General features: G+C 73.3%; 54 protein-coding genes (1 of these 54 running past the window's edge). 21 read left to right on the forward strand and 33 right to left on the reverse strand.

Features of this window, described 5'->3' with window-relative positions:
• Both ACFOWE_RS20390 and ACFOWE_RS20395 read right to left on the reverse strand, forming a co-directional pair.
• The coding region (locus ACFOWE_RS20390; RefSeq protein WP_377290133.1) for a penicillin-binding transpeptidase domain-containing protein at positions 1-1,072 on the reverse strand (1,072 nt) is incomplete at its 3' end.
• Between the two features lie 83 nt (positions 1,073-1,155).
• Complete coding sequence (locus tag ACFOWE_RS20395) at positions 1,156-1,590, reverse strand: MerR family transcriptional regulator (RefSeq protein ID WP_377290135.1); 435 nt, start codon at positions 1,588-1,590, stop codon at positions 1,156-1,158.
• A gap of 102 nt (positions 1,591-1,692) precedes the next feature.
• On the opposite strand from ACFOWE_RS20395, the gene ACFOWE_RS20400 reads away from it, so the two are divergent.
• The gene (locus ACFOWE_RS20400) at positions 1,693-2,631 is read left to right on the forward strand and encodes an aldo/keto reductase (RefSeq protein WP_377290137.1); all 939 of its coding nucleotides are present in this window, start codon (positions 1,693-1,695) and stop codon (positions 2,629-2,631) included.
• 13 nt (positions 2,632-2,644) lie between these two features.
• Here the strand turns inward: ACFOWE_RS20400 and ACFOWE_RS20405 are convergent, their stop codons facing one another.
• The gene (locus tag ACFOWE_RS20405; protein ID WP_377290139.1) at positions 2,645-3,298 is read right to left on the reverse strand and encodes a TetR/AcrR family transcriptional regulator; all 654 of its coding nucleotides are present in this window, start codon (positions 3,296-3,298) and stop codon (positions 2,645-2,647) included.
• Between the two features lie 71 nt (positions 3,299-3,369).
• Here ACFOWE_RS20405 and ACFOWE_RS20410 point away from each other — a divergent pair, with 71 nt between their 5' ends.
• From ACFOWE_RS20410 to ACFOWE_RS20430, 5 genes are all read left to right on the forward strand, one after another.
• A complete protein-coding gene (locus tag ACFOWE_RS20410) occupies positions 3,370-4,719 on the forward strand; it encodes a GH1 family beta-glucosidase (protein WP_377290375.1) in 1,350 nt (449 codons plus the stop codon).
• A gap of 182 nt (positions 4,720-4,901) precedes the next feature.
• Positions 4,902-7,565 (forward strand): sensor histidine kinase, encoded by a 2,664-nt coding sequence (locus ACFOWE_RS20415; protein WP_377290141.1) that lies wholly within the window; start codon positions 4,902-4,904, stop codon positions 7,563-7,565.
• The gene (locus tag ACFOWE_RS20420) at positions 7,546-7,971 is read left to right on the forward strand and encodes a roadblock/LC7 domain-containing protein (RefSeq protein ID WP_377290143.1); all 426 of its coding nucleotides are present in this window, start codon (positions 7,546-7,548) and stop codon (positions 7,969-7,971) included. The genes ACFOWE_RS20415 and ACFOWE_RS20420 overlap by 20 nt, the downstream gene beginning before the upstream one ends.
• On the forward strand, positions 7,968-8,318 hold the full coding sequence (locus ACFOWE_RS20425; protein WP_377290145.1) for a DUF742 domain-containing protein: 351 nt from the start codon (positions 7,968-7,970) through the stop codon (positions 8,316-8,318). Before ACFOWE_RS20420 ends, ACFOWE_RS20425 begins: the two co-directional genes overlap by 4 nt.
• Positions 8,299-8,895 (forward strand): GTP-binding protein, encoded by a 597-nt coding sequence (locus tag ACFOWE_RS20430; protein ID WP_377290147.1) that lies wholly within the window; start codon positions 8,299-8,301, stop codon positions 8,893-8,895. The genes ACFOWE_RS20425 and ACFOWE_RS20430 overlap by 20 nt, the downstream gene beginning before the upstream one ends.
• 129 nt (positions 8,896-9,024) lie before the next feature.
• Here ACFOWE_RS20430 and ACFOWE_RS20435 read toward each other — a convergent pair whose 3' ends face one another.
• The 3 genes from ACFOWE_RS20435 to ACFOWE_RS20445 form a co-directional block, all read right to left on the reverse strand.
• A complete protein-coding gene (locus ACFOWE_RS20435; RefSeq protein ID WP_377290149.1) occupies positions 9,025-10,272 on the reverse strand; it encodes a family 16 glycosylhydrolase in 1,248 nt (415 codons plus the stop codon).
• A gap of 283 nt (positions 10,273-10,555) precedes the next feature.
• Positions 10,556-11,008, reverse strand: a complete 453-nt coding sequence (locus ACFOWE_RS20440; RefSeq protein WP_377290151.1) for a hypothetical protein — start codon at positions 11,006-11,008, stop codon at positions 10,556-10,558.
• Between the two features lie 62 nt (positions 11,009-11,070).
• Entirely contained in the window at positions 11,071-11,949 is an 879-nt protein-coding gene (locus ACFOWE_RS20445; protein WP_377290153.1) for an alpha/beta fold hydrolase, read from the reverse strand.
• A gap of 102 nt (positions 11,950-12,051) precedes the next feature.
• On the opposite strand from ACFOWE_RS20445, the gene ACFOWE_RS20450 reads away from it, so the two are divergent.
• A complete protein-coding gene (locus tag ACFOWE_RS20450; protein WP_377290155.1) occupies positions 12,052-12,540 on the forward strand; it encodes a MarR family winged helix-turn-helix transcriptional regulator in 489 nt (162 codons plus the stop codon).
• A 42-nt stretch (positions 12,541-12,582) separates the two neighbouring features.
• On the opposite strand, the gene ACFOWE_RS20455 is transcribed toward ACFOWE_RS20450, so the two are convergent.
• The gene (locus ACFOWE_RS20455; protein WP_377290157.1) at positions 12,583-13,494 is read right to left on the reverse strand and encodes a coiled-coil domain-containing protein; all 912 of its coding nucleotides are present in this window, start codon (positions 13,492-13,494) and stop codon (positions 12,583-12,585) included.
• A gap of 526 nt (positions 13,495-14,020) precedes the next feature.
• Here ACFOWE_RS20455 and ACFOWE_RS20460 point away from each other — a divergent pair.
• The gene (locus ACFOWE_RS20460) at positions 14,021-15,454 is read left to right on the forward strand and encodes an aldehyde dehydrogenase (protein WP_377290159.1); all 1,434 of its coding nucleotides are present in this window, start codon (positions 14,021-14,023) and stop codon (positions 15,452-15,454) included.
• Positions 15,455-15,665: 211 nt separating this feature from the next.
• Here ACFOWE_RS20460 and ACFOWE_RS20465 read toward each other — a convergent pair whose 3' ends face one another.
• The 3 genes from ACFOWE_RS20465 to ACFOWE_RS20475 are packed head-to-tail and all read right to left on the reverse strand — an operon-like array spanning position 15,666 to position 19,661.
• Positions 15,666-16,832: an acetate/propionate family kinase gene (locus ACFOWE_RS20465; RefSeq protein WP_377290161.1), complete on the reverse strand. Its 1,167-nt coding sequence runs from the start codon at positions 16,830-16,832 to the stop codon at positions 15,666-15,668.
• Positions 16,829-18,868 (reverse strand): phosphate acetyltransferase, encoded by a 2,040-nt coding sequence (pta, locus tag ACFOWE_RS20470; protein ID WP_377290163.1) that lies wholly within the window; start codon positions 18,866-18,868, stop codon positions 16,829-16,831. The genes ACFOWE_RS20465 and pta overlap by 4 nt, the downstream gene beginning before the upstream one ends.
• A gap of 43 nt (positions 18,869-18,911) precedes the next feature.
• Positions 18,912-19,661 carry an alpha/beta hydrolase gene (locus ACFOWE_RS20475; protein WP_377290165.1) on the reverse strand — a complete coding sequence of 250 codons (750 nt, stop codon included), beginning with the start codon at positions 19,659-19,661 and terminating at the stop codon, positions 18,912-18,914.
• A 361-nt stretch (positions 19,662-20,022) separates the two neighbouring features.
• Here ACFOWE_RS20475 and typA point away from each other — a divergent pair, with 361 nt between their 5' ends.
• Complete coding sequence (gene typA, locus ACFOWE_RS20480; RefSeq protein WP_377290167.1) at positions 20,023-21,876, forward strand: translational GTPase TypA; 1,854 nt, start codon at positions 20,023-20,025, stop codon at positions 21,874-21,876.
• Between the two features lie 219 nt (positions 21,877-22,095).
• The gene (locus ACFOWE_RS20485; RefSeq protein WP_377290169.1) at positions 22,096-22,860 is read left to right on the forward strand and encodes a superoxide dismutase family protein; all 765 of its coding nucleotides are present in this window, start codon (positions 22,096-22,098) and stop codon (positions 22,858-22,860) included.
• A gap of 108 nt (positions 22,861-22,968) precedes the next feature.
• Here ACFOWE_RS20485 and ACFOWE_RS20490 read toward each other — a convergent pair whose 3' ends face one another.
• The 4 genes from ACFOWE_RS20490 to ACFOWE_RS20505 all read right to left on the reverse strand — a co-directional run bounded on the left by ACFOWE_RS20490 (position 22,969) and on the right by ACFOWE_RS20505 (position 25,556).
• The gene (locus tag ACFOWE_RS20490) at positions 22,969-23,601 is read right to left on the reverse strand and encodes a DUF2461 domain-containing protein (protein ID WP_377290171.1); all 633 of its coding nucleotides are present in this window, start codon (positions 23,599-23,601) and stop codon (positions 22,969-22,971) included.
• A gap of 130 nt (positions 23,602-23,731) precedes the next feature.
• Positions 23,732-24,499 (reverse strand): polysaccharide deacetylase family protein, encoded by a 768-nt coding sequence (locus ACFOWE_RS20495; RefSeq protein ID WP_377290173.1) that lies wholly within the window; start codon positions 24,497-24,499, stop codon positions 23,732-23,734.
• Positions 24,500-24,524: 25 nt separating this feature from the next.
• A complete protein-coding gene (locus ACFOWE_RS20500; protein ID WP_377290175.1) occupies positions 24,525-24,830 on the reverse strand; it encodes a hypothetical protein in 306 nt (101 codons plus the stop codon).
• A 150-nt stretch (positions 24,831-24,980) separates the two neighbouring features.
• A complete protein-coding gene (locus tag ACFOWE_RS20505) occupies positions 24,981-25,556 on the reverse strand; it encodes a helix-turn-helix domain-containing protein (RefSeq protein ID WP_377290177.1) in 576 nt (191 codons plus the stop codon).
• Between the two features lie 85 nt (positions 25,557-25,641).
• On the opposite strand from ACFOWE_RS20505, the gene ACFOWE_RS20510 reads away from it, so the two are divergent.
• Entirely contained in the window at positions 25,642-26,487 is an 846-nt protein-coding gene (locus ACFOWE_RS20510) for an EamA family transporter (protein ID WP_377290179.1), read from the forward strand.
• A gap of 67 nt (positions 26,488-26,554) precedes the next feature.
• Here ACFOWE_RS20510 and ACFOWE_RS20515 read toward each other — a convergent pair whose 3' ends face one another.
• On the reverse strand, positions 26,555-27,151 hold the full coding sequence (locus ACFOWE_RS20515) for a sigma-70 family RNA polymerase sigma factor (RefSeq protein WP_377290181.1): 597 nt from the start codon (positions 27,149-27,151) through the stop codon (positions 26,555-26,557).
• A 266-nt stretch (positions 27,152-27,417) separates the two neighbouring features.
• Between ACFOWE_RS20515 and ACFOWE_RS20520 the strand changes: the two genes are divergently transcribed.
• Positions 27,418-28,494, forward strand: coding sequence for a PLP-dependent cysteine synthase family protein (locus ACFOWE_RS20520; protein WP_377290183.1), 1,077 nt, complete (start codon positions 27,418-27,420; stop codon positions 28,492-28,494).
• A gap of 63 nt (positions 28,495-28,557) precedes the next feature.
• On the opposite strand, the gene ACFOWE_RS20525 is transcribed toward ACFOWE_RS20520, so the two are convergent.
• Positions 28,558-29,568 (reverse strand): ABC transporter substrate-binding protein, encoded by a 1,011-nt coding sequence (locus ACFOWE_RS20525; protein WP_377290185.1) that lies wholly within the window; start codon positions 29,566-29,568, stop codon positions 28,558-28,560.
• A gap of 94 nt (positions 29,569-29,662) precedes the next feature.
• Between ACFOWE_RS20525 and ACFOWE_RS20530 the strand changes: the two genes are divergently transcribed.
• From ACFOWE_RS20530 to ACFOWE_RS20540, 3 genes are read left to right on the forward strand one after another with little or no spacing between them, the layout of a single operon-like run.
• On the forward strand, positions 29,663-30,733 hold the full coding sequence (locus tag ACFOWE_RS20530; protein ID WP_377290187.1) for a FecCD family ABC transporter permease: 1,071 nt from the start codon (positions 29,663-29,665) through the stop codon (positions 30,731-30,733).
• Positions 30,730-31,812, forward strand: coding sequence for a FecCD family ABC transporter permease (locus tag ACFOWE_RS20535; protein WP_377290189.1), 1,083 nt, complete (start codon positions 30,730-30,732; stop codon positions 31,810-31,812). The genes ACFOWE_RS20530 and ACFOWE_RS20535 overlap by 4 nt, the downstream gene beginning before the upstream one ends.
• Positions 31,809-32,606 (forward strand): ABC transporter ATP-binding protein, encoded by a 798-nt coding sequence (locus ACFOWE_RS20540; protein WP_377290191.1) that lies wholly within the window; start codon positions 31,809-31,811, stop codon positions 32,604-32,606. Before ACFOWE_RS20535 ends, ACFOWE_RS20540 begins: the two co-directional genes overlap by 4 nt.
• A gap of 193 nt (positions 32,607-32,799) precedes the next feature.
• Here ACFOWE_RS20540 and ftsY read toward each other — a convergent pair whose 3' ends face one another.
• Positions 32,800-33,915 (reverse strand): signal recognition particle-docking protein FtsY, encoded by a 1,116-nt coding sequence (gene ftsY / locus ACFOWE_RS20545; RefSeq protein ID WP_377290377.1) that lies wholly within the window; start codon positions 33,913-33,915, stop codon positions 32,800-32,802.
• Positions 33,916-34,255: 340 nt separating this feature from the next.
• On the reverse strand, positions 34,256-37,987 hold the full coding sequence (gene smc, locus ACFOWE_RS20550) for a chromosome segregation protein SMC (protein ID WP_377290193.1): 3,732 nt from the start codon (positions 37,985-37,987) through the stop codon (positions 34,256-34,258).
• Positions 37,988-38,277: 290 nt separating this feature from the next.
• Between smc and ACFOWE_RS20555 the strand changes: the two genes are divergently transcribed.
• Positions 38,278-39,042, forward strand: coding sequence for an alpha/beta hydrolase (locus tag ACFOWE_RS20555; RefSeq protein ID WP_377290195.1), 765 nt, complete (start codon positions 38,278-38,280; stop codon positions 39,040-39,042).
• A gap of 158 nt (positions 39,043-39,200) precedes the next feature.
• Here the strand turns inward: ACFOWE_RS20555 and ACFOWE_RS20560 are convergent, their stop codons facing one another.
• From ACFOWE_RS20560 to ACFOWE_RS20605, 10 genes are all read right to left on the reverse strand, one after another.
• Positions 39,201-39,395 carry a hypothetical protein gene (locus tag ACFOWE_RS20560; protein ID WP_377290197.1) on the reverse strand — a complete coding sequence of 65 codons (195 nt, stop codon included), beginning with the start codon at positions 39,393-39,395 and terminating at the stop codon, positions 39,201-39,203.
• A gap of 188 nt (positions 39,396-39,583) precedes the next feature.
• A complete protein-coding gene (locus ACFOWE_RS20565; RefSeq protein ID WP_377290199.1) occupies positions 39,584-39,859 on the reverse strand; it encodes an acylphosphatase in 276 nt (91 codons plus the stop codon).
• Complete coding sequence (mutM, locus tag ACFOWE_RS20570; protein ID WP_377290201.1) at positions 39,856-40,731, reverse strand: bifunctional DNA-formamidopyrimidine glycosylase/DNA-(apurinic or apyrimidinic site) lyase; 876 nt, start codon at positions 40,729-40,731, stop codon at positions 39,856-39,858. The genes ACFOWE_RS20565 and mutM overlap by 4 nt, the downstream gene beginning before the upstream one ends.
• A gap of 46 nt (positions 40,732-40,777) precedes the next feature.
• Positions 40,778-41,500: a ribonuclease III gene (gene rnc / locus ACFOWE_RS20575; protein WP_377290379.1), complete on the reverse strand. Its 723-nt coding sequence runs from the start codon at positions 41,498-41,500 to the stop codon at positions 40,778-40,780.
• Positions 41,501-41,734: 234 nt separating this feature from the next.
• Positions 41,735-41,914, reverse strand: coding sequence for a 50S ribosomal protein L32 (rpmF, locus tag ACFOWE_RS20580; RefSeq protein ID WP_068926486.1), 180 nt, complete (start codon positions 41,912-41,914; stop codon positions 41,735-41,737).
• A gap of 1 nt (position 41,915) precedes the next feature.
• The gene (locus ACFOWE_RS20585) at positions 41,916-42,485 is read right to left on the reverse strand and encodes a YceD family protein (protein WP_377290203.1); all 570 of its coding nucleotides are present in this window, start codon (positions 42,483-42,485) and stop codon (positions 41,916-41,918) included.
• A gap of 133 nt (positions 42,486-42,618) precedes the next feature.
• Positions 42,619-43,095 carry a pantetheine-phosphate adenylyltransferase gene (coaD, locus tag ACFOWE_RS20590; protein WP_377290205.1) on the reverse strand — a complete coding sequence of 159 codons (477 nt, stop codon included), beginning with the start codon at positions 43,093-43,095 and terminating at the stop codon, positions 42,619-42,621.
• Between the two features lie 15 nt (positions 43,096-43,110).
• Positions 43,111-43,680: a 16S rRNA (guanine(966)-N(2))-methyltransferase RsmD gene (gene rsmD, locus ACFOWE_RS20595; RefSeq protein ID WP_377290207.1), complete on the reverse strand. Its 570-nt coding sequence runs from the start codon at positions 43,678-43,680 to the stop codon at positions 43,111-43,113.
• 383 nt (positions 43,681-44,063) lie between these two features.
• The gene (gene recG, locus ACFOWE_RS20600; RefSeq protein WP_377290209.1) at positions 44,064-46,241 is read right to left on the reverse strand and encodes an ATP-dependent DNA helicase RecG; all 2,178 of its coding nucleotides are present in this window, start codon (positions 46,239-46,241) and stop codon (positions 44,064-44,066) included.
• 146 nt (positions 46,242-46,387) lie between these two features.
• Positions 46,388-47,995, reverse strand: a complete 1,608-nt coding sequence (locus tag ACFOWE_RS20605; RefSeq protein ID WP_377290211.1) for a DAK2 domain-containing protein — start codon at positions 47,993-47,995, stop codon at positions 46,388-46,390.
• A 309-nt stretch (positions 47,996-48,304) separates the two neighbouring features.
• Here ACFOWE_RS20605 and rpmB point away from each other — a divergent pair, with 309 nt between their 5' ends.
• The 3 genes from rpmB to ACFOWE_RS20620 all read left to right on the forward strand — a co-directional run bounded on the left by rpmB (position 48,305) and on the right by ACFOWE_RS20620 (position 49,518).
• The gene (gene rpmB, locus ACFOWE_RS20610; protein ID WP_377290213.1) at positions 48,305-48,490 is read left to right on the forward strand and encodes a 50S ribosomal protein L28; all 186 of its coding nucleotides are present in this window, start codon (positions 48,305-48,307) and stop codon (positions 48,488-48,490) included.
• Between the two features lie 285 nt (positions 48,491-48,775).
• Positions 48,776-49,087, forward strand: coding sequence for a hypothetical protein (locus ACFOWE_RS20615; RefSeq protein ID WP_377290215.1), 312 nt, complete (start codon positions 48,776-48,778; stop codon positions 49,085-49,087).
• Entirely contained in the window at positions 49,084-49,518 is a 435-nt protein-coding gene (locus ACFOWE_RS20620) for a hypothetical protein (protein WP_377290217.1), read from the forward strand. Before ACFOWE_RS20615 ends, ACFOWE_RS20620 begins: the two co-directional genes overlap by 4 nt.
• Before the next feature lie 112 nt (positions 49,519-49,630).
• Here the strand turns inward: ACFOWE_RS20620 and thiD are convergent, their stop codons facing one another.
• The 3 genes from thiD to ACFOWE_RS20635 all read right to left on the reverse strand — a co-directional run bounded on the left by thiD (position 49,631) and on the right by ACFOWE_RS20635 (position 52,553).
• The gene (thiD, locus tag ACFOWE_RS20625) at positions 49,631-50,428 is read right to left on the reverse strand and encodes a bifunctional hydroxymethylpyrimidine kinase/phosphomethylpyrimidine kinase (protein WP_377290219.1); all 798 of its coding nucleotides are present in this window, start codon (positions 50,426-50,428) and stop codon (positions 49,631-49,633) included.
• Between the two features lie 88 nt (positions 50,429-50,516).
• On the reverse strand, positions 50,517-51,323 hold the full coding sequence (locus ACFOWE_RS20630) for a hypothetical protein (RefSeq protein ID WP_377290221.1): 807 nt from the start codon (positions 51,321-51,323) through the stop codon (positions 50,517-50,519).
• Between the two features lie 99 nt (positions 51,324-51,422).
• The gene (locus ACFOWE_RS20635) at positions 51,423-52,553 is read right to left on the reverse strand and encodes a thiamine-phosphate kinase (protein ID WP_377290223.1); all 1,131 of its coding nucleotides are present in this window, start codon (positions 52,551-52,553) and stop codon (positions 51,423-51,425) included.
• 51 nt (positions 52,554-52,604) lie between these two features.
• Here ACFOWE_RS20635 and ACFOWE_RS20640 point away from each other — a divergent pair, with 51 nt between their 5' ends.
• Positions 52,605-52,838: an Lrp/AsnC family transcriptional regulator gene (locus tag ACFOWE_RS20640; RefSeq protein WP_377290225.1), complete on the forward strand. Its 234-nt coding sequence runs from the start codon at positions 52,605-52,607 to the stop codon at positions 52,836-52,838.
• Positions 52,839-52,880: 42 nt separating this feature from the next.
• A complete protein-coding gene (locus tag ACFOWE_RS20645; protein WP_377290227.1) occupies positions 52,881-53,327 on the forward strand; it encodes a DUF3515 domain-containing protein in 447 nt (148 codons plus the stop codon).
• Between the two features lie 85 nt (positions 53,328-53,412).
• On the opposite strand, the gene ACFOWE_RS20650 is transcribed toward ACFOWE_RS20645, so the two are convergent.
• Positions 53,413-54,522, reverse strand: coding sequence for a D-alanine--D-alanine ligase family protein (locus ACFOWE_RS20650; protein WP_377290229.1), 1,110 nt, complete (start codon positions 54,520-54,522; stop codon positions 53,413-53,415).
• 167 nt (positions 54,523-54,689) lie between these two features.
• Positions 54,690-54,808, reverse strand: partial view of a trans-sulfuration enzyme family protein gene (locus tag ACFOWE_RS20655; RefSeq protein ID WP_377290231.1) — the 3' portion only. 1,120 nt of this gene lie beyond the right edge of the window; only the last 119 of its 1,239 coding nucleotides appear in the window; the start codon falls outside the window, past its right edge; it ends in the stop codon at positions 54,690-54,692.

Genomic DNA, 54,808 nt, shown 5'->3' on the forward strand with positions numbered 1-54,808 from the left:
CGCCCGCCGCCGAGATCATCGCGAGCACGAGGGGGGTGGCCCGGTCGTCGAACTGGCCGAGCGCCGACATCGCGGTCTGCGCCCGGTCCATCCCGGCCGGGTAGACGCTCCCGGCCACCGGCAGGGGCACCCGGAGCCCGTCGTCGTTGAACCCGAACGCCTCGGCCTGCTCGCGCAGCGCGTCCTGGCCGAGTTCGGCGCCGAGCATCGCGAACGGCGTGTTGCAGGAGAGCTTGAACGCGTGGGCCAGGGTGGGCAGGCCGTCCCCGCAGGCCGTGCCGCGGTAGTTGCGCAGCAGTGCGGAGGAGCCGGGGAGCCGCAGGACGTCGGGGGCGGCGACGTCCGTGCCCGGCCGCCAGGAGCCGGAGGCGAGCGCGGCGGCGGCGGTCACGACCTTGAAGACGGAACCGGGCGGGTAGGTCTCCTGGACCGCCCGGTTCAGCAGCGGCCGCCCGGGCTCGGACCGCAGCCGCCGGTCGGTCCGGCCGAGCTCGGCGAGGTCGGGGGTCGCGTAGGCGTTCGGATCGTAGGAGGGGTAGGAGGCCATCGCCAGGATCGCGCCGGTCGCCGGGTCGAGCGCGACGGCGGCCCCGGGCCTGCCGGTGGCGCGCAGCCCCTCGTAGGCGGCCCGCTGCGCCCGGCCGTCCACGGTCAGCCTGACCGTGGTCCTCGCCGGGGTCGCACTCATGATCGAGCGCACCGTCACCCGGGGGTCCTTCCCGGAGAGCACCGCGTCCTCCGCCTGCTCGACGCCGGTGGCGCCGTAGAACGACAGGTGACCGGTGACCGGGGCGTAGACCGGGCCGCCGGGATAGAGCCGCCGGTAGCGGTAGGGGCCGTCGGCGGGACGGGTGGACGCCACGACGGTGCCGTCACGGAGCACGATCTCTCCCCGCGGCCGGTCGAACCGCGCGGCCAGCGCGCGCCGGTTGCGCGGGTCCTCCTTCAGCCGGGCCGCGTCGAACGTCTGGACGTAGGTGACCTTGCCGAGCAGCACGAACAGCATCACCCCGCATGCCACCGCGACGTGCCGCAGGGGGATGTTGATCCGTCGCGCGCGCGGTGCGGCCATGGCTCCCTCCCCGAGATCCGGCTACCGGTCTAGCAGCCGGCGCGGAAAGGGACACTCGCCCCGCGGCAAAGCCGCCGTACGGCTCACGCGCTCCGCGACCCGGCGTGCTCCAGTCCTCGCTCGGCCGTACCCGAGGCGGCGCAGGGCGTCTCGCCGACCACCCCGCGGTAATAGCGGATCTTGTTGCGGATCGCGGTCTGCTTCTCCCGGAGGTTCGCGACCTGCGCCTCCACCCGCCGGTCGTGGGCCTCGAGCAGCGCGATCCGGTCCCGGATCGTGTGCTCGCCCTCCCGGGTCAGCTCCGCGAAGCGGAGCATCTCCGCGATCGGCATGCCGGTGTCGCGCAGACATCTGATCATGCCCAGCCAGCCGATGTCGTCCTGGGTGAAGCGGCGCTGGCCCGCGGCGTTGCGGCCGACCCGCTCCAGCAGCCCGATCCGCTCGTAGTAGCGCAGAGTGTCGAGGCTGAACCCGGTCTCCTCCGCGGCCTGTCCCGGCGTGTACACACTCGTGCTCATGGCTGGCCAGCATGGCACCTGGAGCGGGCTCCAGGTCAAGCTCCAGGCCGCCGCGCCGGGCCGTTTGACATGGAGTGTGCTCCAGCGGCCAGGCTGGGACGCATGACGCACATTCCGCTGGCACTGGGCACCATCCCGTTCGGCACCGCGGTGGACGACCGTACGGCATTCGCGATCATGGATCGTTTCGCCGAGGCGGGCGGCGCGCTGCTGGACACCTCCAACAACTACCCCTTCTGGTACGACGGGGCGACCGGGGACGAGAGCGAGCTGACCATCGGCCGCTGGCTGGCCTCCCGGAACAACCGCGACCACATGGTGATCGGCACCAAGTGCGGCGCCCGGCCGACCGTCCCCGGCGACCGCACGCTCGGCTCGGCCGAAGGACTGTCCGCCGGGGCGGTCGGGACCGCGATCGAGGGCAGCCTCCGCAGGCTCGGAACCGACCACGTCGACGTGTACTGGGCGCACATCGAGGACCGGTCCGTCCCGCTCGCCGAGACGGCCGAGGCCTTCGACGGGCTGGTCCGGGCGGGCAAGGTCCGCGAGCTCGGCGCCAGCAACCTCCCCGTCTGGAGGCTCGAGCGGGCCCGGAACGTCGCCCGGGAGAACGGCTGGACCCCCTACGCCCATCTGCAGCTGCGCCACTCCTACGTCCGGCCCCGCCCGGGCGCTCCGCTGCGGTCGGCCGGGCACGTGGTGGCGAGCGAGGAGACCCTCGACTACCTGCGCCAGGAACCCGGCGTCACGCTGTGGGCCTACAACACCCTGATGAGCGGCGGCTACACCCGCGAGGACCGGCCCTTCGACGAGGCGTTCGACCACCCGGGCACCGCCCGCCGCCTCGCCGCGGTGCGCGAGGTCGCGGCCGAGGTGGGCGCCACGGTGAACCAGGTCGTCCTGGCCTGGCTGGTCGGCGGCTCCCCCGCCGTGGTGCCGATCGTCGGGGTGAGCACCCTCGCCCAGCTCGACGAGGCCCTCGGGGCCCTGGACGTGAAGCTCGACGACGAGCTCCGCGCCCGCCTGGACTCGGTCTCCTGACCGGGCCGGCGGACTACGACGGGAGGTGGCCGGCGAGGTAGCGCCGGACCAGGAGCTTGCACTCGGCGATCAGCTCGGGATCCCCCTCCGGCGCGGTCCGGAAGGCGAGCTTGAGCACCGCGTCGGCCGCCTCCACCGCGACGACCAGCGCGCGGTCCAGCTCCGGCCCCACCGGGGCGCCGAGCACGTCGATGGTGATCGTCCGGAGGCGGTCGGCCACGACCACGTTGTTCTCCAGCGCGGCGTCGAGCATGCGCTCGGTGCCGCGCAGCGCGGGTCCGCCCGGCGTGGGCAGGACCTCGCCGAAGTCCATCACGGCGAACCCCGGCGTGGAGCGCTTCATCGCGACGAACTCGTCGATGGCCAGGTCCACCAGCTCTGTCCAGCCGGACAGGTCCGTGTCACCGAGCCGGGTGGTGATCCGGTCGAGGAAGGCCTCCAGGTTGCGGAAGGCGAGGGCGCGCACCAGCCCCTGCTTGTCGGGGAAGAACTGGTAGAAGGTGCCGATCGGCACCTCCGCGCGGCGCGCGACCTCCTTGGTGGTCAGCGCCTCGTACCCGACCTCGTCCAGCAGCTTGGCGCACTCGTCCAGCATGCGCTCGACCCGTTCCACGCTCCGCCGCTGGGCGGGGCGGCGGCGCAACGTTCCCCCGGAGACGTTCGTCATTCCCCCATCATCCCCCATGGGCCCCTCCCCCGGTCTAACATGAGCATCACTCACACAATTGGAGGGTGCAGATGTTCCTCTGGGGCGCGGCCACCGCTTCCTACCAGATCGAGGGCGCCGTCGCGGAGGACGGCCGGGGGCCGTCCATCTGGGACACCTTCTCCCACGAGCCCGGCCGCGTCGCGGACGGCCACACCGGCGACGTCGCCTGCGACCACTACCACCGCTGGCCCGAGGACGTCGCGCTCCTGGCCGGCCTGGGGGTGGACTCCTACCGCTTCTCCATCGCCTGGCCCCGGGTGCAGCCCACCGGCACGGGACCGGCGAACCCCGCCGGGCTGGACTTCTACGACCGGCTCACCGACGCCCTGCTCGCCGAGGGCGTCGTCCCGGCCGCGACCCTCTTCCACTGGGACCTGCCGCAGCCCCTCCAGGACGCGGGGGGCTGGCTCTCCCGCGACACCGCGCACCGCTTCGCGGACTACACCGCCCTGGTGGCCGACCGGCTCGCCGACCGCATCCCGATGTGGATCACCCTCAACGAGCCCTTCGTCCACATGGCCTACGGCTACGCCACGGGTGTGCACGCCCCCGGGCTGGCCCTGCTCACCGGCGCCCTGCCCGCCGCCCACCACCAGCTGCTCGGGCACGGCCTGGCCACGGCGGCGCTGCGGGCGCACGGCGCCCGGCAGGTGCTGATCACCAACAACTGCACCCCCGTCCGGCCCGCCTCCGCCGACCCCGCCGACCTGGCCGCCGCCGAGGCCTACGACATCCTGCACAACCGGCTGTTCAACGACCCGGTCCTGCTCGGGAGCTACCCGGACCTGTCGGCGTACGGCCCTGCGCTCGACTGCGTCCGCGACGGCGACCTCGACCTGATCTCCGCCCCGCTCGACGGCCTGGGCGTCAACTACTACAACCCCACCCGGATCGCCGCTCCCGCCCCGGGCGACGTCCTGCCGTTCACCGACGTGCCGATCACCGGGTACCCGCTCACCGCCTTCGGCTGGCCCGTCGTCCCCGACGGGCTGCACGAGCTCCTGACCGGCCTGGCCGCACGGTACGGCGACGCCCTGCCCCCGGTCTACGTCACCGAGAACGGCTGCTCCCAGCCCGACGAAGCCGGTCCCGGCGGCGCGGTGGACGACGCCGGCCGGATCGCCTACCTCGACGGGCACATCGCGGCGATGGAGCGGGCGATGGCCGACGGGGTGGACGTGCGCGGCTACTACGTCTGGTCGCTGCTGGACAACTTCGAGTGGGCCGAGGGCTACCACCAGCGCTTCGGCCTGGTCCACGTCGACTTCGCCACCGGCAGGCGCACGCCCAAGGCCTCCTACCACTGGCTGCGCGAGCGCCTCGCCGCGCGGCGGGAGTCCCTCCGCGCCTCCGGCTCCCCCGCTCCTGCCTCTCCGTGACAGATCGCTCTCCGAGCGATGACATCGATACCGAATCTTCGCACCCGCCACCTTGATCCTCTTTTGATCACACCGGCATAGTGGGGCGAATCACAGCACACCCGTCACGGCGGCCCTCGGGGGGTGACCGCCACCGCAACGGACGACCCTGCGCGGGACACGCGCGGAACTGGACACGATGAATGAGCACCCCCCAGCCGATCCGCACGAGGATCCTCAAGATCCTCGTGATCCCGCTCATCGCCCTCGTCTCCATGTGGGGCTACAACTCCTACGTCACCGTCATGGAGATCTCCGCCCTGGCCCAGACCCAGAGCCGGTGGCAGGAGGTCGGCTCCCCCGTCCAGGACCTGATCCGGGAACTCCGCCGGGAACGCCAGCTGACCGCCGAGGCCGCCGGCCGTCCCGACCGGCGGGCCGTACTGGCGGAGCAGCGGCGGACCACCGACGGCGCGGTCTCCGCCCTGCGTGAGCTGGTCGCCTCCGTCGGCCTGGAGAGCACGGCCGCGGAGAACGCCGCCGGCATGCGGTCCCTGCTGGAGCGCCTGGACGGGCTCGGCACGCTGCGCTCGTCGGCCGACGACGGCCGGACGGGCCCGCTCGAGGCCGTCGAGGGCTACACCGCGCTCACCGGCCTCGCCCACCGGCAGCTCAACGCCGCGGACCTGCTCACCGACGTGTCGTCCCACCGGATCGTCCGGGGGCTCTCCTACTACTCCGTCGTCTCCGAGCACCTGTCCCGGGAGCACGCCCTCCTCACCCTCGCGCTGGCGCGCGGCGAGATGACCACCGCCGAGCACACCGCCTTCGTCACTGCGGCGACCGGCCGCACGCTCATGCTCGCCGCCGCCGAACGCGACATGAGCCCCGAACTGCGGGCGCTCCACCGGGAACTGGCGGCGGGCACCGCCTACCGGCGGCTCCAGGCCGCCGAGGAGCGGCTCCTCGCCTGGGAGGCGGCCCCCGGAGCGCCGCCGCTGGAGGCCGCCGCGTGGCACCGGGACGCCGAGACCGTCCTCGCCGCCCTCGACTCCAACGCCGGACGGGAGCTGACCCGCGTCACCGGCGAGGCCGGCCACCTGCGGACCATGGCCCTGCTGCACATCGGGGTGGTCGTGGTCTTCGGCCTGATCGTCGTCGTCGCCTCGGCCCTGCTCTCCTACCGCTTCGCCCGCTCCCTGGTCCGGGAGCTGCGGCAGGTGCAGGCCGCGGCCGCCGAACTGGCCGGGGAGCGGCTGCCCCGTCTGGTGACCCGGCTCGCGGGCGGCGAGGACGTCGACCCGGCGGCCGAGGCGCCCGAGCTGGCGCCCACGCCGACCGCCGAGGTGAACGGCATCGTGGGGGCGCTGTCGGCCGTACGGCGGACCGCGGTGGAGGCCGCGGTCGGCCAGGCCGTGCTCCGCAGGGGCGTCGGCCAGGTCTTCCTGAACCTGGCCCGGCGGAGCCAGGCCCTGCTCCACCGCCAGCTCACGCTGCTGGACACGATGGAGCGCAGGACCGAGGACCCTCAGACGCTGGAGGACCTGTTCAAGGTCGACCACCTGACCACCCGCATGCGCCGCCACGCGGAGAACCTGATCGTCCTGTCCGGCGCCTCCCCCGGCCGCCGCTGGCGCGAGCCCGTGCCGGTCTTCGACGTGGTGCGCAGCGCCGTGCTGGAGGTCGAGGACTACACGCGCGTCACGGTGCTGCCCATGCCCGACGCGCCGCTGCTGACCGGCGGCGCGGTCACCGACGTGGTCCACCTGGTCGCGGAGCTGGTGGAGAACGCCACGATCTTCTCCCCGCCGGGCACCGCGGTCCACGTGCGCGGCTCGGCGGCGGCCCACGGCTACGCGATCGAGATCGAGGACCGCGGCCTGGGCCTGGGCGGGGTCTGCGTCGACACGCTCAACGACCGGCTCGCCCGGCCGCCGGAGTTCGACCCCGCCGAGAGCGACCGGCTCGGCCTGTTCGTGGTCTCCCGGCTCGCGGCCCGGCACGGGATCAAGGTCGTGCTGCGGCCCTCGCCCTACGACGGCGCCACGGCGATCGTGATGCTCCCGCTGAGCCTGCTGGCCGGCTCCCGGCCGCAGGACGAGTTCCCGGCGGGCACGGTGACCGGAGTGGCCGGCCCAGTGGTCGGCACGGTGACCGGCCCGGCGGCCGACGCAGTGACCGGCCCGGCGGCCGACGCAGTGACCGGAACAGTGACCGGAACAGTGGCGGACACGGCGACCGGCCGCTCCTCCGGCGGCGGACCGGCCCGCGGGCCGGTCCGGGCGCTGAGCGCGGTGCCCGGGGCTCCGGCCCGGTCGCTCTTCACCCCGGCCACGCCACCGTCCGCCCCGGCCGCGCCACCGTCCATACCGGCCATGCCGCTGTCCGCCCCGCTTCCGGCTCTGCAGGACGGTCCCGGCGGGAACCCGGAGACCGCGGCTCCGCAGGACGACCCCGCCGGGACCGGGGGGACCGCGGGCCCCGGCGACCTCGACGACCTCGACGGGCTGCCCGTGCGGGTACGGCAGGCCAGCCTCGCCCCCCAGCTCCGCCGCGTGCCCGGCGGGGACCGGCGGGAGACCCCGCGGGGGTCCGCTCCATCCTCCCGGGCTCCGGAGGAGATCCTCACCCGCATGTCGGCGATGCAGCGGGGCTGGCAGCAGGGCCGTACCCAGGCCGGGCGGCACGGGGACGCGCACAGCGACGTGCACAGCGACCTGCACAGCGACGTGCGGGGCGGCCTGCCCGGTGGCGTGCGGGGCGGCCCGTACGACAGCACGGCGCCCGGTGACCCGCACGGTGACACGACGCCCGGTGACTCCCCGAACGGAAAGGAGGGCCACTGCGATGGCCGACCCGAGATCTGAGCTGAGCTGGCTGCTGGACGACCTCACCCGGCGCGTCCCCGGGGTCCGGCACGCCGTCGTGCTCTCCTCCGACGGCCTGGCCATGGGCGGCTCCCGGGACCTCACCCGGGAGGACACCGAGCACCTGTCGGCCATCTCCGCCGGCAGCCACAGCCTCGCCGCGGGCGCGGGCCGGCACTTCGGCCTCGGCGGCGTGCGGCAGACCGTCATCGAACTGGAAGGCGGCTTCCTGTTCGTCACCGCGGCCGGGCAGGGCGCCCGGCTCGCCGTACTGGCCGCGCAGGACGCCGACCTGGGCATCGTCACCTACGAGATGGCCCTGCTGGTCAAGCGGGTCGGGGAGCACCTGTCGGCGCAGCCGAGGGCGGCGGCGCCGGCGCCCGCCTGGAACGGGTCCCGGTCGTGACGGGGGACGATCCGGGGCCGCTGATCCGGCTCTACGGGCTGACCGGTGGCCGCGCCCGCCCGGCCGGCGAGTCGTTCGACCTGGTGGCCATCGTCACGACCGTCCACGTGCCGGTGGAGCCGGCCGGTCTGGGCCCGGAGCAGCACGCCGTGCTGAACCTGTGCCGGCGGCCGACCCCGGTGGCGGACGTCGCCGCGCACCTGAGGCTGCCGATCAACATCACCCGCGTGCTCCTCGGTGACCTGCGCCACGACGGCCTGGTGACCATCGGCAGGCCCGGCCCGGCGGCGCAGACGATTAACGAGGACATCTACAGGGAAGTGCTCCATGGACTACGCAGGCTCTGAGCCGGCGACGGCCGCGCTCGCCGACCCGGCGATGGCGATCAAGATCCTCGTCGCGGGCGGGTTCGGGGTCGGCAAGACGACCATGGTCGGCACCATCAGCGAGATCCGGCCGCTGCACACCGAGGAACTGCTGAGCGAGCGCGGCGTCGGCGTGGACGACGTCTCCGGCGTGGAGTCCAAGACCACCACGACGGTCGCGCTGGACTTCGGCCGCATCACCATCCGCGAGGGTCTCTGGCTCTACCTGTTCGGCACCCCCGGCCAGGACCGGTTCTGGTTCATGTGGGACGAGCTCTCCGAAGGCGCGCTCGGCGCCGTCGTGCTCGCCGACACCCGCCGCCTGCAGGACTGCTTCCCGGCCGTGGACTACTTCGAGCAGCGGGGCCTGCCGTTCGTGGTGGCGGTCAACTGCTTCGACGGCGCCCGCCGCCACGACCCGGTCAAGGTACGGCGCGCGCTCGGCCTGGACGGGGTCGCGCCGATCCTCATGTGCGACGTGCGCGAGCGCGAGTCGGTCAAGGAGGTGCTGACCACCCTGGTCACCTACGCCGTCAGCGGCGTCCTCCCCGCCCCCTGACGGTTCCGGCCGGTCCGGAAGGCCGGCCGTCGGGGCCGCACCGGAGGCCACGCCGTACTCCGGTGCGGCCCCGCCGGAAGCGCCGACGCGGAGGCCGGCCCCGCCGCCGGCCCTCCGCCCCGGTTCAGATCAGCCGCGCGTCCACTTCTGGTTGGCCGTCCCGGCGCAGTCCCAGAGCTGGAGTCGCGCGCCGTTGGCGGGGTTGAGGTCCACCACGTCCACGCACCGGTTGGAGACCGGGTTGACCAGGTCACCGGCCGCGCTGAGCCGGAACTGCTGGGCGGCGTTGCCCTTGCACGGGTGGAGCTGGATCGGCGTGCCGTTGGCGGTGCCGGCCCCCGCGGCGTCCATGCACATGCCCATCGCGCTCACGGTGCCGTTGCCGTTGAGGGTCCACCGCTGGGCGGCGCTGCCGTTGCAGTCGTACATCTGCAGCCGGGCGCCGTCGACGGCCTTCCCGCCGGGGATGTCGATGCAGCGGCCGTTCAGCTTCGACTTCAGGGCGCTGCCGTTCCCGTTGCCGGTCCCTCCCCCGGACCCTCCGCCGTCCCAGGCGGAGACCCGGACGTAGTCGACCAGCATGGTCTGCGGGAAGGAGGTGCTCGCGTTGGGGCTGCCCGGCCAGTTCCCGCCGACCGCCACGTTGAGGATCATGAAGAACGGGTGGTCGAAGACCCACCGGTTCCCGCGGATGCCGGCCGGCGTGAGGCGGAAGTACTCCGATCCGTCCAGGTACCAGACGATGAGGTTGGGGGACCAGTCGACCCGGTAGGTGTGGAAGGCGTCGCCGAGCGGGGCGCCGATCGTCCGGCTCCCGCCGATGCCGCCGCCGCCGGAGTAGCCGGGGCCGTGCACGGTGCCGTGGACCGTGTTCGGCGCGCTGCCGACGTTCTCCATGATGTCGATCTCACCGGTGTTCGGCCAGTCGCCGCCGCCGAGCATCCAGAAGGCCGGCCAGATGCCCTGGCCCTTGGGGATCTTGATCCGGGCCTCGAACCGGCCGTACGCCTGGCTGAACTTGCCCGCCGTCAGGATGCGGCCCGAGGTGTACTGGCAGGACCCGTAGTGGCACTGGTAGCCGGACGGGTTCCCCTTGCGGGCGGTGATGGCGAGGTGGCCCTGCCCGTCGTGGTACACGTTCTGGGTGGAGTTGGTGTAGTACTGCAGCTCGTTGTTGCCCCAGCCGCCGCCACCGATGTCGAACTTCCACTTGGACCCGTCGACGGGGGTCCCGGCGGCGGCGTTGAACTCGTCGGACCAGGTGACGGGGGCGGCGGTGGCGGCTTCCGCCCGGTCGTCGCCCGTGGTGGTGGCCAGCGTGGCGGTCAGGGTGAGGGCCGCGGCCAGGGCAGCCAGAAGAGGCCGGCGTTTGCGCATGGGGGGTTCCGCTCCGTGGTCGTTTTCGGGGCGCGGCCGTACGGCCCGCCCGCGGTGTGGAAGCGCTCTCTCGATGGGGCGCCTGCCGGAGAACACCGTTACGGCTGAGGTCACGAAGATGTAACCGCACGCCACAGAGCTTGTCAACAAGAAACTTTATTTAAGGTTTATTTATGGTTGACAAACCTGGTGAGGCCGGTGAGCGGACGCCTAACAGGCGATGCCCTCCCACCGCCTCGCCTCCCCCGGGGCGCGGGAGCAGCCCCGTGCCCCGGGGGAGGCGTCACCAGGCGAAGTCCTCGTCCCTGATCCGCTCGGTCCGGCAGTGCGCGACCGTGCCGCCGGCCGGCCGGTAGACGCACACCTTGAGGTCCAGCCACTTGACCGGCCGGGCGGACTCGAAGAGGAACCCCTTCTTCTCCGGGCCGCACGCCCGGCGCGGCTTCGACCGGCCCGTGCCGCCTCTCGAGTCCGAGTAGTGGAACCTCGCCTGCACCGAGGCGCAGTGCCCCGCGTGGCGGTCCCGGTCGTAGAGGCTGCCGTAGGTCTGGAAGTGCTTCTCGTTGAAGGCGGTGACCCAGGCGTCCACCCGGGCGTGGCCGGAGTGCCCGGAGGCGGACCTGATCTTCCCCCAGTGGAACGGGAACGGCGACGGCCGCTCCACCGCCTGCGCCGCGGCGGGCAGTCCCAGTACGAGCACGGCGGCCAGCAGAACCCCTCGGACGGCGATGCGCATCGTCTCTCCTCTCAGCCGATGGCCGCCAGTGAAGAGGAGATCGCTTGGAGCCCGCTTGCGGATCACTGCCCTCGGCGCGTCCCGGTCCCTTCGAGGAAGCCGGTGATGCGCCTGTTGATCTCCGCGGCCTCGTGCCAGGGCATCGCGTGGTGGGACAGGCCCGGCAGCACCGCGGTCTCCGCGTGCGACAGGAGGCGCCCGGCGGCGGAGGCGACGCGGTGCGCGTCGTGCGCCCTGCTCCGCCCGGCGAGGAGCACCAGGGCCGGCGCCGTGAACGAGCGCAGCGCCTCGGGCCGGGGCCGCCTGCCGACCACGGTCCTCGCCTCCGGGAACTCCGCGGCCAGGCCGTACAGCCGCAGCCAGGCCGGATCGGCCTCCGCGCCACCGGTCTCCCAGGCCAGGAACGCCCGGGCCCGGGCGGCCGTCGGCCGCAGCAGGGACGGCAGGGCGCGCGCCAGATAGCCGGGCCGGAACCCGCCGAAGCACTGCGTCGGGTCGAGGAGGACGAGCCGCCGGACCCGCCCGGGCGCGTGCAGGCCGTACGTCAGCGCGATCCAGGCGCCGTAGGAGTGCCCGCACAGGGCCGCTCCGGTGATCCCGAGGCCGTCGAGCACCCCGTCCAGCCAGCCGAGCAGGTCGGGGACGGTGCGGGGAGGCCGTTCGCCCCGCACGCTCCGCCCCGCCTCGCCGATGCGGTCCACGGCGTGGACCCGGTGCCCGCCGGCGAGTTCGGCGGCGTTGGCGAACCACGACGCCGCGGTGGCGCCGCCCCCGTGCAGCAGGACCAGCGGCGGCCCGTCCGCGGGGCCGCACACGTTCACCCGGGTCGTGCCGTACGCGGACGGGAGGTCGACCGTCTCGACCGGGACCGGCCAGCGCTCCAGGACCGCGTCGTAGGCGGCGAGGAAGGCCGGGTCCACCCCTTGACCGTCACCGGACATGGCTCCATCCCGATAAATAGCTCACCGGACGAGAATCTCGCCGAACGAGATGATGCGACACTATGACAGCACGGAGGATCATGGAAGGGCGGAGGGAGGCGGATGGACGGCCGAGACCCGGAGACGCGGGTGGACGACCGGGATCCGGGGATGCGGATGGTGCACCTGCTGCGCGCCGTCACCGTGGAGCTCGACCGGCTCGGTGAGAGGTTCGCCTCCCGGCACGGCCTCCACCCGACCGACGTGCGCGCGCTGATCTGCCTGCTGGACGCCGCCCGTGCGGGCACTCCCGCCACCCCGGGCACGCTGGGGGCGCAGCTGGGCCTCAACTCCGCGGGCACCACCGCGGTCGTCGACCGCCTGGAACGGCTCGGCCACGTGCGCCGGGAACGCGACACCCGCGACCGCCGGCGTGTGCTGCTGACGGTGGACGAGAGCGCCGTCGCGCTCGGCTGGAGCTTCTTCGGCCCGCTCATCCGCGAGGTCGTCGCCGTCCTGGAACGGTTCGACGCCGGCGAGCGGGCGGTCGTCGAGCGCTTCCTCGGTGACGTGCGGGAGGCCGTCACCCGGCGGCGGGAAGGCCGGGAGTAGCGCTCCCGGAGGTGCCGGGCGTCCCGGCGCGCGGGACGCCGGTCAGAACATCGAGATGTGGACGTGGTCGATGTGGTTGGCGGTGTTGCCGCCGCGGTCGGACATCATGCGCCAGCCCGCACCGGTCCGCACGTCGTAGTACCGCTGCTGCCAGATGATGTACATCACGCCGAGGCGCTCGCCGTTGTCGATCGCCCACTGGGCCAGGCGGTCGCCGCGGGCCTTGGCCTCGGCGGTGGGGACCTGGCCGCCGGAGCTCATCATGAAGTCGCAGGCCCGGCCGCTGCCGTGGTCGCCGGGGTCGCCGGGGCGCAGGCAGCCGTAGCCGTGCGGCATCGGGAAGTTCTGCAGCACCAGGTTGCGCATGGTGACCGTGCGGGCGGTCAGGCCGCCGTTGGAGGTGGGCTGCTGGAAGCCGTACTTCGCCAGGAGGCCCTCGAGCCGGACGCGGTCCTTCTTGAGCCGGGAGATGTCCCGCTCCAGCTTGACGATCTCGGCCTCGGCCTTCTTCTCCGCCTCGCCGGCCTTCTTGATCAGTTCCTTGATCCGGGCGAGCTGGTTGGCCCGCTGGCTGGCGAGGTGGGACATGGTCGCGGCCTGGTCGAGGGCGGTCTGGGCGTCGCCCTGGAAGCCGAACATGGCGGGGCTGTCCAGCGGGCCGCCCATGTAGCTGCTCTGGGCGAAGCGCACCACGTCGGTCTCCGCGGTGGCCAGCGACCGCTTGAGGCTCTTGGCGGTCTCGGTGGCCTTCTTGGCCTTGACCCGGGCGTCCTCCAGGGTCTGCACCTGGCCGCGGTAGCGCTTGTTGAGCTGCGCCGCCTCCGCGGTCAGCTTCTTCAGCTTGGCCTCGGGGTCGAACGCGGCGACCCGTCCGGCGCTCGCCCCCGCCGTCACCGGGGTCAGCAGGAGCGCCGCGAGCAGGACGCCCAGCACCGCCGGGCGGCTCGGTCGCACGCTTCGCTCACCTCCAGAGCCCTTCGCGGACGGAGCGAAACTATAGAAGACGATCTTCAAGCTCGCCACCGGAATGGTGGGTTTCATACACCATTGATGAACTATCTACCAGCTAGCACCTATGACCACAATTTCGGGCATGCCTCGACCGCCCGCCCACGGCTCAGGCCGGGCCCGCCGGCGGGCACATCACGAGGGTACGGCCCCGGCGGCGCGCTCGTCCCCCAAGTGCGGAAGACCGCGCACCGCCGCCCGCGCCCCTCGCCCTCGCGGCCGGGAGGCGGACAGTGCGCGGGCACGGGCACGGGTACGGGTACGGACACGGGCACGGGTACCGACGAGGCACGGACACGGGCGATGCGGGCTTTCCCCGCACGGACGGCCGAACCCTTGCGACCATGGATAGAACGTGATTCGGTTTTCCTGATCGGCGGGCCTTGTGGAGCCCTCCCCGGAGGATGACACTGTCCGAGCAAGCATTAGTTCAGTGAACGGCCCCGGACCGCCGACCAGGAGGCAAGAGATCATGCGCCAGCACGACACGCTGTTCATCGGAGGCGACTGGACGGCCCCGGCGAGCACCGCCACGATCGACGTCCTCTCCCCGCACACCGAGGAGGTCGTCGGCCGCGTCCCCGAGGGCACCGCCGCCGACATGGACCGCGCGGTGGCCGCCGCCCGCCAGGCGTTCGACCACGGCCCCTGGCCCCGGATGACCATGGCCGAGCGGGCCGCCGTGGTGAGCAGGCTCGCCGACCTCTACGAGGCCCGCCAGGAGGAGATGGCCCGCGTCATCACCGAGGAGATGGGCTCCCCCATCACCTTCTCCCAGATGGCCCAGGTCCCCCAGCCGCTCGGCTTCCTGCGCTACTACGCCGAGCTCGGCCGGACCTTCGCCGTCGAGGAGGACCGGCCCGGCACCTTCGGCCCGGTCACCGTACGGCGTGAGCCCGTCGGCGTGGTCGCCGCGATCGTCCCGTGGAACGTCCCGCAGTTCGTGATCATGACGAAGCTGGCCCCGGCCCTGATCGCCGGCTGCACGGTCGTCGTCAAGCCCGCACCCGAGACGCCGCTCGACTCCTACCTGCTGGCCGAGCTGATCAAGGAGGCGGGCCTGCCAGAGGGCGTGGTCAGCATCGTGCCCGCCGGGCGCGAGGCCGGCGAGCACCTGGTCTCCCACCCCGGCGTGGACAAGGTCGCCTTCACCGGCTCCACCGCCGCCGGCCGCCGCATCGCGGGCATCTGCGGCGAGCAGCTCAAGCGCGTCAGCCTGGAGCTCGGCGGCAAGTCCGCCGCGATCATCCTGGACGACTGCGACCTGCCGTCGGCGATGGGCTTCCTGTCCATCGCCTCGATGATGAACAACGGCCAGGCCTGCATCGCGCAGACCCGCATCCTCGCCTCCCGGAGCCGCTACGACGAGGTCGTGGACGCGGTCGCCGCGATGGTCCGGGGCATGTCGGTCGGCGACCCCGCCGACCCGGCCACGGGCATCGGCCCGCTGGTCGCCCAGCGCCAGCAGGAGCGGGTCGAGAACTACATCAGGATCGGCATCGAGGAGGGTGCCAAGCCGGTCGTCGGCGGCCTGGAGCGCCCGTACGAGCGCGGCTGGTACGTCGCCCCGACGGTCTTCGCCGGCGCGACCAACGAGATGCGCATCGCCCGGGAGGAGATCTTCGGCCCGGTGCTGACGGTGATCCCCTACGAGGACGAGGAGGACGCGGTCCGCATCGCCAACGACAGCGACTACGGCCTGTCGGGCTCGGTCTGGACCGCCGACTCCGAGCACGGCATGGACGTGGCCCGCCGGGTCCGCACCGGCACCTACGGCGTCAACGTCTTCATGCTGGAGTCGTGCGCGCCGTTCGGCGGCTTCAAGGCCAGCGGCCTCGGCCGCGAGCTGGGCCCCGAGGGCCTGGCGTCCTACCTGGAGTACAAGTCCATCGCCCGCCTGGGCTGACACACCCCGGCCCGAGCACCCGGCCCGAGTACCCGGCCCGCGGGCCGGGCACGGACGGGCCGGGCACGGACGGGCCGCCCAGCGCACCCCCGCGACGCTGGGCGACCGCCCGACCGCACACAGTCTGCACCATCACCGCCGATTGGCAGTGGTTCGTTCCTTACGGACTTCTCCTGGTGGATTTCATCCCTCCGCTAGAGGTAGACACCTTTCATCCGCGATCGGCACCGGAGACGACCTCGAACGTCTGACGGGCGATCTCCAGCTCCTCGTCCGTGGGGACCACCGCCACCTTCACCCGCGAGTCGCCGGCCGAGACCACCCCCTTGCCCGCCGCGTTGAGGTCCGGGTCCAGGACGATGCCGAGCGCCTCCAGCCCGGTCAGCGCCCGCTGCCTGATCAGGGCGGAGTTCTCCCCGATGCCGCCGGTGAAGGCGATCACGTCCACCGTGCCGAGTACCGCGTAGTAGGCGCCGACGTATTTGCGGAGCCGGTGGCAGTAGACCGCCAGCGCCAGCTCGGCGTCCGGGTCCCCCTCGGCCGCCCGCCGCTCCACCGCCCGCATGTCGTTGTCGCCGCACAGGCCCAGCAGGCCGCTGCGCCGGTTGAGCAGGGCGTCGACCTCCTCGGTCCGCATCCTGGCCTCCCGGCGCAGGTGGATGAGCACGCCCGGGTCCACGTCGCCGCTCCGGGTGCCCATGACCAGGCCCTCCAGCGGGGTCATGCCCATCGAGGTCTCCACGCACCGGCCGTCGGCCACCGCCGAGGCGCTGGCGCCGTTGCCCAGGTGCAGCACGATCACGTTGGGGTGCTCCCGACCGGCCAGCCGGGCCGCCTCCCGGGAGACGTAGGCGTGCGAGGTGCCGTGGAAGCCGTAGCGGCGGATGCCGTACCGCTCGGCGGTCGCGCGGTCGATCGCGTAGGTCGCGGCGGCCTCCGGGATGGTGCAGTGGAAGGCGGTGTCGAAGACCGCGACCTGCGGCAGGTCGGGGCGGAGCCGCCGGGCGACCTGGATGCCCTCCACGTTGGCCGGGTTGTGCAGCGGGGCGAGCGGGACGAGCTTCTTGATCTTCTCGACCACCCGGTCGGTGATCAGCGTCGGCTCGGTGAAGGCGGTGCCGCCGTGCACCACCCGGTGCCCGATCGCCATCAGCTCGGGCGAGTCCAGTCCGAAGCCCACCCGGGCCAGCTCGTCCGCGACGACCTCCAGCGCCCGGCCGTGGTCGGCGACCGCGGAGCCCGGCTCGCCGATCCGCTCCACCAGCCCCGAGGCCAGGCGCACCGCCGCCTTCGGCGCCGGCCACTCGCCGACCGAGAGCAGGCGGTACTTCACCGACGAGGATCCGGAGTTGAGCACCAGGATGTGCTTGTGCGTCATCGGGGATCTCCCTGGGCCTGGATGGCGGTGATGGCCACCGTGCTGACGATGTCGGTGACCAGCGCGCCGCGCGACAGGTCGTTGACCGGCTTGCGCAGTCCCTGCAGGACCGGGCCGACCGCGACCGCCCCGGCGGAGCGCTGCACCGCCTTGTAGGTGTTGTTTCCGGTGTTGAGGTCCGGGAAGATCAGCACGGTCGCCCGCCCCGCCACCTGCGAACCCGGCAGCTTGGCCGCGGCGACGTGCGGGTCCACCGCCGCGTCGTACTGGATGGGGCCCTCGACCAGCAGGTCCGGCTCCCGCTCGGCGACCCTGGCGGTGGCCGCGCGGACCTTGTCCACGTCGGCGCCGGAGCCCGAGCGGCCCGTCGAGTACGACAGCATCGCCACCCGCGGCTCGACGCCGAACTGCTGGGCCGTGCGGGCCGAGGAGATGGCGATGTCGGCGAGCTGCTCGGCGTCCGGGTCGGGGTTGACCGCGCAGTCTCCGTAGACGAGCACCCGGTCGGCCAGGCACATGAAGAACACCGAGGAGACGATCGACGTGCCCGGGACCGTCCGGATGATCTGGAAGGCGGGCAGGATCGTGGCGGCCGTGGTGTGCGCGGCGCCGGAGACCATGCCGTCCACCATGCCCTGGTGCAGCATCATCGTGCCGAAGAAGTTGACGTCGGTCAGCGCGTCCCGGGCCCGGTCGAGGGCGACGCCCTTGTGCGCCCGGATCCGGGCGTACTCCTCGGCGAACTCGTCGCGGAGCGGCGAGGTCACCGGGTCGACCACCGCCACCCCCGCCAGGTCGAGGCCGAGCTCGGTGATCCGCCGCCGGACCGCCTCCTCGCGGCCCAGCAGGGTCAGGTCCACGATGCCGCGGCGGATGAGCAGGTCGGCGGCCCGCAGGATGCGGTCGTCCTCGCCCTCCGGCAGCACGATGTGCCGGCGGTCGGCGCGCGCCCGCTCCAGCAGCAGGTGCTCGAACATCATCGGGGTGACCCGCTCGGAGCGGGCCAGCGCGATGCGGTCGGCGAGGTCGGCGGTGTCGACGTGCGCCTCGAAGTGGCCGAGCGCCGTCTCGATCTTGCGGGGGTTGTCCGCGGTGAGCCGCCCCTCCAGGTGGCCCAGCGTGGTGGCGACGGAGAAGCTGCCGGCCTCGGCGGACAGGACCGGCAGGCCGGGGGCCAGCCGCGCGGTGAGCTCCCGCACGTCCTCGGGAGGCGCCTGGCCCAGCGTCAGCACCACGCCCGCCGGCCGTACGGTGCCCGCCGCCTCCGTGGCCGCCGCGGCCAGCAGCAGGTCCGCCCGGTCGCCCGGGGTGAGCAGCAGCGCCCCGTCCACCAGGTGCGACAGGAGCGTGGGGAGCGTGGCGCCGCCGAAGACGAACCCGTTCACGTCCCGCAGCAGGCCGTCGTCGTCGCCCAGGATCTGCTTGGCCGCCACGGCCTCCGCGACCTGGGCGACGGTCGGCGCCGAGAGCGAGGGGTTCTCGGGGATGACGTAGTACGGCACCGGCAGGCCGGGCTCGACGGTCATGCCCTCCGGCACCCGGTTGGCGATCACCGCCAGGACGGTGCAGCCCAGGTCGGAGAAGACCTGGTAGCCGGTGCGCATCTCCCGCGCGATCTCGCCGGCCCCGTCGGCGTGCGCGCCCACCACCACGATCACCGGGGCGCCGAACTCGGCGGCCAGCCGGGCGTTGAAGGCCAGCTCGCGCGGGAGGTCGTCGGTGGCGAAGGAGCTGCCCAGCACCAGCAGCGCCTCGCACTCGCGTTCCAGGGTGTGGAAGCGGGCGACCAGCCGGCCGATGAGCTCCTCGCTGCCGTGCTCGGCGTAGATCCCGGCCGCCTCGTCGGCGGTCACCCCGATCGCCGAGGCGGCGGGGCGGTACCGGTCGTCGATCAGCTGCGAGGCGTGCTCACCCCGGGCGATCGGCCGGAAGACCCCGGTACGGCCGGCCCGGCGGGTCAGCAGCTCCATCAGGCCGAGTTCGACGATCTGCCGGCCGTCGCCGGGGCCGAGACCGGCCACGTAGATGCTCCGCATGTGCGATTACCCCCGCCTCGACCCGTTGCCGTCCATAGCAGGACTAAACCATGACCGCCCACCGCCCGATCCGGCGGATCAGGGCGGGGGTGGCGGCCGTCTCCGCGTGACCGTACCCGGGCTCGATCCACAGCTCCTTCGGATCCTTGGCCGCGTCGTGGATCTGGTGCGGGTGGTCGAGCGGGAAGAAGGTGTCGGCATCGCCGTGCACGACGAGCAGCGGCACCGGCGAGATCCTCCCGGCCGCCTCGTACGGCGCCAGCGGGAGCGGGTCCCACGCGCCCCGGGCGATCCGCGTCCGCTTCCCCAGCCGCGCCGCCAGCCGCCCGGCCGGGTGCTCGATCGCCCAGTGGACCTGCCGCATCGGCCGGGTTCCCCGGTAGTACCAGCGGGCGGGCGCGCTGACCGCGACCACCCCGTCCACCCCGCGCAGGATGCCCGCCTGCCGGAGCGCCACCGCCCCGCCCATGGAGAACCCGACGGTCACCACCCGGGAGTAGCCGATCGTCCGCGCGTGCCGTACCGCCGCGTCCAGGTCGTGGATCTCCAGGTCGCCCACGGTCGTCTCGCCGCCCGAGCGGCCGTGTCCCCGGAAGTCGAACGCGACCACGCCGCCGGACTCGCTGAGCACGTGGGTGATCCGCCGGGTGGTGCGGGAGCGGAACGACCCGGTGAAACCGTGCGCCAGCACGATCGCGAGGTCGCTCTCGCGCCGCGGCGGGGTGTGGGCGGCGTCGATCCGGACGCCGTCCCGGGTCCTGAGCATGACGGGGTAGGAGGGGGCGAAAGGCATGCGCCGAGCTTAGGCAGTGCCCACCGGGGGCCCACCGCAGGCCCACCGGGGGCCCACCGCAGGCCCACCGCAGGCCCACCGCAGGCCCACCGCAGGCCCACCGCAGGCCCACCGCAGGCCCACCGCGGGCCCGCCCGAGGTCCGCCGGAGATCCACCCGGGGTCCAGCGGGGATCCGCCTGAGGTCCGCCGGGGCCCGCGAGCAGGTGCGGGACGGGTGCGGGGCGGTGGGCGGCCGGGTGTCCGGGGGATGAACGGGAAGCGCCTGGCGATGAGAACGCGTTAGAGAAGGCGGGAATCAACTAAAATAGTGCGGCCGCACGTCCGCGGCCAGCCTCCACGATCACAGAGTGAGACCTCACATGCCCTTGAACAGCCGCGACGACCTGCGGAACATCGCGATCATCGCGCACGTCGACCACGGCAAGACCACTCTCGTGGATGCCATGCTCTGGCAGTCGGGCGCCTTCCGCGCCAACCAGGACGTCGACGACCGTGTCATGGACTCCAACGACCTCGAGCGCGAGAAGGGCATCACCATTCTCGCCAAGAACACCGCCGTCCGGCACGGCGACATGACCATCAACATCATCGACACCCCCGGCCACGCCGACTTCGGCGGCGAGGTCGAGCGCGGCCTGTCGATGGTGGACGGCGTCGTGCTGCTGGTGGACGCCTCCGAGGGCCCGCTGCCGCAGACCCGCTTCGTGCTGCGCAAGGCGCTCTCGGCCAAGATGCCGGTCATCCTCTGCATCAACAAGGTCGACCGCCCCGACGCCCGGATCGCCGAGGTCGTGGACGAGGTCTACGAGCTCTTCATGGACCTGGACGCCACCGAGGACCAGATCGACTTCCCGATCGTCTACGCCTCGGCCAAGGCCGGCCGCGCCTCGCTGAACCGCCCCGAGGACGGCGGGATGCCCGACTCCGAGGACCTGGAGCCGCTCTTCTCGGTCATCAAGGAGACGATCCCGGCGCCGACCTACGACCCGTCGCACCCGCTGCAGGCCCACGTCACCAACCTCGACTCCTCGTCCTACCTGGGCCGCATCGCCCTGCTCCGCGTCCACCAGGGCACCATCAGGAAGGGCCAGCAGGTCGCCTGGTGCAAGACCGACGGCACCATCGAGCGCGTCAAGATCAGCGAGCTGCTGATGACCGAGGCGCTGGAGCGCAAGCCCGCCGAGCAGGCCGGCCCCGGTGACATCATCGCGATCGCCGGCATCCCGGAGATCATGATCGGTGAGACGCTGGCCGACCCCGAGGACCCGCGCCCGCTCCCGCTGATCACCGTGGACGAGCCCGCGATCTCGATGGTCATCGGCACCAACACCTCGCCGCTGGTCGGCAAGGTCAAGGGCTCCAAGGTCACCGCCCGCATGGTCAAGGACCGCCTGGAGAAGGAGCTCGTCGGCAACGTCTCGCTGCGCGTGCTCCCGACCGAGCGCCCCGACGCCTGGGAGGTCCAGGGCCGCGGCGAGCTGGCGCTGGCCATCCTGGTCGAGCAGATGCGCCGCGAGGGCTACGAGCTGACCGTCGGCAAGCCGCAGGTCGTCACCAAGACGATCGACGGCAAGGTGCACGAGCCGGTCGAGCGCCTGACCGTCGACTGCCCGGAGGAGTACCTCGGGGCCGTGACCCAGCTGCTGGCCGTGCGCAAGGGCCGCATGGAGCACATGACCAACCACGGCACCGGCTGGATCCGGATGGAGTTCGTGGTCCCGGCCCGCGGCCTGATCGGCTTCCGGACCGAGTTCCTCACCGAGACCCGGGGCACCGGCCTGGTCCACCACGTCTTCGAGCGCTACGAGCCGTGGTTCGGCGAGCTGCGCACCCGCAACAACGGCTCGCTGGTCGCCGACCGCTCCGGCCCGGTGACCGCCTTCGCCATGCTCAACCTGCAGGAGCGCGGCGTGCTGTTCGTCTCGCCGGGCACCGAGGTCTACGAAGGCATGATCATCGGTGAGAACTCGCGCTCCGACGACATGGACGTGAACATCACCAAGGAGAAGAAGCTCACCAACATGCGCTCCTCCACGGCGGACGAGACCGAGAAGGTCATCCCGCCGCGCCAGCTCTCCCTGGAGCAGGCGCTGGAGTTCATCCGCGAGGACGAGTGCGTGGAGATCACTCCGGACGCGGTGCGCATCCGCAAGGTCGTGCTCGACGCGTCCAGCCGGGCCCGCACGGCCGCCCGCGCCAAGCGCGGCGGCTGATCGGCCCGGAGCGGCCGGCTCTCCCGTCGAAGGGGCCGGGCGTCCCACCCCGTGCGGGGTGGGGCGCCCGGCCCCTTCCTTATGTCGCCCTAAAGCCCTTTTGCCCCCATAGAGGGGATAGCGAGAGGGCGCTGAGGTATGGAGACAGGCGAGGTTTCTTCTCCGCGTGTGCCGTCCGCACGCAGCGCGGAGCGCGACCACGACATACGGGGGACTTCCATGCTTCGCACACCGCATCTGGCCCTGGCCGCCGCTCTGGGCGCGGGGGCGCTCGCCGTCGGCCCGGCGGCGGCGACGTCGCCCCAGCCTCCCGACGCGCCGATGCCGACCGACACGACGGGACGGGACCCGGCCCCGGACGACACCGCGGACGAGGTGGCGCCGACGCCGACCGGCGAGGAGGACTCCCCCGCGCCGACCGGCACGGGCCAGGGCTCCCCGGGAGCCGCCGCCCAGGCCGAGCTCAAGGACGTGGACGGCAGGTCCGTGGGCTCGTTCTCCGTCGAGGAGCGGGACGGCGGGTCCATGGTCACCGTCACCGTCAAGGGGCTGCCCGACGGGTTCCACGGCTTCCACCTGCACGGCAAGGGCGTCTGCAACCCGGACGCGGTCGATCCGGAGACCGGCAGCCCGTTCTCCGACGCGGGCCCGCACCTGAGCCTCGAGTCGGCCGCCCACCCCGACCACACCGGTGACATGCCCGACCTGCTGGTCGACCGGAACGGCGACGGGAACGCCTCCTTCGTCACCGACCGCTTCCGGGTGGACCAGCTCCTCGACACCGACGGCACCGCCGTCATCGTCCACGAGAAGCCGGACAACCAGGCCAACATCCCCGACCGCTACAGCCACGGCGGGGACACCGCCAGCCCCTCCCCGGGCGAGCCCGACGCCGGGACCCCGGGCAAGGGCCCCGACGCCGAGACGCTGGAGGCCGGCGACTCCGGCCGGCGCATCGCCTGCGGCGTGCTCACCCGGCGCTGACCGCTCCGCGCCCGGGGCCGCGTATGAGACCGCGGCGCGAGGGGACACGCGCGGGAGGACAAGCACGAGGAGACCACGAGGGGACGCGCACGAGGGGCCGCGCGTCCCCTAGCCGGGCAGGCGCGCGGTCAGCCACTCCACCAGCGGGGTGAGATCGCGCCAGACGGTGCGGACGCGGTCGAGGACCTCGGGGGTGTGCACCCAGGGCTCGGGCTCGAAGCGGAGGCTCGCGTGCAGCGAGCGGTGCCGGAGCAGCTCCAGCCGCGGGTGGTCCTCCGGAACCCCGCGCGGCCGGGTCCGGAGCCGGTCGCCCTCGACCGCGTACCCCGCGGCGCGGACCCCGTCGACGATCCTCGCCAGCGGGACCCCGCTGGTCTCCTCGTCCACCGCCTCGCGGTAGCGTGCCAGCCGCTCCCCCTGGACGGAGTAGGTCCCCGCCGCCACGTAGAGGCCGGCGGCGTCGAGCTGCACGTAGTAACCGGTGGCCTCGGCGGTCGGGGCGAAGGCCCCCTGATGGGTCTTGTAGGGCGACTTGTCCCGGGCGAAGCGCACGTCACGGTGCGGCCGGAACAGGCGCACCGGACCGAACTCGGCCTGCAGCTCCTCCCCCAGCGCGGCCATCGGCGCCCGGACCGCCTCCTCGTAGAGGGTCCGGTGCCGCGTCCAGTAGGTCTTGGAGTTGTCCGCCTCCAGGCCCTCGTAGAACATGAAGGCCTCGTCCGGGAAACCGCTGAAGCTCATGCGTCCCATGGTCCCAGCCGCCGGCGGCGGAGACGGCCGCTTCGCCCCTCACCGTTCGCGGTCACCGTTCGCGGCGGAGACGGCCGCTTCGCCCCTCACCGTTCGCGGCGGAAACGGGCCGTACCGCCTCTCACCGTTCGAGGTACGCCTGGCCGGGCGTCAGCGCGTGGCCGTACAGCTCCGAGAGCGTCACGAACGTGTAGCCCCTGGCCGTCAGGTCCTCCAGCAGCCGGGGCACCGCCTCGACCGTCTCGCGGTGGATGTCGTGCATCAGCACGATCGAGCCCGGCTCCGCGGTGCCCGCGCGACGCAGCAGGGCCGCGCCGTCGCGCTCGAGCCAGTCGAGGGTGTCGAGGCTCCACAGGATCTGGGCCAGTCCCGCGCGGCGGCTCATCTCCGCGACCCGGTCGTCGGTGGCGCCGTACGGCGGGCGCATGAGGGTCATCCGCACCCCGGTGATCCTCCGCACGACCTCCTGCGTCCGGCGCAGCTCCTGTTCGATCCCGCCCTCCGGGAGGCCGGCGAGGTCGGAATGGCTCCAGGAGTGGTTGCCCAGCTCGTGCCCCTCGGCCACCATGCGGCGCAGGTCCCTGCCGTCGCCGCCGTCCACCACCTGGCCGACGACGAAGAAGGTCGCCCTGGCCCGGTGCTCGGCGAGGGCGTCGAGCAGGGAGGCGGTGTGCTCGCCCGGACCGTCGTCGAAGGTCAGCGCCACGCACCTGAGCCGGGCGCAGTCGGTCTTCCGCGCCGGGGGCGGGACGGGGAATCCTCCCCGCGGCCACTGCGGCTGGATCTGGGTGAGGTTCCTGGAGAGCGTCTCCGGATCGGGGGGAGACGGCGGGACCGGCGGTGACCCGATCCCGAGCAGCAGCGCCAGCGGCGCGATCCACACCTGCATGAGTCCTCCCGGAAGCGGCGCGGCGTCAGGAAGGCTCCTCCGCCGCGTCTCCTCGCAAGACCTTGGCCAGTCCCTCCCACCAGATCGGGACGTCGGTCTGCAGTTCGGCGTATCTCCGCGCCACTCGAATGGCACATCCAGTGGGATCTGTACCCAAATGCCGATGTCTCACCTGTCCCTCCTGCCACCGGTAGAAACCATCACGAAAACGAACAACCAGGCCAAGCCAGACAGAAAGGGTGGCGCCGTCCCCGATCTCGCAGGCGTCGGTGACACCGAGCCGGACCAGCTCCGCGCGGAGGGCGGCCACCGCGCCCTCCGCCTCACCCATGACGCTCCCCTGGAGACGTGCTGGCGGCGAGGACGCCGCGGGCGGCGCGGCGGCTCTCGGACGGTGGGCCCGGCGGCCCGGCGGCGAATCCCTGAAATCGCATGCAGCAATCATGCGACTACGGAGTGTCACCGCAAAAGCCCTTCGATGTTATTGGTCCGGCGTCTCCCGGGGCTCGGTGACTACCATCACGAAGCGAAGCGGCCCCGCACCCTCGTTGGCGTACCGGTGCGGCCGGTCGGCGCTGAACAGCACCGCCCCGTCCGCGCTGATCACGTGGCTCCTGCCGTACACGGTGAGGGTCAGCTCACCCTCCAGGACGGTCAGCATCTCGCGGGTCCCCGGCGGGTGCGCGTCGCCGTCGTGGTGGTCGCCGGGGGCCAGCCGCCAGTCCCACAGTTCCAGGATCGCGGGCGCGTCGGTGCCGACCAGCAGGCGGGCCGCACTCGCCCGGCCGTGCGCGAAGGTGACCACGTCGGAGGGGTTCACCACCCGGACCACGGGCGTGTCGGAGACCTCCACCATCCGCGCGACCGTCACGCCGAGGGCGTCGGCGATCCGGGTGAGCGTGTTGATGCTGGGGTTGGTCCGCCCCTGCTCGACCTGGACCAGCATGCCCCGGCTCACCCCCGAGCGGGCGGCGAGCTCGTCGAGCGTCATCTGCCGGTGCGCCCGCTGGGCCCGCACGTTGTTGGCGATGGCGGCGGTGATCGTCTCCGGGTCCATGAGTTCAGTGTAGTGAACTTCATGTACAGTTCATTGTCCCCACTGTAATGCACTAAAAGTGCAATCCACTGGACTGAGGTGAGTGATGACGGCGGTGCTCCTGGCGACGGCCAGCGCGCTCGTGTACGGCACGGCGGACTTCTTCGGCGGGATCGCCACCCGGCGCTCCCGGGTCCTGGCGGTCGTCGCGCTCTCCCAGCTGGCGGGGCTGGTCCTGGTGGTGGCGGCGCTCCCGCTGCTGCCCGGGGCGCTCACCGTGCGGGCCGTCGCCTGGGGCATGGCCGCCGGGATCGCCGGGGCCGCGGCGCTGGTGCTCTTCTACCGCGCCCTCGCCACCGGCGTGATGTCGGTCGTCGCCCCGGTCACGGCGGCGACCTCGGCCGCGCTGCCGGTCCTGTTCGGCCTGGCGGCCGGCGAGCGGCCGGAGCCGATGGCGCTGGGCGGCATCGCGCTGGCGCTGGCGGCGGTGGTCATGGTCAGCCGCGACTCCTCCGCCCCCGCCGCCACCGGCGGGCGGGGATACGGCCCGGTCCTGGCCGCGCTGGCCGCGGGCGCCGGCTTCGGCTGCTTCTTCGTCCTTCTCGCGCAGAGCCCCGGCGACAGCGGCATGTGGCCGCTGGCCGGCGCGCGGGTGGCCTCCGTCACGCTGATCGCCCTGCTGGCCGTGGCCACCCGGCGCACGCTCCGGCCCGGGAACGGCCGCGCACTGCCGATCATCATCACGGCCGGGGCGCTGGACATGGCCGCCAACATCCTCTTCGTGCTGGCCGAGCAGCGGGGGATGATCGCTCTGGTCGGCGTGCTGGCCTCGCTGTACCCGGCGAGCACGCTGGTGCTGGCCCGCTACGTGCTCGGGGAGCGGCTCAACGCCGTGCAAACGGCGGGCATCGGGGTCACGCTCGCCGCGGTCGCCCTCATCGCCGCCGCCTGACGCCGGGGGCGCCGGCACCGTCCCGGGCGGTCCGGACGGCGCGGGCCGCCTGGGCCGTCCGGTGGTGCTAGGCGGCCTGGCGCTGCTCCGGCAGCCGCACCGCGCCCTCCTCGTGGGCGTAGTCCTCCAGCATGGTGCGGAGCTGGCGGCGGCCGCGGTGCAGGCGGGACATCACCGTACCGATGGGGGTGCCCATCCGCTCGGCGATCTCCTTGTAGGCGAACCCCTCGACGTCGGCGAGGTAGACCGCCACCCGGAAGTCCTCCGGCAGGGCCCGCAGGGCGTTCATCACGGCGTTGTCGGGCAGCTGCTCGAGCGCCTCGGTCTCGGCCGACTTCAGGCCGGTGGAGGTGTGCGACTCGGCGGCGGCGAGCTGCCAGTCCTCGATGTCCTCGGTAGCCGAGAGCTTCGGCGAGCGCTGCTTCTTGCGGTAGTCGTTGATGAAGTTGTTGGTGAGGATCCGGTGCAGCCACGCCTTGAGGTTGGTGCCCTCACGGAACTGGTGGTAGGAGGTGAAGGCCTTGGTGACGGTCTCCTGCACCAGGTCCTCGGCGTCGGCGGAGTTGCGGGTGAGGCGCATCGCGGAGGCGTAGAGCTGCCCGGTCACCGGCACGACGTCGCGTTCGAACCAGTCCTGCCGCTGCTCGTCGGTTATCGAGATCATGTCATCCCCCTTGTGTTCTTCCCCCCGCACCGCCTGCTCCGGATGCGTGCGCACCCGTCCCGACGGTCCGGCCCATGCTCCCATCGGCTCGGTAAGAGGCTCGTTAAGGATTCCGAACGGTCGAGAGGTCGCTGATCGTCCGTGCCGTGGGCGGAGGTGACACGCCCTGCAGCCGAACAGGTATCGTTATCGTAACATCCGTCACCCGATATGACAGAGAATGTGTCTGGTATCACATAAGCGCAGGTAGCGATACCTTTAACAGCATGCGATACGTGGACCGACACACCCCCGAGATCCGCGCCTGGGTGGCCGAGGCCGTCCGCCTCGTCGAGGCCGACGCCAACCGCAGCTGCGACACTCATCTCCACGTCTTTCCGCTTCCCGCGCACTGGGGAGTAAACCTCTACCTGAAGGACGAGTCGGTCCACCCCACCGGTTCACTCAAGCACCGGCTGGCCCGCTCGCTCTTCCTGTACGGCCTGGCCGGCGGCTGGATCGGCCCCTCCACCACGATCGTGGAGGCCTCCAGCGGCTCGACCGCGGTGAGCGAGGCCTACTTCGCCCGGCTGCTCGGCCTGCCCTTCATCGCGGTGATGCCCGCCTCGACCTCACCCGAGAAGATCGCGCTGATCGAGTTCTACGGCGGCAAGTGCCACCTCGTGGACGACCCCGGCGCGATCTACGCCGAGTCCCACCGGCTCGCCGCCGAGACGGGCGGGCACTTCATGGACCAGTTCACCTACGCCGAGCGGGCCACCGACTGGCGCGGCAACAACAACATCGCCGAGAGCATCTTCAACCAGATGGCGATGGAGCCCCATCCCGAACCCTCGTGGATCGTGGTCGGCGCCGGGACCGGCGGCACCTCCTCCACCATCGGCCGCTACATCCGCTACCGCCGCCACTCCACCCGGCTCGCCGTCGCCGACCCCGAGGGCTCGGCCTTCTACCCGTCCTGGTGCTCCGGCGACCCGCACGCCACCGCTCCCGGCTCCATCATCGAGGGCATCGGCCGCCCCCGGGTCGAGCCGTCGTTCACGCCCTCCGTGATCGACCGCATGATCCAGGTCCCCGACGCCCGCTCCATCGCCGCCATGCGCTGGGTCCGGGAGGTCACCGGCCGCGACGTCGGCGGTTCCACCGGCACCAACGTGGCGGCGGCCGTGCAGATCATCCGCCAGATGCGCGAGGCGGGCGAGCGGGGCAGCGTGGTGACGCTGATCTGCGACGGCGGCGAGCGCTACCGCGGCACCTACGGCAACGACGCCTGGCTGGCCGAGCGCGGCCTGGACCTCGCCCCGCACCTGGAGGACCTGCGCTCCTTCCTCACCGACGCCTGACGCGGGACGGCCCCGCGGGCGCACCGCCGGCCGCCCCCGGCGGCCGGCGCGCTCGGAGACCGCTCAGGAGGTCTTCGCCGGGTCGACCTCGAAGATCTTCGCCAGGTCGTCGAGGATGACGTGGGCGCCCTGGAGGCCGACGGCCGCCATCCAGGTGGTGTCCTCGACCACGTGCTGCTCGCCCTCGAGCTTGCCCCAGAGCGGGTTGGTCTGGAACTTCTCCTGGATCGCCTTGACCTCCGGGTCGTCGTAGGAGACGACGAAGATGTGGTCGGCGTCGAGCTGCGGGATGTTCTCCTCGCTGATCGGCACCATGATCGTCTCCGTGGTGGTCGGCTGGCCCTCGGGCCGCGGGAAGCCGACGTCCTTGAGCACCAGGCCGGAGTAGGAGTTCTCCACGTACAGCCGGACGGTCGGCTCCCCGGCGAACCGGGCCACCGAGACCGTGGGCATCTCGCCCTCCTTGGCCTTGATCGCCTCGCCGATCTTCGCGGCGCGGTCCTTGTACTCCTTGAGCCGCGTCTCGGCCAGTTCCTCCTTGCCCAGGGCCTGGCCCATCAGCCGGAGGTTCTCCGGCCAGATGGCGCCGGTGGTCTCGCTGAACACCGTCGGCGCGATCTGGGAGAGCTTCTCGTACAGGGCCTCGTGGCGGATCTTGGCCGAGACGATCAGGTCGGGCTTGAGCGCGATGATCTGCTCCAGGCTCGGTGCCTCCAGGGTGCCGACCACCTTCGCGTTCCGCCCCTGGTCCATGACCGGCGCCAGATAGTCGGGGAGCTTCTCGTCGATGCCCCGGTAGACGGTGTAGCCGACGACCTCGGTGTCCAGCGTCAGCACCGCGTCGACGAAGCTCTGGTCGAGGGCGACGACCCGCTGCGGCTGGGCCGGGATCTCGGTCTGCCCCATGGCGTGCTTCACCGTGCGCGGATAGGCGGCGCCTCCCGCCGACGCCGACGCCGGCGCCGCGCCGGCCGGGCCGTCCTCCGCCGCCGGGGTGTCCGACCCGCAGGCGGCGAGTCCGAGAGCCAGTACGGCTCCCGCCGCTGTCATGGTCAGAGCACGCAACGCTCTCATTGGAGATCCTTTCAAAGGTAAGGCTAACCTCAGTTAGGTTAGCCGTGCCTAAAGTGACATACTCGGATCGGTCAGGCAAACGAGAGGGGCGCAGGTGAGCACAGCGGTAGCCGCGGCGCGGCCGCCGTCCTCAGGTGGCTCGCGGGCGTTCCCGCGGCACGGCGGCCGGCGGAGGCGGCGCCTGCTCGTCCTGGCCGGCCTGTTCGCCGCCCTGGCGGTGGCCGCCGCGCTGAGCGTGGTGGTCGGCGCGAAGCCCGTCCCGCTCCCCGACGTCTGGCACGGCCTGACCGCCCCGACCGGCACCGAGAACGACATCATCGTCCGGACCCTGCGCCTGCCCCGGACCGCGCTCGGCGTGCTGGCGGGGGTCGCGCTCGGCGTCGCCGGGGCGCTCATGCAGGGCCACACCCGCAACCCGCTGGCCGACCCCGGCCTGCTCGGCGTCACCCAGGGCGCGGCCTTCGCGATGGTGGCGAGCATCATCGTCCTCGGCGTCACCCACCCGCACGGCTACATCTGGTTCGGCCTGGCCGGGGCGCTCGTCGCCAGCGTGGGCGTCTTCGCGCTCGGCATGGTGGGCGGCCGCGGCGGCCCCACCCCGATGACCCTGGCCCTGGCCGGGACCGCGGTCAGCTCCTTCCTCTACGCCCTCACCTCCGTCCTGGTCCTCATGGACGACCAGGCCATGGACGTCTTCCGGTTCTGGCAGGCCGGCTCCATCGCGGCCCGGGGCGCCGAGGCCGCCTGGCAGGTGCTCCCCTTCATCGCCGCCGGCCTGCTGCTCGCGCTGGCGGGCGCGCCCGGGCTCAACGCGCTCTCCCTCGGCGAGGACGTGGCCCGCTCCCTCGGCCAGAACGTCGCCCTGACCCGCACGGTCGGCGTCGCCGCGGTCACCCTGCTCAGCGGCGCCGCGGTGGCGGCCTGCGGCTCGCTCTCCTTCGTCGGCCTGATGGTCCCCCACCTGGTCCGCCCCCTGTCCGGCCCGGACCACCGCTGGCTGCTGCCGTACTCCGGCCTCGCCGGAGCGACGGCCATGCTCGCCGCCGACGTGGTCGGCCGGGTGGTCGCCCGCCCCGGCGAGCTGGAGGTCGGCGTGGTGCTGGCCCTGCTCGGCGCCCCGTTCTTCGTCGCCCTGGTCCGCCGCAGGAAGCCGGTCCGCCTGTGACCCCCGCCCCCGCCTCCGTGAAGCTCCCGCACGCGCGACCGGTCCGCCTCGGCCCCGTCTCGTGGCTGCTCCGCCTCCGCCCGGCCGTCCTCTGCCTGGTCCTGCTGGCCGCCGTCGCGGCGCTGATGGCGCTGAACACGCGCCTCGGCGACATCCCGATGACCGTCCCCCAGGTCCTGCGGGCGGTCACCGGCGACGGCCCCGACCACTTCGTGGTGATGGAGCTGCGCCTGCCCCGCGCGCTGACCGGGGCCCTGGTCGGCGCGGCGCTCGCGCTGGCCGGCGCGATCACCCAGGCCATCTCCCGCAACCCGCTGGCCAGCCCCGACATCCTCGGCGTCACCACCGGCGCCAGCGTGACCGTGGTCGCGGTCATCGTGGCCGCCGGGAGCACCGCCGGCGGCCCCAGCGGCGCCCTGTCCGCCCTCGGCATCCCGCTCGCGGCCCTGGCCGGCGGGCTGCTCGGCGCCCTCGCGGTCTACCTGCTGGCCTGGCGGAACGGGCTGGACGGCTACCGCCTGGTGCTGGTCGGCGTCGGCGTCACCGTCGTGTTCGGCAACGTCAAGTACTGGCTGCTGACCATCGGCGACGTCAACGACAGCAGCCGCGCCATGGTCTGGATCAGCGGCTCGCTCAACGGCCGGGGGTGGGAGCACGTCCATCCGGTCGCGCTCGCGCTGGCCGTGCTCGTCCCGGTGACGCTGCTCGGCACCCGCCTGCTGGACGTCCTGCGCTTCGGCGACGACACCGTCACCGCCCTGGGCGTGCGGATGAACCTCGCCCGCGGCCTGCTCGTCCTCGCCGCGGTGCTGCTCGCCGCGGTCGCCACCGCCTCCGCCGGCCCCGTCACCTTCGTCGCGCTGGCCGCCCCGCAGATCGCGCTCCGCCTGGCCGGCACGGCCCAGCCGCCGCTGCTGGTCTCCGCGCTGACCGGCGCCGCCCTCACCGCCGCCGCCGACCTGGTCGCGCGGACCGTCTTCAGCCCCGTCGAACTGCCGGTCGGCGTGGTCACCGCCGTGCTCGGCGCCCCCTATCTGATCTATCTCCTCGTCCGGGTGCGCAGAGAGGCACGTTCATGAGACTGCAGGCCGTCGGCGTCAGGCTCGGGTACGGTGACCGCGTCATCGTCGACGGCCTCGACCTCGGGATCGAGACCGGCACGGTGACCACGATCATCGGCCCCAACGGCTGCGGCAAGTCCACGCTGCTGCGCGCGCTGGGACGGCTGCTCAAGCCCTCCGGCGGCGAGGTGCTGCTGGACGGCAAGCGCATCGACGGCATGCCCTCCAAGGAGGTCGCCAGGATCCTCGGCGTGCTCCCCCAGTCCCCGGTCGCGCCCGAGGGCCTGACCGTGGCCGACCTGGTGGCGCGGGGGCGGCACCCGCACCAGACGTGGTACCGGCAGTGGTCGTCCGACGACGAGTCGGCGGTCAGCGAGGCGCTGGCCATGACCGGCCTGCTCGACCTGGGCGAGCGCCCGCTGGACGAGCTCTCCGGCGGCCAGCGCCAGCGCGCGTGGATCTCCATGGCCCTGGCCCAGGGCACCGACCTGCTGCTGCTGGACGAGCCGACGACCTTCCTCGACCTGGCGCACCAGATCGAGGTGCTGGAGCTCGTCCGCAGGCTCCACGGCGAGCTGGGCCGTACCGTCGTCATGGTCCTGCACGACCTCAACCTCGCCGCCCGCTACGCCGACCGGCTGGTCGCGATGCGCGACGGCCGGGTCGTCGCCGCGGGCGCCCCGGCGGAGGTGCTCACCGAGACGCTGCTGAAGCAGGTCTTCGACCTGGACGCGAAGGTCATCGAGGATCCGGTGGCCGGGACTCCCCTGGTCGTCCCCATCGGGGTCCGCCAGCCGACGGCCCGGCGTTGAGCCGCCGGGACAGGGACGGGCGTCCCGGCGGCCGTGACCGGTGCTGAGCCTGCCGGGACCGGTGCCCCGGCGGCCGTGACCGGTGCGGCCGCCGGGGCGCACCGGACCGCCGGGAGCCCGGGAGGACAGGAGAAGGGGCCGCCCGCCCCGGGGAGGTCCCCAGGGGCGGACGGCCCCTCAGGCCGCGTGCGGGTCAGTCTCCGAGCAGCGCGTCCACGAAGACCTCGGCGTCGAACGGGGCCAGGTCGTCGGGGCCCTCGCCGAGACCGACGAGCTTGACCGGGACGCCCAGCTCCCGCTGGACGGAGATGACGATGCCGCCCTTGGCGGTGCCGTCGAGCTTGGTCAGGGCGATGCCGGTGATGTTCACGACCTCGGCGAACACCTGCGCCTGGCGCATGCCGTTCTGACCGGTGGTGGCGTCGAGGACGAGCAGCACCTCGTCCACCGTGGCCTTCTTCTCGATGACGCGCTTGACCTTGCCGAGCTCGTCCATCAGGCCGGTCTTGGTGTGCAGGCGGCCGGCGGTGTCGACGATCACCACGTCGGCCTTCTCCTCCGTGCCCCGGGCCACGGCGTCGAAGGCGACGGAGGCGGGGTCGCCGCCCTCCGGCCCGCGCACCACCTCGGCGCCGACCCGCTCGCCCCAGGTCTGCAGCTGGTCGGCGGCGGCGGCGCGGAAGGTGTCGGCTGCGCCGAGCACGACCTTGTTGCCGTCGCCGATCAGGGAGCGGGCCAGCTTGCCGGTGGTGGTGGTCTTTCCGGTGCCGTTGACCCCGACCACGAGGACCACGGCGGGGCGCTCGCCGTGCTTGGCGACGTGCAGCGTCCGGTCGGTGTCCGCGCCGATCTGGGTGAGCAGCTGCTCGCGGAGCAGGCCGCGCACCTCCTCGGGCGTCCGGCTGCCCAGGACCTTCACCCGGGTCCGCAGTTCCTCGACCATCGCCTGGGTCGGCGCGACGCCCACGTCGGCGGTGATCAAGGTCTCCTCGATCTCGTCCCAGACGTCGTCGTCGAGGCGGTCGCGGGAGAGCAGCTCCAGCAGGCCCTTGCCGAGCGTGGTCTGGGAACGGGCCAGCCGGGCGCGGAGCCGTACCATGCGGCCCGCGGACGGCGGCGGGACCTCGATCGGCGGCGCGACCGGGACCTCGATCTCGACCGGCCGGGCCGGAGGCGGGACGGTGGTCGTCGCCTCCTCCTCCACCACGGTGCCGGCGGCCGAGGGCCGCTCCTCGACCGGCGGCGCCTCGGGCGGCCGGACCGGCGGGGGCGGCGGCGCCTTCCTCCCCTGGCGGAACAGCAGGAACATGCCGCCCGCCGTCAGCACGACGACGGCGGCGATGATCAGGATCAGGCCGAGATAGCTCTCCACAACCGCCTAGTTTCCCAGACCGCCGGTGATAGTCCGACCTTTCGGGCTCCGGGGTGTTCCGTGTCCTTCCGGCCGCGTCCGTCGTCCTTCCGGTCACGCCCGCCGCGGGACGGGCGTGTGCCGGGCGCGGGACGGGCGGAACGACGCCGGAGGGCCGGACGGGACCGGGCAGGGCCGGACGGGACCGGGCAGGGCCGGACGGGACCGGGCAGGGCCGGACGGGACCGGGCAGGGCAGGGGCAGGGGCAGGGGCAGGGGCAGGGGCAGAGGAGCGGGGTCAGGAGTCGGTCCTCAACCGCTGGCTGATCACCTGGGTGACGCCGTCCCCCCGCATCGACACGCCGTACAGCGCGTCGGCGATCTCCATCGTCCGCTTCTGGTGGGTGATGACGATCAGCTGCGAGGTCTCCCGCAGTTCCTCGAAGAGGGTCAGCAGGCGCTGGGTGTTGGTGTCGTCCAGGGCCGCCTCGACCTCATCCATCACGTAGAACGGCGAGGGCCTGGCCTTGAAGATCGCCACCAGGAACGCCACCGCCGTCAGCGAGCGCTCGCCGCCCGACAGCAGCGACAGCCGCTTGACCTTCTTGCCCGGCGGGCGCGCCTCGACCTCGACCCCGGTGGCCAGCATGTCCTCGGGGTCGGTGAGCAGCAGCCGGCCCTCCCCACCGGGGAAGACCCGCGAGAAGATCGACTGGAACTCGCGGGCGACGTCCTCGTAGGCGGCGGAGAACACCTGCTCGACCCGCTCGTCCACCTCCTTGACCACCAGCAGCAGGTCGCGCCGGGTCTTCTTGAGGTCCTCCAGCTGCGAGGTGAGGAACGCGTGCCGCTCCTCCAGCGCCGCGAACTCCTCCAGGGCGAGCGGGTTGACCTTGCCCAGCTGCGCCATCTGCCGCTCGGCGGCCCGGGCCCGCTTCTCCTGCTCCTGCCGGTCGTACGGGACCGGCTCGCCGTCGTCCGCCGGGACCGGCTGGTCGGGGCCGTACTCGGCGATGAGCACGTCCGGTTCGACGCCGAACTCCTCCATCGCGCGCGACTGGAGCTGCTCCAGGCGCAGACGCTGCTCGGTGCGGGCCATCTCGCTGCCGTGCACCCGGTTGACCAGCTTGTCCAGCTCCGCGGCCAGCTCGCGGACCCGGGCGCGGACGGACCGCAGCGCGCCGTCGAGGTGCCCGCGCGCCAGCTCGGCCTCGTCGCGCTCGGCGGCCGCCTCGACGAGCGAGGCCTCCAGCGCCCGCAGGGTCCGCTCCGCGCCCCGCACGACCGCCTCCGCGGCCCGCGCCTGCCGGCGCCGCCGCTCGCGCAGCTCGGCCGCGCGGGCGCGCTCCTCACGCTCACGCGTCGCCGCGCGCACCAGGGCGTCGGCCCGGCCCGCGATGCCCCGCACCCGCTCCTCCGCGGTCCGTACGGCCAGCCGCGCCTCCATCTCGGCCTGCCGCGCCTGCACGCAGAGCTCGGCGAACTCGTCGCGCATCCCGGTGGACGGCTCGTCGTCCGCGAACTCCGCGGCCTCCACCGCGCTCTCCAGCCGCTCCTGGAGCTCCTCCAGCTCGGCCAGGGCCCGCCCGCGCGCCTCCTCCGCGGCCCGCACGCCCTCGGCCAGGCGCACGCACTCGTCCCGGGCGGCGCGGGCGGCGGCCTCGAGCTGGGCGAGCCGCCGGGCCGCGGCGGCGGCGCGCTGGTCGGCGTCGCGCTGCCTGCCCCGGACCTCCTCCAGCACGGCCTGCGCCGCGTCGGCCCCGGCCTGGGCGCTCTGCACGCCCGTCTGCGCCTCGGCCGCCCGCTCCTGGGCGGCCTCCACGGCCAGGCGCGCCTCCTCCTCGGCCCCGGCGGCCTCCTCCATGGCGGCCGCGGCCTGCTCGGCCGCCAACCGGGCGGCGTCCAGGTCGGCCGCGGCCTCGTCCAGCGCGGCCCGCATCGCCAGGGCGGAGCCGCCCGCGGCCCCTCCGCCGCGGGCCCCGTAGGCGCCGAGGAGGTCGCCCGCCCGGGTGACGGCCCGCAGCCCGGGCCGCTCCTCGACGACCTTGCGCGCCGCCGCCAGGTCGTCGACGACGAGCACGTCGGCCAGCAGGCGGGCGACGGCGGCCCGCAACCGTGGCGGGACGGTCACCAGGTCGGCCGCCCACTCGGCACCCGCCACCGGCGCCGGGCGGGCCGGGGACGCCGCCTGAGCCTCCGGGACGTCGGTGGCGATGACCAGCTCCGCCCGGCCCTGGTCGGTCGCCCGCAGGAACTCCACGGCGTCCACCGCGTCCGGCAGCGAGGCGACGGCGACCGCCTCGGCCGCCCCGGCGAGCACGGCGGCGACGGCCGCCTCGGCGCCCGGCCGCACGGTCAGCATCGCCGCGACCGGGCCGAGGATCCCGGCGCCGGGCCCGCCCGGGCCGGACTCTCCCTCGGCGGACTCGCCCGCGGCGGCGAGCAGGGCCGCTCCGCCGTCCGTGCCCCGGGCCAGGCTCAGCTCCAGCGCCTCGAGTCTGGCCTCCAGCGCGGCGACCCTGCGCTGCGCCTCGGCCTCGGCCGTGCGCGCGGCCGCCAGCGCGGCCCGGGCCGCGCCCAGCGCCGCGTTCGGGCCGGCGACCGCCGCTCCGGCCTCCTGGGCCGCGGCCTTCGCCTCCTCCACGACCTGACGCGCCGACTCCACGGCCTGACGGGAGATCTCCAGCTCCTCGGCGAGCGCGGGGTCGGCGCTCTCCCCGTCCTGTTCCTGGCCGTCGTGCTCGGCCTGGGCCCGCTCGGCACGGTCCTCGGCCTCGGCGAGCGCGACGGCCAGCCGGCCGATCTCTCCCGCGGCCGCCTCGACCCTGCTGCGGGCCGCGCCCACCCGCCCCTGGAGCCGGGCGAGCTCCTCACGCCGGTCCGCGGCGGCGCGGGCCTCGGCGGCCAGCCTCCGCTCCTCTGCCGCGAGCGCGTTCTCCGCCTCGGCCCGCCGGGCCACGGCCCGGCCGAGCGCGTCCTGCTCCTGCTCCAGCAGCTCCTCGAGGACGCGCTCCTGCTCGCGGACCTCCTCGGCCTCGCGCTCCAGGTCCTCGGGGTCGCGCCCGCGCCGCTCCACACCGGTCTCGGCGGCGTGCCGGTGCCGCTCGGCGGCCAGCCCGGCCAGGCCCCGCAGCCGCTCGCGGATGGAGGAGAGCCGGAAGTAGGTCTCCTGGGCGGCGGCCAGGCGCGGCTGGGCCTCGGCCTCGGCGGCCTCCAGCTCGTTCTCCTGGTGCTGTCCCTGCTCCAGCTCGGCCTCGACCTGGCGGCGGCGGGCGAGGATCGCGGCCTCGTCGGCGGCCTCGCGCTCCAGGGCGGTGCGCAGGGTGAGCACGTCGTCGGCGAGCAGGCGGAGCCGCGCGTCACGCAGGTCGGCCTGGATGACCGCGGCCCTGCGGGCGATCTCCGCCTGGCGGCCCAGCGGCTTGAGCTGGCGGCGCAGCTCGCCCGCGAGGTCCTGGACGCGGGTCAGGTTGGCCTGCATGGCGTCCAGCTTCCGCAGCGCCTTCTCCTTGCGCTTGCGGTGCTTCAGGACGCCCGCGGCCTCCTCGATGAACGCCCGGCGCTCCTCGGGACCGGCGTGCAGGACCTGGTCGAGCTGGCCCTGGCCGACGATGACGTGCATCTCGCGGCCGATGCCGGAGTCCGACAGCAGCTCCTGGATGTCGAGCAGGCGGCAGGTGTCGCCGTTGATGGCGTACTCGCTCTGGCCGCCGCGGAACATCAGGCGGCTGATCGTGACCTCGGTGTAGTCGATCGGCAGGGCGCCGTCGCTGTTGTCGATGGTGAGCGTGACCTCGGCGCGGCCCAGCGGGGCCCGGGAGGAGGTCCCCGCGAAGATGACGTCCTCCATCTTGCCGCCGCGCAGGGACTTGGCGCTGTGCTCGCCCATGACCCAGGCGAGGGCGTCGACCACGTTGGACTTGCCGGAGCCGTTGGGGCCGACGACGGCGGTGATGCCCGGCTCGAAGCGGAGGGTGGTGGCCGAGGCGAAGGACTTGAAGCCGCGCAGGGTGAGAGTCTTCAAATACAACGAAAACCCCCTCGTCCCTGACATTCCGCACCGGCCGCGGCGGCGCAGGCCGCGGCACGCGGGCCGGATCCGCGCCTCCCGGTGCCACGCTCGGGGCGCGGGCATCGGGCCGGTGGGCGGTGCTGCGATCCGGGCCCGTCGTGAGCCCTTATAGCGGGGAAGACTACCGTTCTTCGCCCGCACCCGCCCGCGCACGGCCTATCGTGCCCTGCATGGACGTGGAGCGCGACGCACGGGGAGCGCCACAACCCCCTCAGAACAGGGAAAATCCGCTTAAAAGACGAAGTTTCATGGTCGCCGGCGGCCTTGCTCTGCTGGGCATCGGAGGCGTCGCCGCGCTGGCCGGTCCGGAGGGCGTGCGGAAGGCGTACGGGCAGATCCGCTGCGGCCGGATGCCCGACCCCCCGGAGGCTCCGCCCGGGACACTGCAGCGCAGCACGCTGGACGAGCGCAGGGTGGTCATCGGGATCCCGCCGGGCACCCGGGGCCGGATCCCGGTCCTGGTCATGCTGCACGGAGCCGCCGGCGACGCGCTGACCCCGTTCGAGATGTACGCGGTGGACCGCTACCTCGCCGCGGGCGGCGCGCGCTTCGCGGTGGCCTCGATCGACGACTGGCCCTCTGCCGACGTCGCGGGGGAGCTCCTGCCCTACCTGGACGACTGCGGACTGGACACCGAGCGGATCGGGCTGATGGGCTGGTCGGCCGGGGGCGCCGGAGCGCTGCGGCTCGCCGCCGAGCTGGGCGAGGAGAAGGTGGCGGTGGTCGTGGCGGTCGCGCCGGCCGTCACCGCCGCGCAGGCCCCGCTGCGCGAACTGGTGGACATCCCCGTCTGGCTGGGCTGCGGCGACCGCGACGGCTGGGCCAAGCAGACCGAGACGATGCTCAAGGGCCTGAAGGCGCTGGGCGCGACGGCCGAGGGCGGGATCTCCGACGGCTGCCACAACGCGGCCTACCGCCGCCGGGTCCTGCCGGAGCAGTTCGCCTTCGTCTCACGCCACATTCATCTGCGGCGCGCGGGAACGGGCGCGGAGAACGCCGGGGAAAGCGAATAGGACGGCGATATGACAAGGGACGCCCTTGGGAGGCGTCCCTGGACAAATTGTTTTTCTCCGTGCCGGACTCGGAGAGCCTGATTCCTGAACCCCGCGTTTCCACGGCGCATCCACGGCGGGATCCGCCACCCGAGCGGGCGAAGGTTCAGGAAAGGGCTCTAGGTGAGAGCCGGCTCGCGATCCTGCAGACCGGTGAACGCATCGTCGCGGCTGCTCGCCGCGAGTTCGTCGTTCTGGGCCTGGAGCCGGGTGAGCTCTGCCTCCAGGTCACGGATACGCTGCTGAAGACGGCGCATCTCCGAGACCATCCGAGGGTCAGGACCGCCGACGTGGCCGAGTAGAGCCTTCGCCATGGTTAAGGGTCCTCCACGCTGAGTGACCAGACTGGTTCGCGCACTTTCTGCCGCGGGAGGGGTGCGCGTGGTTCCTATCAAGAGTCGCACCGGTGAGGGAGACGGTCAAGTTGAACACTCCACCTGGATGCACCTGTGGGCACTCTCGACAGCTAAATGTACCTCATTCGGAGGTTTCAAGGGAAGTGTCAGCGCTCGATGAAACCCGATAGATTTCCTCTGGCCTCGCTCCAGCGCTCCACGACCCCGTCCACCCGGCCCGGCGTCCGTCCGCTCCGGAGCGCCGCCAGCAGTTCGTCGGCCGCCTTCTCGGAGCCCTCCGCCACGACCTCGACCCGGCCGTCACCGGTGTTCCGCGCCCAGCCGACCAGGCCGAGCTCCAGCGCCCGCGCCCGCGTCCACCAGCGGAAACCCACACCCTGCACCTTGCCTCTGACCCACGCGGTCAGCCGGACGTCCGTCATGCCCGTACCCTACGGACCGCACGCGGGAGAGGCTGGCAGCGGGGGCAGCTGTAGGACGAGCGGTTCATGAACGACTCCCGGACGACCGGGGCCCCGCACCGGCGGCAGGGCTGGTCGCGCCTGCCGTACACGGCGAGTGACCGCTCGAAGTAACCGCTCTCCCCGTTGACATTCACGTAGAGACTGTCGAAAGATGTGCCGCCCTCGGCCAGCGCCTCCGTCATCACCGCGCGGACCGCGGCCAGCAGCTCCGCGATCTTCGGCCGGGTCAGCGCCGCCGTGGGGCGCGTGCCGTGCAGCCGCGCCCGCCACAGGGCCTCGTCGGCGTAGATGTTGCCGACCCCGCTGATCAGCGACTGGTCCAGGAGGGCGCGTTTGATCTCCGTCCGCCTGCGCCGCAGGCCGACGGCGAACCCCTCGTCGTCGAACGAGTCCTCGAAGGGGTCGGCCGCGATGTGCGCGATCGGCTCGGGCACCCACCGCGGGAGCCGGGCCGTCAGCGGCGCGACCAGCACGTGGCCGAAGGTCCGCTGGTCGACGAAGCGCAGCTCCGGGCCGCCGTCGGCGAAGCTCAGCCGGACCCTCAGGTGCCGCTCGGGGGCCGATCCCGGCTCGGCCACCAGCAGCTGCCCGCTCATCCCCAGGTGCGCCAGGAGCGCGTCGGAGCCGTCCAGCGGGAGCCAGAGGTACTTGCCGCGGCGCTCGGCCGAGCCGATCGTACGGCCCGCCAGACGGGCGGCGAACTCCTCGGCCCCGGGGACGTGGCGCCGGACCGCCCGCGGGTGGAGCACCTCCGCACGGGCCACGGTACGGCCGGCGACCCAGCGCTCCAGGCCCCGCCGTACGACCTCGACCTCCGGCAACTCGGGCATGCGCCCCTCCTGGCTGGTTTCGGGCGGCCGCGGTGGACGCCGGCCGTCAGTTCGCCGCCTCGCGTGCCTGCTGGGTGGTCCTGATGCGGTTCCAGGCGGCCTCGGCGGCCTGCTGCTCGGCCTCCTTCTTGGAACGGCCGGAGCCCGAGCCGTACTCCTCCCCGCCGAGGCGGACGGCCGCGGTGAAGGACTTGGCGTGGTCCGGGCCGCTCTCCTCGACGTGGTACTCGGGCACGCCGAGCGACTCCGAGGCGGTCAGCTCCTGCAGGGAGGTCTTCCAGTCGAGCCCCGCGCCCAGCGAGGCCGAGCGGGTGATGAGCGGGTCGAAGAGCAGGTGGACGACGCGGAACGACTCCTCCAGGCCCTTGTCCACGTAGACCGAGCCGATGAGCGCCTCGAGCGTGTCGGCGAGGATCGAGGACTTGTCGCGTCCCCCGGTGCCCTCCTCGCCCCGGCCGAGCCGCAGGAACCGGCCCAGGCCCAGGCCGCGCGCCACGTCGGCGAGGGCGCGCATGTTGACCACCGCGGCCCGCAGCTTGGCCAGCTGGCCCTCGGGCAGGTCGGGGTGGTTGCGGTAGAGCGTGTCGGTGACGACGAGCCCCAGCACCGAGTCGCCGAGGAACTCCAGGCGCTCGTTGGTGGGCAGGCCGCCGTTCTCGTAGGCGTAGGAGCGGTGGGTCAGCGCCCGCTCCAGGATCGCGGCGTCCAGCCGCACGGACAGCAGCTGCTCCAGCTCGTCCTGCGCGACCTCCACGGCCACCGGTTTCATGCTCGTCGCCACGTCGTCTTCTCCTCGCACGGTTGTCGGGTGCGCGATGGCGAAGGAGAGCGAGGCGAGAGATCGCCGGATGCTCCGAAGACGTGGTGGGCGCCGGGAGGGGTCGTACTCGGACCCCGGCGTCCACCACGGCCGCGGACGGACCGCCATCGCACGGGCGGACGGTGACGCCGGCCGGGGCCCCGGGAAGGGGCGCCCGGCCGGCATCCGTCAGTCAGAATGCGATCAGGCGGAGGGCTCGATCACCTGACGGCGGTTGTAGGTGCCGCAGGTCGGGCACGCCATGTGCGGACGCTTCGGCGAGCGGCACTGGGGGCAGCTCACGAGCGAGACCGCGGCGGCCTTCCACTGCGACCGGCGGGAGCGAGTGTTGCTCCGCGACATCTTGCGCTTGGGGACAGCCACGTCAGCTCTCCTGATCGTTGTTATGTTCCGAAACCAAACCCTGCAGCTTCGCCCAGCGTGCGTCGATCACCTCGTGACCGTGGTCAGGCTCGGCGTCAGCCAGCCTGACCCCGCACTCCGCGCAGAGCCCGGCGCAGTCTTCACTGCAGAGCGGGCTCAGCGGCAGTGTGAGCACCACCGCGTCGCGGAAGACCGGTTCGAGGTCGAGCAGGTCCCCGTCGAGGAGGAGGTCGTCCTCGGCCGCATCCTCAGCCGAGTAGAAGTACAGCTCCTGGAACGACACCTCGCTCACCGAGGTGACGGGCTCCAGGCACCGTGCGCACTCCCCCCGCAGCGGGAAACGCGCCGTGCCCGTGACGAGCACGCCTTCCATGACCGCCTCGAGCCGGAGGTCCAGCTCGACATCGGCGTCCTTGGGGACACCGATCATGTCGACGCCGATCTCCGCCGGAGCCGGACGAGTGAGGTGCATCTGCCGCATCATCCCCGGTTGCCGCCCCAGCTCATGGGTGGAGACCACCCATGGGGCGCGAGGATCAAGGTGCAGAGTCATTCCGCTCTCATCAGGCATGGCGAATCATCACCGTCGTGCAAGGCCGAAATAAGAGAATACCAGGGGTCGGAGTCTGTTTCGCGAGCCCCGGACCGCCACGCTGCGGAGCACGGGGAGCACGGAACGCGACGCCGTCCGGCCCGGGCACGGCCTAACCCCGGAGTCTCTCGATGAGGCGCTCCTCGACGAGCTCGGGCACCAGGCCGGCCACGTCCCCGCCGTACCGGACGATCTCCTTGATCCGGCTGGACGACAGGAACGACACCTCCGGCCCGGTCGCCATGAACAGCGTCTCGACCCCGGACATCCGGTAGTTGAGCTGGGCCATCTGAAGCTCGTAGTCGAAGTCGCTGATCGCGCGCAGGCCCTTGACGATGGCCGGGATCTCCTGCTGCCTGCAGTAGTCCACCAGCAGGCCGTGGAACTTGTCCACGCGCACGTTGCCGTACTCCTTGGTCACGGTCTGGAGCATCTCGATGCGCTCCTCGACCGTGAACAGGCTCTTCTTCTCGATGTTGATCAGGACCGCGACGACGACCTCGTCGTACTGCCGGGAAGCCCGGCCGATGATGTCCAGATGACCGTTGGTGACGGGGTCGAAGGACCCCGGACAGACCACGCGACGCAAGGCGAACCCCCAGGTTTACGGATTCCCGGCGGCGCGACCGTACCAAACGGACGCTTCGCCGTAACGACGGACCCTCTCCTCTTCGTATCCGTCCGGCCAGACCAGGTCCTTCCCCCTGCTCTCGCGCTCCACCGCGACCAGCGCGTCCTCTGCGAGCCAGCCCCCGGAGCGCAGCAGCCCCAGCACCGCGTCGACCTCCTCGGCCGTCACCGCGTACGGCGGGTCGGCGAACACGAAGTCGTACGGCTCCGCGCTCCCCCGGGCGAGCACCCGTTCCACCCGGTCGGCGGCCAGCTCGGCCCCCGGCAGCCCGAGGGAGGCGATGTTCGCCCTGATCGTCCGGGCGGCCCTGGGGTCGGACTCCACCAGCAGCGCGCGGGCCGCCCCGCGCGAGAGCGCCTCCAGCCCGACCGCGCCGGACCCGGCGTACAGGTCCAGCACCCGGGCCCCGTCCAGCGGGCCGATCAGCGAGCCCACCGTGGAGAAGATCCCCTCCCGGGCCCGGTCGCTCGTGGGCCGGGTCCCCCTCCCCGGCGGCACGGCCAGCCTTCTTCCCCCTGCGACACCCGCGATGACTCGACTCACCCGTCCATTCTCCCGTGTCGCAGCCGAACACATAACCGCAGGTCAGAGGCTTGCGGGCCGTTTCCCTCGGTCAAGAGTGGGCAAGCGGCGGCGACGAAAGCGCAAGGGTCGTTCCCCCCGGGGGGTCCGGCCTGCAAGATAAGTGCTGCGGCCTTCGAACGACCCAGGGGAAGGCCGGCCGGCGTGATCGTGAGCCCTTCCGCACGCCGGTGCTCTCGGCACCTGACCCGAGAGCAGGGCCCAGGCGGGGACGGCATTCGGGGGGAGGCCGTCCCCGCAACTGGGCCCGGGACCATCCCGGGCCCATCCCGGAGAGCAGGGCGGCGGACCGCCCCGCGCGCAGCCCGCCCGTCCTCCCTGACCGGGAGGCTCCCCGCGGGCCGTCAGGCCTTCTCGAGATACTCGGCCCGCTCGTCGGCGAGCATCCTGTCGATCTCCGCCCGCAACGCGGGATGGCCGGCCAGCTCCGGATCCGCGGCCAGCATCGCCTCGGCCTCCTGCCGGGCGGCCTCGATCACGTCCTCGTCGCGCAGCAGCCGGAGCATCTTCAGCGACGACCTGCGGCCCGACTGGGCCACGCCCAGCACGTCGCCCTCCCGGCGCTGCTCCAGGTCGACCCGGGACAGCTCGAACCCGTCCAGGGTCGCCGCGACCGCGGCGAGCCGCTCCCGGGCGGGCGTGCCCTGCGGCGCCTCGCTCACCAGCAGGCACAGGCCCGGCAGCCCGCCCCGGCCCACGCGGCCGCGGAGCTGGTGGAGCTGGGAGACCCCGAACCGGTCGGCGTCCATGATCACCATGACCGAGGAGTTGGGCACGTCCACGCCGACCTCGATGACCGTGGTCGCCACCAGGACGTCGACCTCGCCCCGGGAGAAGGCCCGCATCACCGCGTCCTTCTCCTCCGGCGGCAGCTTGCCGTGGAGCACCTCCGTGCGCAGCCCCTTCAGCGGCCCGTCCGCGAGCGCCTGCGCCACGTCCAGCACCGCCAGCGGCGGGCGCCGCTCGTCACCGCCTGCCCCGGCCGCGAGGTCGCCCTCGTCGCCCTCCAGGTCGCCGATGCGCGGGCAGACGACGTAGGCCTGCCTGCCGAGCTCGACCTCCTCCCGCACCCGGGTCCAGGCCCGCTCCAGGAAGTGCGGCTTCTCGGCCGCGGGCACCACGTGCGTGCTGATCGGGGCGCGGCCGGAGGGCAGCTGCGAGAGCGTGGAGACCGTCAGGTCGCCGAAGACGGTCATCGCGACCGTGCGCGGGATCGGGGTGGCGGTCATGACGAGGACGTGCGGGCGCCCGCCGCCGGCCTTCTCGCGCAGCGCGTCGCGCTGCTCCACGCCGAAGCGGTGCTGCTCGTCGACCACGACGAGGCCCAGGTCGGCGAACTGGACCCGCTCCTGGAGCACCGCGTGAGTGCCGACGACGATCCCGGCCGCGCCGGAGGCGGCGTCGAGCATCGCCGTACGGCGGGCCGCCGCGCCCAGCGAGCCGGTCAGCAGGGCCACCGAGGTGCCGCCGAACATGCCGCCCGCGGCCAGGTCGCCGAGCATGGCGGTGATCGACCGGTGGTGCTGCTGGGCGAGCACCTCGGTGGGCGCCAGCAGGACGGCCTGGCCCCCCGCGTCGACCACCTGGAGCATGGCGCGCAGCGCCACCACGGTCTTGCCCGCGCCGACCTCGCCCTGGAGCAGCCGGTGCATGGGGTGGTCCAGGGCCAGATCGGCCGCGATCTCCTCTCCCACGCTCCGCTGCCCCTCGGTCAGCTGGAACGGCAGCCGGGCGTCGAAGCCGTCCAGCAGCCCGTCGTCGCACCGGGGGCGGGGCGTCGCCGACCAGGAGGCGGCGGTCATCTTCCGCTGCAGCAGCACGGCCTGGAGCTGGAACGCCTCGTCGAACTTGAGCCGCTTGCGCGCCCGCGCCACGTCGGCGTGGTCGCGCGGCCGGTGGATCGCGAGCAGCGCCTCGGCCAGGCCGGGCAGCCCGTGCCGGTCCCGCAGGTCCGCCGGGAGCGGGTCCTCCAGCTCGCCCATGGTGTCGAGCACGACGCCCAGCGCCCGCCGGATCGCCCAGGGCGTCAGGTCCTTGCCCGCCGGATAGATCGGCACGAGCGCCGCGGCGAACTCCCCGGCGGCCTGCTCCGTCTCGTCGACCATCTCGAACTCGGGGTGCGACAGCTGCCACTTGCGCCGCTCCCCCTGGCCGAACGCGCCGACCTTCCCGGCGAACATGCCCCGCGCCCCCGGACGCAGCCGCGTCTCGGCGATGTGCGAGGCCTTGCCGAAGAACGACAGGTAGATCCTGCTGCCGCGGCCGTCGACGACCTCGACCTCCAGCCAGGTGCCGCCCTTGTTCCGCATCGGCCTGCGCACGACCTTGGTGACCTCGCCCACCACCGTGACGTGCTCGTCGACCCTCAGGTCGTCGAGATCGGTCAGCTCGCCCCGCTGGGCGTAGCGCCGGGGGTAGTGCCGGAGCAGATCGCCGACGGTGCGCACGCCGAGCACGCTCTCCAGCAGCTTGGCCGTGCGGGGGTCCAGCACCTTGCCCGCCGGCTCGTCGAAGCTCGTCACGGCAGCTTTCTACCTTCTCCGGGGGACAGAATTCATCCGGCCCGCCCGATCCGGCCGCCGCCCACCGGCCCGTCCGGCCCTCGTTCCTCCCCCGGCGACCGGATCGTCCGGCGCTCAACGGCCCCGGTGCCCGGCCCCTCCGGCCCTCACTCGACCCCGATGAGGAGCGGGTAGCCGCCCTGCCCGCCCTCGTAGCGGACGACCTCGATGTCCGGCCGGGCGGAGGCCAGGTGGTCCTGCACGGCCTGGGCCAGCCCGTCCGGCGCGTCCGCGCCCTCCAGCAGGGTGACCAGCTCGCTGCTCGTCGCGACCATGCGGCGGACCACCCGCAGCACGGTCTCCGCCACGTCCGAGCCGACCAGGGCCGCGTCCCCGTCGATCACACCGAGCACGTCGCCGGGCCGGACCAGGCCGGCGCTCGTCACGGCCTCGCGGTCGGCCACCCACACGTGCCCGTGGCGGGTGTGCGCGGCCGCCTCGGTCATCGCGACGACGTCGTCGTCGAAGCGCCGGAGCGGATCGTGCACGGCCAGCGCCGCCAGCCCCTGCACCGAGGCCCGGGTGGGGATCACGCTCACCGCGATCCCCTCCTCCCGGGCGAGCGCGGCCGCCGCCGCCGCGACCTGGCGCGTCCCGCTGTCGTTGGGCAGCACCACGACCTCGGTGCCCGCCTCCCGGATCGCGGACAGCACCGCGGCCGGCGGCGGGTCGCCGCCGGGCTCGCGGCGGACCACGACGGCTCCGGCCTGCTCGAACAGCGCGCCGAGCGCCGGCCCGGCCGCCACGGCCACCACTCCCCGCCCGCCCGCGGCCCGGCGGGTCCCGCCGGAGGCGGTCAGGTAGGTCACCCTGATCCGGTACGGCCGGCCGGCCCGCATGCCCGCCTCGATCGCCGCGCCCGCGTCCGCCACGTGCACATGGACGTTCCACAGGCCCTCACCGCCCACGACCACCAGGGAGTCGCCGAGCCCGGACAGCTCTCCGCGGAGGGCATCCACGGCCTCGTCACCGGCCTCCAGCAGGTACATCACCTCGTAGCCGAAACCGCCGGAGTCGCCCGAGCCGCCCGAGTCTCCGCAGCCGGGCCCGTCCTCCGGCCCGGGCACGACCCGGCGGTCCGGAGCGGGGACCTGCGGCCGCCCGATGGTGGAACCGGTGACCACCGCGGCCAGGCTCTCCAAGATGATCGTCAGACCCGCCGCGCCCGCGTCCACCACGCCGTTGCGGGCGAGCACGTCCAGCTGCTCCGGGGTGCGCCGGAGCGCCGCGCGCGCCTCCTGCGCCGCCCTCCCCGCCACCGCGGCGAGATCCCCCGTCAGGTCGCGCACCGCCGCGGCCGCCGCGGTCAGCACGCTCAGCAGCGTGCCCTCCACCGGCTTCTCCACCGCGCCGCGGGCCAGCTCGGCGGCCCGCGCCAGGCCGCGCCTGAGATCCGCGCCCCCGCCCTCGGCCGTGCGCAGCACCTCGGCGAGGCCGCGGAGCGCCTGGCTGACGATGACGCCGGAGTTGCCGCGGGCGCCGAGCAGCGCGCCCTGCGCGAGGGTCCGCCAGGTGGTGGCCGTGTCCGCGCTCCCCGGCAGGCCGTCCACCGCCTCGGCCGCCGCGAGCATCGTCAGGTGGAGGTTGGTGCCGGTGTCGCCGTCGGGCACCGGGAAGACGTTGAGCGCGTCTATCTCCTCCCGGGCCCGGCCCAGTGTCTCCGCGGCCAGCCGCGACCACCGGCGGACCGCCGGCGGGTCGAGCACCTGCAGCATGCCTGCCCTTTCCTGCCTGCGGGCGCGTCCGTCCCGCGCCCCGGAGGCCGCGCCGCCCCCGCCCTTGCCCCACCCGCGCGGTGCTCCGCCCGCGTCACGATCCCCCGATCGCGGACTCGGCGCCCGTCCCGGTCCCCGGGATGCGCTACGGTTGTCCTTTGGAGATTATCCCCGTTCGGCCAGTCGTGGCAGCTCGCGTTGGCACGTCAGGTCAGGCATCGGATATCCTCGTTTGGCCAGCCGGTCGTCCCGGCATGCCCGATGACCGCCCAGCGGATCGGGTCTCTCGATTGATATAAGGAGCGAACCGTGGCTTCCGTCTGCGACGTCTGCGCCAAGAAGCCGATCTTCGGCAACAACATCTCGCACTCGCACCGCCGCACCCGTCGCAGCTGGACCCCGAACATCCAGCCGGTGCGCGCGATGGTGAACGGCACGAAGAAGCGGCTGAACGTGTGCACCTCCTGCATCAAGGCCGGCAAGGTCACCCGCTAGTCCAGACTCCCGGGCAGCCCGCCGTCCCCCACCGAAGGGCGGCGGGCTGTCTGCTTCCCCGCGGACGCCCGCGCGCCCCCGTCGCGTCCCCCGCCCCCGCGCCCGCCCGTAGCTCTCCGGAACCACCCGCGCCCGCCGGCTCGCCCTCCCCACCCGCGTCCGCCGGCTCGCCCTCCCCGCCCGCGCCGGTCTCGTCCGCGGCCGCCGGTTCAACGGAGACGCTTCTCGCAAACATGTTTTCGCAACATGTTTGTCCCACGCAGCGTGACTCTCTATGGTCGCAGCGTGACCATCACCTGCTTGCCTCGCGGCCCCGTGCGCGACACGACCAAGAAGATCGGCGTCGACCTCCCCGATGACCTGTACCGGTGGATGCAGGCCGAGGTCAGGGCCGGCCGGGCCCCCTCCATCTCCGGGCTGATCTCGGAGGTCGTCGAGCACCAGCGCAGCCGGGCGGAGCTGTCCGCGCTCCTGACCGACCTCAAGGCGGAGTTCGGCGCGCCCACGGCGGAGAACAGGAAGCGCATCGACGAGGCCGTCGACGCGCTGCGCACCGTCCAGGAGACCGGGACGGCCGTGCGGGAGGTCCTGGAGTGACGCGCTCGGCGGGCCTGCGGCGCTTCGTGTTCGACTCCGGCGCCCTCGTCGGACTCGAACGGGGCAATCCCGACGTGATCGAGGCGCTGGAGCGGATCCTCGCGGGCGAGGTGGAGGGGGTGGTGCCCCGGACCGTGCTGGCCGAGGTCGGCCGCACGGGGACCTGCCAGACGCGGCTGGCCGCGGCGTTCAACCGCGCCCAGCGGATCCGCCACGGCTCACTCGTGATCGACGAGCTGACCCCGGAGCGCGCCGTGGAGATCGGCCGGAAGATCAGCGAGTGCGGCCACGACGACGTGGTCGACGTGAACGTCGCCCTGTGCGCCCGCAGCTCCCCCTCGGGGGTCATCGACGCCATCGTGCTCACCGACGACCGCGACGGCATCACCCGGGTCGACGGCGAGCTGGAGCGCGTGATCATCGACGTCTGAGCCGGCGGCCTCTCCGGCCCGCACGCGGCGGGCCGGACCCGGGCATCCCAAAAGCCCCCGGCCCCGGAACAGGGCTCGCGGAGGGCTCGGCGGGCCGGACCCGGGCGCCTCCTCAGCGGCGCTGCCGCCAGGCGTGGTCCACCGGGCCGATGCCCCCGCCCAGCGCGAACCCGTGGGCGATCGCGCCGGTGACGTACTCCTTGGCCCTCTCCACGGCGGACGGGACGTCCGCGCCGAGGGCCAGGTGGGAGGCGATGGCCGAGGCCAGAGTGCAGCCGGTGCCGTGGGTGTGCCGGTTGTCGTGCCGTTCGGCGGTGAAGCGGAACTCCCGGTCGCCGTCGGTCAGCAGGTCCACCGGGGCGCCCGGCAGATGACCTCCCTTGATCAGCGCCCAGGTGGGCCCCAGCGCCAGGACCGCCTCCGCGGCCCGCCCCATGTCCTTCTCCTCCTCGACCTTCACCCCGGTGAGCTGGGCGACCTCCCACAGGTTGGGGGTGACCACGGTGGCCACGGGCAGCAGCCGCGACTTCACGGTCTCCACCGCCTCAGGGGCCAGCAGGGCGTCCCCGTGCTTGGAGACACCGACCGGGTCCACCACGACCGGCGCTTCCACACCGGCCAGCACCTCCGCGACGGTCTCCACCAGCACCGCCGAGGCCAGCATCCCGGTCTTGACCGCCTGGGCTCCGATGTCGCCGAGCACCGAGTCGAGCTGGGCCCGCACCGCCTCGGGCGGGAGCTCCCAGTAGCCCTGCACGCCCAGCGAGTTCTGCGCCGTCACCGCGGCGATGACGCTCATGCCGTGCACGCCGAGGGCCAGCATGGTCTTCAGGTCGGCCTGGATGCCCGCGCCACCGCCGGAGTCGGAGCCGGCGACGGTCAGCACACGGGGAGGGGACGAAACGGTCATGCCTGCCATCCAACCAGTTTCCGGCGGACTCCGTGGCCCCGCGAGTCCGGCGGGGGCCATCGGCCGGGGAGGACCGGCCGGCCCTCCGTCAGTCCTGCCGCTCGTCCAGGAAGGGGAGCGGGAGCCTGGACCACCAGCTGGTGGAGCCGGGCGGCGTCGCCGTGGGGGACGGTGCCGGGGTGACGCTCTGGGAGTCCTGCAGCGGCGAGGGGGTCTGCGCCGTCGAGGTGGCGTCCCGCACGACCGGTTCCTCGTCACCTGCGGGCGACCAGCCGGACGGCCCCTCCGCCCGGGAGTCCTCCTGCGCGGACGACACCGGTCCGTCGTCGGCGGGCCGGTGGGTGGCCCGCGGCCCGGGACGGGGTTCCGGCGTGCGACTGGCCCGCGGGCGGACGGTCGTCCTCACCGGCGAGGGGGCGGGCGTCGCCGTCCGCCCGCGTTCGGGCCCCGGTGCCTCCGCGCCCGGGGTGGGCTCCTCGGCGGGCACGTCCTCCCCGGCGGGGCCGGTGGTGTCCTCCTCGGCCGGGGGCCGGTCCGAGGCCGCCACGCACTCTCCCGGCGGGCAGTTGGGGACCGGTCCCGCGGAGCTCTTCCACTCCTGGACGCCCGCCACGGCACCGCCCATCATCGCGACCACGGCGGTGACGGCCAGCAGCGCGGCCCGGGCCGGGACGCCGGAGCGCCACCACCCGTCCGGCCCGGGGGCGTCCGCGGAGCCGCGTCCGGTCTCCCCCCGCGATCCCAGCGGGCCGCCGGCCGCGCCGTCCGATCCCTGCTCGGGACGGAGCCGGCGCCCTGCGGGCCGTTCGCCGCCCGCGGACAGCGGAGCGGTGTTCGCCTCGGGTCCTCCGCCGTGATGGAGAGGTTCCTCCCCCTCCACTCCGTGGCTGCCCATGTCACCTCTTTCTGTCCTCAGGGTGTCGACCGGCCCTCTTCATACCATTCCGATAAAACTCTGTCACAACTTTCCCAGAGGTCGTCAGAGCGTGATCGATCACTCCCGGAAGTGGTCCCAGCCGCCCCTGCCCTGCGGGCGGCCCTCGACCAGGACCCCCTCTCCACCGGTCACCCGGCCGATCTCGGCCCAGGCGGGCGGGAGCCGTACGCCACGGGGGAAGGTCGCGGCGAGGGCGTGGTCGTCGCCGCCGGTGAGCACCCACTCCAGCGGGTCGGCGGCGAGCAGACGGGCGGCGGTCTCCAGCTCCCCGGGGACGGCGAGGGCGGCGGGGTCGAGCACGATGCCCACCCCGCTGGCCCGCGCGACGTGGCCGAGGTCCTGGAGCAGCCCGTCGCTGACGTCCAGCATCGCGGTCGCGCCCAGCTCGGCGGCCTGGACGCCGCAGGAGTAGGGGGGCCTCGGGCGGCGGTGCGCGTCGGCCAGCGCCGCCAGGGCCCGCTCCCCGGACCCGCCACCCGCGGGGTCCGCCGGAGCCGCCGGTTCCGCGGTCGGCTCGGCGGGTTCCGGGGTCGTCTCCGCGGGCTCCTCCGGAGCGTCCCGCTTCCCGGGCCGGGCCGCTCCGCGCTCCTCTCCGGGGCCGCCGGGCCCGGCAGCGTCCGGCCCCGGCGGGATCCGGCCGGCCTGGAACAGAGCGAGCCCCGCCGCGGCGTGCCCGAGCCGTCCCGCCACCGCGACCACGTCGCCCTCGCGGGCCCCCGAGCGGGTGACCGGCGCGCGCCCGCCCAGGTCGCCGAGGGCCGTCACGCCGATCACGACCAGGTCGCAGCGGGTGGTGTCGCCTCCCGCGACGCTGGCCCCCACCAGGTCGCACTCGTCGCGGAAGCCGTCGGCGAGGTCGTCGAGCCAGCGCGCGGGGGTGTCGGCGGGCAGCCCCAGTCCCACCACGACGCCGGTGGGGACGGCGCCCATGGCCACGACGTCGGAGAGGTTCTGGGCGGCGGCCTTCCGCCCGATATCGTAAGCAGTTGACCAGTCTCGACGGAAATGTCTACCTTCAAGCAGCAGGTCCGTCGTCACCACGACCCGGCCGTCCGGCGCGCCCACCAGCGCGGCGTCGTCCCCGGGACCGAGCAGAACGGTCCGGCCCTGCGGCAAGCGTCCGGCAATACGTGCAACGATTCCGAATTCGCCGAGATCTCCGACTGTGATGACGCACCTCCCGTTCATCACAGGGTACGGTGGCCCTCCGGCACTGATCCAATCGCCCGGGAGGACGTGATGGTGCAGGCCTACATCCTGATCCAGACCGAAGTCGGCAAGGCCGCCGAGGTGGCACGCCAGATCTCCGCGATCACCGGCGTCACGCAGGCGGAGGACGTCACCGGCCCCTACGACGTGATCGTCCGTGCGGAGGCCCGGAACGTGGACGAGCTGGGCAAGCTCGTGGTCGCGCAGATCCAGTCGGTGGAGGGGATCACGCGCACGCTCACGTGCCCGATCGTCCACATCTGATCCGCGGAGACCAGGCCCGCGGAGGAAGCAGGGGAAGCGGACATGTCACTCCGGCTCGCCCGCCGAGCGGGCTCCGTCTGCGTCCTGCTGGCCCTGGCGGGGTGCGGCGGCGCGGTCCGGGTGGAGCCGCCCGAACCGGAGCCTGAGGCGGCGGCCGCCTGCCGGACGCTCGCCGACCGGCTCCCCCGGACGCTCGACGGGGCCGAGCGGACGGAGTCCGTCCCCGCCTCGCCGTACGTCGCGGTCTGGGGAGGCGGGGAGGTCACGCTGCGCTGCGGGGTGCCGCGCCCGGCGAACATGAGCGCCACCGACCAGGTGCCGGTGGTCAACGACGTGGCGTGGTTCCAGGATCCGGTCCGGCCGCTGCTGTACACCTCGGTCGGCCGGGCGGCCCACGTCGAGGTGACCATCTCCCGCGAGCACGCCCCGGACAGCGTGCTCGTCGGCCTCGCCGCCCCCATCACGGCGGCGCTGCCGCAGACCGGCTGAGCCGCGGACCGGCCGGGCCGCGGACCGGTCGGGCCGCCGGCGGCCCGGTGCGCGCTTCCGGCCGGGTACGCGCCCGGAGGGCTCGCTACCGCAGACCGGGCGCCCGCTCCAGGGCGAGCCGGATCATCCGGTCCACCAGCTCGGCGTACGGCACGCCGCTGGCCTCCCACAGCTGCGGCGCGGCCGACATCGCGGTGAAGCCCGGCATCGTGTTGATCTCGTTGACGAGCAGCCGCCCGTCCGCGGTGTAGAAGAAGTCGACCCGCGCCAGGCCCTCGCAGCCCAGCGCCTCGAACGCCCGCACGGCCATGGCCCGCAGGTCCTCGGTCACCTCGCCGGGCAGGTCCGCGGGAACGACCAGGGACATGTCGTCGCCGACGTACTTCGCCTCGAAGTCGTAGAACTCGTGGTCGCCGTGGACCAGGATCTCGCCCGGCAGGCTGGCCCGCGGAGGCTCGTCGCCCGGGGACTCCAGCACCGCGCACTCGATCTCCCGGCCGGCGATCGCCGCCTCGACCAGGACCTTGGGGTCGTGCTCGCGGGCGAGCTCCACGGCCCGCTCCAGCTCCGCCGGGTCCGAGGCCTTGGAGATGCCCTGGCTGGACCCCGCCCGGGCCGGCTTGACGAAGACCGGCCAGCCGAGCTCCTGGACCTCCTTGAGGACCCGCTCGCGGTCGGTCCGCCAGTCGCGGTCGCGGATCGTGACGTACGGCCCGACCGGCAGCCCCGAGGCGGCCAGCAGCATCTTCATGTAGGCCTTGTCCATGCCGACCGCGCTGGCCAGCACACCGGAGCCGACGTAGCGGACCCCGGCCATCTCCAGCAGGCCCTGGATGGTGCCGTCCTCGGCGAACGGGCCGTGCATGACCGGGAAGACCACGTCCACGCGGCCCAGCTCGACGGGGATGCTCCCCGGCTCGTGGACCACCAGCGAGCTCCCGCCGGACTGCAGCGCCAGCTCCGCCCCGCGCACCTCGACGGCCGGCAGCTCGCCGCCCTCGATCGCGTAACGCTGGTCCTCCGCGGCGAGCACCCACCGCCCGTCCTGGGCGATCCCGATCGGGACGACGTCGTACTTGGAGCGGTCGATGACCTCCAGCACACTGCCGGCTCCGAGGATCGAGACGGCGTGCTCGGAGTTTCGGCCGCCGAAGAGGACTGCGATCCGTGGCCGGGACGTGTGCTGCTCGCTCATGATGACCGAATGTACCGCCTCTGAGGGGTGAATCCGGTTACCCGAAGGCCCACAGAAGGTCCACAGAAGGTCCACAGAAGGCCTTCATTCCGAGGACGAACGCGTCACGGGACATCACCGGCCCGCTTCTCCGGTGTCCGCCGCGGGGAGCAGGCCGGCGGACGCGCCTATCTCCCGGGAGTGAGCAGGGAGTCGAGCGCCCGGGTGACGTCCACGATGAGGTCCTCGGCGTCCTCCAGCCCGATCGAGAAACGCACGGCCCCCGTGCCGTCCTCCGCCCCGTCGC

Source organism: Planomonospora corallina, assembly GCF_042650625.1.
Lineage (GTDB): Bacteria > Actinomycetota > Actinomycetes > Streptosporangiales > Streptosporangiaceae > Planomonospora_B > Planomonospora_B corallina.

Excerpts from the sequence above, each read along its gene's own strand:
- ACFOWE_RS20540 (WP_377290191.1), top strand. The coding sequence starts at position 31,809 with ATGAGACTGCAGGCCGTCGGCGTCAGGCTCGGGTACGGTGACCGCGTC.
- ACFOWE_RS20635 (WP_377290223.1), bottom strand. The coding sequence starts at position 52,553 with ATGAACGGGAGGTGCGTCATCACAGTCGGAGATCTCGGCGAATTCGGA.
- ACFOWE_RS20500 (WP_377290175.1), bottom strand. The coding sequence starts at position 24,830 with ATGGGTGAGGCGGAGGGCGCGGTGGCCGCCCTCCGCGCGGAGCTGGTC.
- ACFOWE_RS20475 (WP_377290165.1), bottom strand. The coding sequence starts at position 19,661 with ATGCCTTTCGCCCCCTCCTACCCCGTCATGCTCAGGACCCGGGACGGC.
- ACFOWE_RS20490 (WP_377290171.1), bottom strand. The coding sequence starts at position 23,601 with ATGAGCTTCAGCGGTTTCCCGGACGAGGCCTTCATGTTCTACGAGGGC.
- ACFOWE_RS20525 (WP_377290185.1), bottom strand. The coding sequence starts at position 29,568 with ATGAGAGCGTTGCGTGCTCTGACCATGACAGCGGCGGGAGCCGTACTG.
- ACFOWE_RS20565 (WP_377290199.1), bottom strand. The coding sequence starts at position 39,859 with ATGACGGACGTCCGGCTGACCGCGTGGGTCAGAGGCAAGGTGCAGGGT.
- ACFOWE_RS20400 (WP_377290137.1), top strand. The coding sequence starts at position 1,693 with ATGACGCACATTCCGCTGGCACTGGGCACCATCCCGTTCGGCACCGCG.
- ACFOWE_RS20435 (WP_377290149.1), bottom strand. The coding sequence starts at position 10,272 with ATGCGCAAACGCCGGCCTCTTCTGGCTGCCCTGGCCGCGGCCCTCACC.
- ACFOWE_RS20605 (WP_377290211.1), bottom strand. The coding sequence starts at position 47,995 with ATGCTGCAGGTGCTCGACCCGCCGGCGGTCCGCCGGTGGTCGCGGCTG.
- ACFOWE_RS20630 (WP_377290221.1), bottom strand. The coding sequence starts at position 51,323 with ATGGGCAGCCACGGAGTGGAGGGGGAGGAACCTCTCCATCACGGCGGA.
- thiD (WP_377290219.1), bottom strand. The coding sequence starts at position 50,428 with ATGACCGTTTCGTCCCCTCCCCGTGTGCTGACCGTCGCCGGCTCCGAC.
- ACFOWE_RS20505 (WP_377290177.1), bottom strand. The coding sequence starts at position 25,556 with ATGGACCCGGAGACGATCACCGCCGCCATCGCCAACAACGTGCGGGCC.
- ACFOWE_RS20495 (WP_377290173.1), bottom strand. The coding sequence starts at position 24,499 with ATGCAGGTGTGGATCGCGCCGCTGGCGCTGCTGCTCGGGATCGGGTCA.
- ACFOWE_RS20430 (WP_377290147.1), top strand. The coding sequence starts at position 8,299 with ATGGACTACGCAGGCTCTGAGCCGGCGACGGCCGCGCTCGCCGACCCG.
- ACFOWE_RS20450 (WP_377290155.1), top strand. The coding sequence starts at position 12,052 with ATGGACGGCCGAGACCCGGAGACGCGGGTGGACGACCGGGATCCGGGG.
- ACFOWE_RS20420 (WP_377290143.1), top strand. The coding sequence starts at position 7,546 with ATGGCCGACCCGAGATCTGAGCTGAGCTGGCTGCTGGACGACCTCACC.
- ACFOWE_RS20515 (WP_377290181.1), bottom strand. The coding sequence starts at position 27,151 with ATGATCTCGATAACCGACGAGCAGCGGCAGGACTGGTTCGAACGCGAC.
- ACFOWE_RS20410 (WP_377290375.1), top strand. The coding sequence starts at position 3,370 with ATGTTCCTCTGGGGCGCGGCCACCGCTTCCTACCAGATCGAGGGCGCC.
- ACFOWE_RS20395 (WP_377290135.1), bottom strand. The coding sequence starts at position 1,590 with ATGAGCACGAGTGTGTACACGCCGGGACAGGCCGCGGAGGAGACCGGG.
- ACFOWE_RS20485 (WP_377290169.1), top strand. The coding sequence starts at position 22,096 with ATGCTTCGCACACCGCATCTGGCCCTGGCCGCCGCTCTGGGCGCGGGG.
- rnc (WP_377290379.1), bottom strand. The coding sequence starts at position 41,500 with ATGAAACCGGTGGCCGTGGAGGTCGCGCAGGACGAGCTGGAGCAGCTG.
- ACFOWE_RS20405 (WP_377290139.1), bottom strand. The coding sequence starts at position 3,298 with ATGACGAACGTCTCCGGGGGAACGTTGCGCCGCCGCCCCGCCCAGCGG.
- ACFOWE_RS20650 (WP_377290229.1), bottom strand. The coding sequence starts at position 54,522 with ATGAGCGAGCAGCACACGTCCCGGCCACGGATCGCAGTCCTCTTCGGC.
- ACFOWE_RS20555 (WP_377290195.1), top strand. The coding sequence starts at position 38,278 with ATGGTCGCCGGCGGCCTTGCTCTGCTGGGCATCGGAGGCGTCGCCGCG.
- ACFOWE_RS20510 (WP_377290179.1), top strand. The coding sequence starts at position 25,642 with ATGACGGCGGTGCTCCTGGCGACGGCCAGCGCGCTCGTGTACGGCACG.
- typA (WP_377290167.1), top strand. The coding sequence starts at position 20,023 with ATGCCCTTGAACAGCCGCGACGACCTGCGGAACATCGCGATCATCGCG.
- ftsY (WP_377290377.1), bottom strand. The coding sequence starts at position 33,915 with ATGTTCCTGCTGTTCCGCCAGGGGAGGAAGGCGCCGCCGCCCCCGCCG.
- ACFOWE_RS20460 (WP_377290159.1), top strand. The coding sequence starts at position 14,021 with ATGCGCCAGCACGACACGCTGTTCATCGGAGGCGACTGGACGGCCCCG.
- mutM (WP_377290201.1), bottom strand. The coding sequence starts at position 40,731 with ATGCCCGAGTTGCCGGAGGTCGAGGTCGTACGGCGGGGCCTGGAGCGC.
- ACFOWE_RS20520 (WP_377290183.1), top strand. The coding sequence starts at position 27,418 with ATGCGATACGTGGACCGACACACCCCCGAGATCCGCGCCTGGGTGGCC.
- ACFOWE_RS20415 (WP_377290141.1), top strand. The coding sequence starts at position 4,902 with ATGAGCACCCCCCAGCCGATCCGCACGAGGATCCTCAAGATCCTCGTG.
- ACFOWE_RS20445 (WP_377290153.1), bottom strand. The coding sequence starts at position 11,949 with ATGTCCGGTGACGGTCAAGGGGTGGACCCGGCCTTCCTCGCCGCCTAC.
- ACFOWE_RS20645 (WP_377290227.1), top strand. The coding sequence starts at position 52,881 with ATGTCACTCCGGCTCGCCCGCCGAGCGGGCTCCGTCTGCGTCCTGCTG.
- ACFOWE_RS20585 (WP_377290203.1), bottom strand. The coding sequence starts at position 42,485 with ATGCCTGATGAGAGCGGAATGACTCTGCACCTTGATCCTCGCGCCCCA.
- ACFOWE_RS20440 (WP_377290151.1), bottom strand. The coding sequence starts at position 11,008 with ATGCGCATCGCCGTCCGAGGGGTTCTGCTGGCCGCCGTGCTCGTACTG.
- ACFOWE_RS20640 (WP_377290225.1), top strand. The coding sequence starts at position 52,605 with ATGGTGCAGGCCTACATCCTGATCCAGACCGAAGTCGGCAAGGCCGCC.
- ACFOWE_RS20465 (WP_377290161.1), bottom strand. The coding sequence starts at position 16,832 with ATGACGCACAAGCACATCCTGGTGCTCAACTCCGGATCCTCGTCGGTG.
- pta (WP_377290163.1), bottom strand. The coding sequence starts at position 18,868 with ATGCGGAGCATCTACGTGGCCGGTCTCGGCCCCGGCGACGGCCGGCAG.
- ACFOWE_RS20560 (WP_377290197.1), bottom strand. The coding sequence starts at position 39,395 with ATGGCGAAGGCTCTACTCGGCCACGTCGGCGGTCCTGACCCTCGGATG.